Origin of the sequence: Acinetobacter sp. DSM 11652 (assembly GCF_900109815.1) — a bacterium.
In the GTDB taxonomy this organism is placed as follows: Bacteria; Pseudomonadota; Gammaproteobacteria; order Pseudomonadales; family Moraxellaceae; genus Acinetobacter.
Window position 1 is genome coordinate 81,015 of record NZ_FOBK01000005.1, and the last position, 57,671, is coordinate 138,685.

At 38.2% G+C, this 57,671-nt stretch carries 56 protein-coding genes, 5 tRNA genes, 1 other RNA gene and 1 pseudogene (2 of these 63 cut by a window edge); 36 read left to right on the forward strand and 27 right to left on the reverse strand.

Annotation, left to right across the window (positions count from 1 at the left end; translation table 11 throughout):
• Window positions 1-969 carry the 3' portion of a citrate synthase gene (gltA, locus tag BMW42_RS06595; RefSeq protein WP_035269948.1) on the forward strand. Its footprint begins 306 nt before the window's first position, so 969 of the gene's 1,275 nt are visible here — the last part of the coding sequence; its start codon lies beyond the left edge, outside the window; the stop codon is at window positions 967-969.
• A 157-nt stretch (window positions 970-1,126) separates the two neighbouring features.
• Here the strand turns inward: gltA and BMW42_RS06600 are convergent, their stop codons facing one another.
• Genes BMW42_RS06600 through BMW42_RS06610 form a run of 3 tightly spaced genes read right to left on the reverse strand, consistent with a single transcriptional unit; the run spans window position 1,127 to window position 4,534 of the window.
• Entirely contained in the window at window positions 1,127-2,704 is a 1,578-nt protein-coding gene (locus tag BMW42_RS06600) for a flavin-containing monooxygenase (protein ID WP_092766830.1), read from the reverse strand.
• Between the two features lie 15 nt (window positions 2,705-2,719).
• The gene (locus tag BMW42_RS06605) at window positions 2,720-3,565 is read right to left on the reverse strand and encodes an SDR family NAD(P)-dependent oxidoreductase (RefSeq protein WP_092766831.1); all 846 of its coding nucleotides are present in this window, start codon (window positions 3,563-3,565) and stop codon (window positions 2,720-2,722) included.
• A 15-nt stretch (window positions 3,566-3,580) separates the two neighbouring features.
• On the reverse strand, window positions 3,581-4,534 hold the full coding sequence (locus tag BMW42_RS06610) for a metal-dependent hydrolase (protein WP_092766832.1): 954 nt from the start codon (window positions 4,532-4,534) through the stop codon (window positions 3,581-3,583).
• 282 nt (window positions 4,535-4,816) lie between these two features.
• On the opposite strand from BMW42_RS06610, the gene BMW42_RS06615 reads away from it, so the two are divergent.
• The 3 genes from BMW42_RS06615 (at window position 4,817) to BMW42_RS06625 (ending at window position 8,284) form a co-directional block, all read left to right on the forward strand.
• A complete protein-coding gene (locus BMW42_RS06615; protein ID WP_092766833.1) occupies window positions 4,817-5,305 on the forward strand; it encodes a hypothetical protein in 489 nt (162 codons plus the stop codon).
• 341 nt (window positions 5,306-5,646) lie between these two features.
• On the forward strand, window positions 5,647-7,272 hold the full coding sequence (locus BMW42_RS06620; protein WP_092766834.1) for an NAD+ synthase: 1,626 nt from the start codon (window positions 5,647-5,649) through the stop codon (window positions 7,270-7,272).
• Window positions 7,265-8,284 carry a hypothetical protein gene (locus tag BMW42_RS06625; RefSeq protein ID WP_228143093.1) on the forward strand — a complete coding sequence of 340 codons (1,020 nt, stop codon included), beginning with the start codon at window positions 7,265-7,267 and terminating at the stop codon, window positions 8,282-8,284. Before BMW42_RS06620 ends, BMW42_RS06625 begins: the two co-directional genes overlap by 8 nt.
• A 35-nt stretch (window positions 8,285-8,319) precedes the next feature.
• Here the strand turns inward: BMW42_RS06625 and BMW42_RS06630 are convergent.
• Window positions 8,320-8,396: transfer RNA gene (locus BMW42_RS06630), tRNA-Met, on the reverse strand.
• A gap of 202 nt (window positions 8,397-8,598) precedes the next feature.
• Here BMW42_RS06630 and BMW42_RS06635 point away from each other — a divergent pair.
• Window positions 8,599-8,961: a hypothetical protein gene (locus BMW42_RS06635; protein ID WP_373683286.1), complete on the forward strand. Its 363-nt coding sequence runs from the start codon at window positions 8,599-8,601 to the stop codon at window positions 8,959-8,961.
• A gap of 57 nt (window positions 8,962-9,018) precedes the next feature.
• Here the strand turns inward: BMW42_RS06635 and BMW42_RS06640 are convergent.
• From BMW42_RS06640 to coaD, 4 genes are all read right to left on the reverse strand, one after another.
• A tRNA-Met gene (locus tag BMW42_RS06640) sits at window positions 9,019-9,095 on the reverse strand.
• Between the two features lie 72 nt (window positions 9,096-9,167).
• Window positions 9,168-9,549: RNase P RNA component class A (gene rnpB, locus BMW42_RS06645), an RNA gene on the reverse strand.
• Between the two features lie 28 nt (window positions 9,550-9,577).
• Window positions 9,578-9,841, reverse strand: coding sequence for a YfhL family 4Fe-4S dicluster ferredoxin (locus BMW42_RS06650; RefSeq protein ID WP_092766836.1), 264 nt, complete (start codon window positions 9,839-9,841; stop codon window positions 9,578-9,580).
• A 1-nt stretch (window position 9,842) separates the two neighbouring features.
• Window positions 9,843-10,334, reverse strand: coding sequence for a pantetheine-phosphate adenylyltransferase (gene coaD, locus BMW42_RS06655; RefSeq protein WP_035269911.1), 492 nt, complete (start codon window positions 10,332-10,334; stop codon window positions 9,843-9,845).
• Window positions 10,335-10,473: 139 nt separating this feature from the next.
• On the opposite strand from coaD, the gene smpB reads away from it, so the two are divergent.
• Window positions 10,474-10,950, forward strand: a complete 477-nt coding sequence (gene smpB, locus BMW42_RS06660) for an SsrA-binding protein SmpB (protein WP_035269908.1) — start codon at window positions 10,474-10,476, stop codon at window positions 10,948-10,950.
• A 29-nt stretch (window positions 10,951-10,979) separates the two neighbouring features.
• Here the strand turns inward: smpB and BMW42_RS06665 are convergent, their stop codons facing one another.
• From BMW42_RS06665 to rluD, 5 genes and pseudogenes are all read right to left on the reverse strand, one after another.
• Window positions 10,980-12,299 (reverse strand): hypothetical protein, encoded by a 1,320-nt coding sequence (locus BMW42_RS06665; protein WP_092766837.1) that lies wholly within the window; start codon window positions 12,297-12,299, stop codon window positions 10,980-10,982.
• A gap of 237 nt (window positions 12,300-12,536) precedes the next feature.
• Complete coding sequence (locus BMW42_RS06670; RefSeq protein ID WP_228143100.1) at window positions 12,537-13,799, reverse strand: hypothetical protein; 1,263 nt, start codon at window positions 13,797-13,799, stop codon at window positions 12,537-12,539.
• 294 nt (window positions 13,800-14,093) lie between these two features.
• Window positions 14,094-14,655, reverse strand: a pseudogene (locus BMW42_RS06675) (flavodoxin family protein).
• Window positions 14,656-14,684: 29 nt separating this feature from the next.
• Complete coding sequence (gene pgeF / locus BMW42_RS06680) at window positions 14,685-15,434, reverse strand: peptidoglycan editing factor PgeF (protein ID WP_035269301.1); 750 nt, start codon at window positions 15,432-15,434, stop codon at window positions 14,685-14,687.
• 17 nt (window positions 15,435-15,451) lie between these two features.
• Complete coding sequence (rluD, locus tag BMW42_RS06685) at window positions 15,452-16,504, reverse strand: 23S rRNA pseudouridine(1911/1915/1917) synthase RluD (RefSeq protein WP_035269298.1); 1,053 nt, start codon at window positions 16,502-16,504, stop codon at window positions 15,452-15,454.
• Window positions 16,505-16,575: 71 nt separating this feature from the next.
• On the opposite strand from rluD, the gene BMW42_RS06690 reads away from it, so the two are divergent.
• Window positions 16,576-17,592 (forward strand): outer membrane protein assembly factor BamD, encoded by a 1,017-nt coding sequence (locus BMW42_RS06690; RefSeq protein ID WP_035269296.1) that lies wholly within the window; start codon window positions 16,576-16,578, stop codon window positions 17,590-17,592.
• A gap of 129 nt (window positions 17,593-17,721) precedes the next feature.
• A complete protein-coding gene (locus BMW42_RS06695; protein WP_092766839.1) occupies window positions 17,722-19,617 on the forward strand; it encodes a DNA primase in 1,896 nt (631 codons plus the stop codon).
• Window positions 19,618-19,640: 23 nt separating this feature from the next.
• Here BMW42_RS06695 and hemA read toward each other — a convergent pair whose 3' ends face one another.
• Window positions 19,641-20,924 (reverse strand): glutamyl-tRNA reductase, encoded by a 1,284-nt coding sequence (gene hemA / locus BMW42_RS06700; protein WP_092766840.1) that lies wholly within the window; start codon window positions 20,922-20,924, stop codon window positions 19,641-19,643.
• A gap of 76 nt (window positions 20,925-21,000) precedes the next feature.
• On the opposite strand from hemA, the gene BMW42_RS06705 reads away from it, so the two are divergent.
• The 10 genes from BMW42_RS06705 to panD all read left to right on the forward strand — a co-directional run bounded on the left by BMW42_RS06705 (window position 21,001) and on the right by panD (window position 27,010).
• A complete protein-coding gene (locus BMW42_RS06705) occupies window positions 21,001-22,713 on the forward strand; it encodes a tetratricopeptide repeat protein (RefSeq protein ID WP_213032607.1) in 1,713 nt (570 codons plus the stop codon).
• A 6-nt stretch (window positions 22,714-22,719) separates the two neighbouring features.
• Entirely contained in the window at window positions 22,720-23,304 is a 585-nt protein-coding gene (gene lolB, locus BMW42_RS06710; RefSeq protein WP_092766842.1) for a lipoprotein insertase outer membrane protein LolB, read from the forward strand.
• Between the two features lie 12 nt (window positions 23,305-23,316).
• A complete protein-coding gene (gene ispE, locus BMW42_RS06715; protein WP_035269285.1) occupies window positions 23,317-24,147 on the forward strand; it encodes a 4-(cytidine 5'-diphospho)-2-C-methyl-D-erythritol kinase in 831 nt (276 codons plus the stop codon).
• A 5-nt stretch (window positions 24,148-24,152) separates the two neighbouring features.
• Window positions 24,153-24,227 (forward strand) — tRNA-Gln (locus BMW42_RS06720).
• Between the two features lie 31 nt (window positions 24,228-24,258).
• A tRNA-Gln gene (locus tag BMW42_RS06725) sits at window positions 24,259-24,333 on the forward strand.
• 91 nt (window positions 24,334-24,424) lie between these two features.
• Window positions 24,425-24,499: transfer RNA gene (locus BMW42_RS06730), tRNA-Gln, on the forward strand.
• Between the two features lie 36 nt (window positions 24,500-24,535).
• Window positions 24,536-25,489 (forward strand): ribose-phosphate pyrophosphokinase, encoded by a 954-nt coding sequence (locus BMW42_RS06735; protein ID WP_035269283.1) that lies wholly within the window; start codon window positions 24,536-24,538, stop codon window positions 25,487-25,489.
• 98 nt (window positions 25,490-25,587) lie between these two features.
• Window positions 25,588-25,884, forward strand: a complete 297-nt coding sequence (gene rplY, locus BMW42_RS06740; RefSeq protein WP_035269282.1) for a 50S ribosomal protein L25 — start codon at window positions 25,588-25,590, stop codon at window positions 25,882-25,884.
• 19 nt (window positions 25,885-25,903) lie between these two features.
• Window positions 25,904-26,482, forward strand: coding sequence for an aminoacyl-tRNA hydrolase (gene pth / locus BMW42_RS06745; protein ID WP_035269278.1), 579 nt, complete (start codon window positions 25,904-25,906; stop codon window positions 26,480-26,482).
• A gap of 147 nt (window positions 26,483-26,629) precedes the next feature.
• On the forward strand, window positions 26,630-27,010 hold the full coding sequence (gene panD / locus BMW42_RS06750) for an aspartate 1-decarboxylase (RefSeq protein WP_035269276.1): 381 nt from the start codon (window positions 26,630-26,632) through the stop codon (window positions 27,008-27,010).
• A 58-nt stretch (window positions 27,011-27,068) separates the two neighbouring features.
• Here the strand turns inward: panD and BMW42_RS06755 are convergent, their stop codons facing one another.
• Complete coding sequence (locus tag BMW42_RS06755) at window positions 27,069-27,575, reverse strand: DUF1289 domain-containing protein (protein WP_171260688.1); 507 nt, start codon at window positions 27,573-27,575, stop codon at window positions 27,069-27,071.
• A gap of 91 nt (window positions 27,576-27,666) precedes the next feature.
• On the opposite strand from BMW42_RS06755, the gene BMW42_RS06760 reads away from it, so the two are divergent.
• The 3 genes from BMW42_RS06760 to BMW42_RS06770 all read left to right on the forward strand — a co-directional run bounded on the left by BMW42_RS06760 (window position 27,667) and on the right by BMW42_RS06770 (window position 29,812).
• The gene (locus tag BMW42_RS06760) at window positions 27,667-28,599 is read left to right on the forward strand and encodes an oxygen-dependent tRNA uridine(34) hydroxylase TrhO (protein ID WP_035270894.1); all 933 of its coding nucleotides are present in this window, start codon (window positions 27,667-27,669) and stop codon (window positions 28,597-28,599) included.
• A 195-nt stretch (window positions 28,600-28,794) separates the two neighbouring features.
• On the forward strand, window positions 28,795-29,136 hold the full coding sequence (locus BMW42_RS06765) for a hypothetical protein (RefSeq protein ID WP_092766843.1): 342 nt from the start codon (window positions 28,795-28,797) through the stop codon (window positions 29,134-29,136).
• 67 nt (window positions 29,137-29,203) lie between these two features.
• Window positions 29,204-29,812 carry a DedA family protein gene (locus BMW42_RS06770; RefSeq protein WP_228143094.1) on the forward strand — a complete coding sequence of 203 codons (609 nt, stop codon included), beginning with the start codon at window positions 29,204-29,206 and terminating at the stop codon, window positions 29,810-29,812.
• A gap of 26 nt (window positions 29,813-29,838) precedes the next feature.
• On the opposite strand, the gene BMW42_RS06775 is transcribed toward BMW42_RS06770, so the two are convergent.
• Entirely contained in the window at window positions 29,839-30,363 is a 525-nt protein-coding gene (locus tag BMW42_RS06775) for a YecA/YgfB family protein (RefSeq protein ID WP_092766844.1), read from the reverse strand.
• A gap of 66 nt (window positions 30,364-30,429) precedes the next feature.
• On the reverse strand, window positions 30,430-30,636 hold the full coding sequence (locus BMW42_RS06780) for a PA3496 family putative envelope integrity protein (protein ID WP_092766845.1): 207 nt from the start codon (window positions 30,634-30,636) through the stop codon (window positions 30,430-30,432).
• Window positions 30,637-30,933: 297 nt separating this feature from the next.
• On the opposite strand from BMW42_RS06780, the gene rpoD reads away from it, so the two are divergent.
• The 7 genes from rpoD to BMW42_RS06815 all read left to right on the forward strand — a co-directional run bounded on the left by rpoD (window position 30,934) and on the right by BMW42_RS06815 (window position 39,357).
• Window positions 30,934-32,871, forward strand: a complete 1,938-nt coding sequence (gene rpoD, locus BMW42_RS06785) for an RNA polymerase sigma factor RpoD (RefSeq protein WP_228133303.1) — start codon at window positions 30,934-30,936, stop codon at window positions 32,869-32,871.
• 127 nt (window positions 32,872-32,998) lie between these two features.
• Complete coding sequence (locus BMW42_RS06790; RefSeq protein ID WP_092766921.1) at window positions 32,999-33,286, forward strand: YbeD family protein; 288 nt, start codon at window positions 32,999-33,001, stop codon at window positions 33,284-33,286.
• A gap of 129 nt (window positions 33,287-33,415) precedes the next feature.
• The gene (lipB, locus tag BMW42_RS06795; protein WP_092766846.1) at window positions 33,416-34,072 is read left to right on the forward strand and encodes a lipoyl(octanoyl) transferase LipB; all 657 of its coding nucleotides are present in this window, start codon (window positions 33,416-33,418) and stop codon (window positions 34,070-34,072) included.
• 77 nt (window positions 34,073-34,149) lie between these two features.
• Window positions 34,150-34,683, forward strand: coding sequence for a hypothetical protein (locus tag BMW42_RS06800; RefSeq protein WP_092766847.1), 534 nt, complete (start codon window positions 34,150-34,152; stop codon window positions 34,681-34,683).
• A gap of 2 nt (window positions 34,684-34,685) precedes the next feature.
• The gene (locus tag BMW42_RS06805; RefSeq protein ID WP_092766848.1) at window positions 34,686-35,870 is read left to right on the forward strand and encodes an iron-containing alcohol dehydrogenase; all 1,185 of its coding nucleotides are present in this window, start codon (window positions 34,686-34,688) and stop codon (window positions 35,868-35,870) included.
• A 267-nt stretch (window positions 35,871-36,137) separates the two neighbouring features.
• Window positions 36,138-37,532, forward strand: a complete 1,395-nt coding sequence (locus tag BMW42_RS06810; RefSeq protein ID WP_035267885.1) for an APC family permease — start codon at window positions 36,138-36,140, stop codon at window positions 37,530-37,532.
• A gap of 307 nt (window positions 37,533-37,839) precedes the next feature.
• On the forward strand, window positions 37,840-39,357 hold the full coding sequence (locus BMW42_RS06815) for an outer membrane protein transport protein (RefSeq protein WP_092766849.1): 1,518 nt from the start codon (window positions 37,840-37,842) through the stop codon (window positions 39,355-39,357).
• Between the two features lie 36 nt (window positions 39,358-39,393).
• Here the strand turns inward: BMW42_RS06815 and BMW42_RS06820 are convergent, their stop codons facing one another.
• Window positions 39,394-39,846 carry a hypothetical protein gene (locus tag BMW42_RS06820; RefSeq protein WP_143047403.1) on the reverse strand — a complete coding sequence of 151 codons (453 nt, stop codon included), beginning with the start codon at window positions 39,844-39,846 and terminating at the stop codon, window positions 39,394-39,396.
• Between the two features lie 167 nt (window positions 39,847-40,013).
• Between BMW42_RS06820 and BMW42_RS06825 the strand changes: the two genes are divergently transcribed.
• Window positions 40,014-41,093, forward strand: coding sequence for a TIM barrel protein (locus BMW42_RS06825; RefSeq protein WP_092766851.1), 1,080 nt, complete (start codon window positions 40,014-40,016; stop codon window positions 41,091-41,093).
• Window positions 41,094-41,154: 61 nt separating this feature from the next.
• On the opposite strand, the gene BMW42_RS06830 is transcribed toward BMW42_RS06825, so the two are convergent.
• From BMW42_RS06830 to cysG, 4 genes are all read right to left on the reverse strand, one after another.
• A complete protein-coding gene (locus BMW42_RS06830) occupies window positions 41,155-42,129 on the reverse strand; it encodes an isopenicillin N synthase family dioxygenase (RefSeq protein ID WP_092766852.1) in 975 nt (324 codons plus the stop codon).
• Between the two features lie 108 nt (window positions 42,130-42,237).
• Window positions 42,238-43,572: a solute carrier family 23 protein gene (locus tag BMW42_RS06835; RefSeq protein WP_092766922.1), complete on the reverse strand. Its 1,335-nt coding sequence runs from the start codon at window positions 43,570-43,572 to the stop codon at window positions 42,238-42,240.
• A gap of 449 nt (window positions 43,573-44,021) precedes the next feature.
• Window positions 44,022-44,501: a tRNA (cytidine(34)-2'-O)-methyltransferase gene (locus tag BMW42_RS06840; RefSeq protein WP_035267879.1), complete on the reverse strand. Its 480-nt coding sequence runs from the start codon at window positions 44,499-44,501 to the stop codon at window positions 44,022-44,024.
• 28 nt (window positions 44,502-44,529) lie between these two features.
• Window positions 44,530-45,915, reverse strand: coding sequence for a siroheme synthase CysG (cysG, locus tag BMW42_RS06845; RefSeq protein WP_092766853.1), 1,386 nt, complete (start codon window positions 45,913-45,915; stop codon window positions 44,530-44,532).
• Window positions 45,916-46,114: 199 nt separating this feature from the next.
• On the opposite strand from cysG, the gene BMW42_RS06850 reads away from it, so the two are divergent.
• From BMW42_RS06850 to BMW42_RS06870, 5 genes are all read left to right on the forward strand, one after another.
• Complete coding sequence (locus BMW42_RS06850) at window positions 46,115-47,365, forward strand: dienelactone hydrolase family protein (RefSeq protein ID WP_035267873.1); 1,251 nt, start codon at window positions 46,115-46,117, stop codon at window positions 47,363-47,365.
• Window positions 47,366-47,410: 45 nt separating this feature from the next.
• The gene (locus BMW42_RS06855; protein ID WP_092766854.1) at window positions 47,411-47,932 is read left to right on the forward strand and encodes a flavin reductase family protein; all 522 of its coding nucleotides are present in this window, start codon (window positions 47,411-47,413) and stop codon (window positions 47,930-47,932) included.
• A 30-nt stretch (window positions 47,933-47,962) separates the two neighbouring features.
• On the forward strand, window positions 47,963-49,048 hold the full coding sequence (locus tag BMW42_RS06860) for an LLM class flavin-dependent oxidoreductase (protein WP_092766855.1): 1,086 nt from the start codon (window positions 47,963-47,965) through the stop codon (window positions 49,046-49,048).
• A 60-nt stretch (window positions 49,049-49,108) separates the two neighbouring features.
• A complete protein-coding gene (locus BMW42_RS06865) occupies window positions 49,109-49,951 on the forward strand; it encodes a hypothetical protein (RefSeq protein ID WP_228143095.1) in 843 nt (280 codons plus the stop codon).
• A 156-nt stretch (window positions 49,952-50,107) separates the two neighbouring features.
• On the forward strand, window positions 50,108-51,127 hold the full coding sequence (locus BMW42_RS06870) for an AraC family transcriptional regulator (RefSeq protein ID WP_092766856.1): 1,020 nt from the start codon (window positions 50,108-50,110) through the stop codon (window positions 51,125-51,127).
• Window positions 51,128-51,196: 69 nt separating this feature from the next.
• On the opposite strand, the gene serS is transcribed toward BMW42_RS06870, so the two are convergent.
• The 5 genes from serS to rplU all read right to left on the reverse strand — a co-directional run bounded on the left by serS (window position 51,197) and on the right by rplU (window position 54,981).
• Window positions 51,197-52,468, reverse strand: coding sequence for a serine--tRNA ligase (gene serS / locus BMW42_RS06875; RefSeq protein ID WP_092766857.1), 1,272 nt, complete (start codon window positions 52,466-52,468; stop codon window positions 51,197-51,199).
• Between the two features lie 112 nt (window positions 52,469-52,580).
• Complete coding sequence (locus BMW42_RS06880) at window positions 52,581-53,366, reverse strand: RsiV family protein (RefSeq protein ID WP_092766858.1); 786 nt, start codon at window positions 53,364-53,366, stop codon at window positions 52,581-52,583.
• A 110-nt stretch (window positions 53,367-53,476) separates the two neighbouring features.
• Window positions 53,477-54,175, reverse strand: a complete 699-nt coding sequence (gene lolA / locus BMW42_RS06885; RefSeq protein ID WP_092766859.1) for an outer membrane lipoprotein chaperone LolA — start codon at window positions 54,173-54,175, stop codon at window positions 53,477-53,479.
• 217 nt (window positions 54,176-54,392) lie between these two features.
• On the reverse strand, window positions 54,393-54,650 hold the full coding sequence (gene rpmA / locus BMW42_RS06890) for a 50S ribosomal protein L27 (RefSeq protein WP_035267862.1): 258 nt from the start codon (window positions 54,648-54,650) through the stop codon (window positions 54,393-54,395).
• A 19-nt stretch (window positions 54,651-54,669) separates the two neighbouring features.
• A complete protein-coding gene (rplU, locus tag BMW42_RS06895) occupies window positions 54,670-54,981 on the reverse strand; it encodes a 50S ribosomal protein L21 (protein WP_035267860.1) in 312 nt (103 codons plus the stop codon).
• Window positions 54,982-55,388: 407 nt separating this feature from the next.
• Here rplU and sdsA point away from each other — a divergent pair, with 407 nt between their 5' ends.
• Both sdsA and BMW42_RS06905 read left to right on the forward strand, forming a co-directional pair.
• Window positions 55,389-56,366: an All-trans-nonaprenyl-diphosphate synthase gene (sdsA, locus tag BMW42_RS06900; protein WP_035267858.1), complete on the forward strand. Its 978-nt coding sequence runs from the start codon at window positions 55,389-55,391 to the stop codon at window positions 56,364-56,366.
• Between the two features lie 23 nt (window positions 56,367-56,389).
• Window positions 56,390-57,671, forward strand: the 5' portion of a protein-coding gene (locus BMW42_RS06905; RefSeq protein ID WP_092766860.1) for a site-specific recombinase. Its footprint extends 770 nt past the window's final position; only the first 1,282 of its 2,052 coding nucleotides appear in the window; its start codon is at window positions 56,390-56,392; its stop codon lies off the right edge, out of view.

The window sequence follows — 57,671 nt, forward strand, 5'->3', positions numbered from 1 at the left end:
AAAGAAGAGTTTGACGCTAAAGTTCGTAACCACACCATGGTTCACGATCAAGTTAGCCGCTTCTATAACGGTTTCCGCCGTGATGCACACCCTATGGCGATTATGGTTGGTGTTGTTGGTGCGTTATCAGCGTTCTATCACAACAACCTTGATATCGAAAATGTTGATCACCGTGAAATTACTGCGATCCGTTTGATTGCTAAAATTCCTACCCTTGCTGCGTGGAGCTACAAGTATACTGTTGGTCAACCATTCGTTTACCCACGTAATGACTTAAGCTATGCAGAAAACTTCTTGTACATGATGTTTGCTACTCCAGCAGATCGTGATTACAAAGTTAACCCTATTCTTGCAAAAGCAATGGATCGTATCTTCACGCTTCATGCTGACCATGAACAAAATGCTTCTACGTCTACAGTACGTTTAGCTGGTTCTACTGGTGCTAATCCGTATGCATGTATCGCTGCTGGTATCTCTGCACTTTGGGGCCCTGCTCACGGTGGTGCAAACGAAGCTGTTCTTAAGATGCTTGATGAAATCGGCTCTGTAGAAAACGTTGCTGGCTTCATGGAAAAAGTGAAGACTAAAGAAGTTAAACTTATGGGCTTCGGTCACCGTGTTTATAAAAACTTCGATCCACGTGCTAAAGTAATGAAAGAAACTTGTGATGAAGTTCTTGGTGCTTTAGGTATCAATGATCCACAGTTAGCTTTAGCAATGGAATTGGAGCGTATCGCACTTTCTGATGAATACTTCATCAAGCGTAACCTTTATCCAAACGTTGACTTCTATTCAGGTATCATCCTTAAAGCGATTGGTATCCCAACAGAAATGTTCACTGTAATCTTCGCACTTGCACGTACTGTTGGTTGGATCAGCCACTGGTTAGAAATGCACAGCGGCCCATACAAGATTGGACGTCCTCGTCAACTTTACACTGGCGAAGTTCAACGCGATATCGTTCGTTAATTCGAACTGCGTCGACAGTCAAAAAACCACCCTTTGGGTGGTTTTTTATTATCTGATTAACAACAAAATATTGTTTTCAGCCCTGATGAAATAGAAACCTCGTATATCTAGAATATCTACAAACAAAAAAAAGCCTGATTAAATCAGGCTTTTTTGATCAGTGTTGTGAATAATGATCCAAATTTAATGAGCTTAACTGCTGTTTTAATTTTGCAAGAGACCATGGCCATGCTGCAAAGTTACGACCATTTTCATCCAAATAGTAACTCTTACAGCCCCCTGCATTAAATACAGTGGTTTTAAGATGCTTTTGAACCAATTGATTATGTCGCTTAACAACGTCGTCTTTAATCACAAGCTTGTTAATATTTTGCTTTTTGATCTTTAGTAGGCCATCAAGAATATAATCTAATTGAGCTTCAGCAATACCAATAAATGAGTCATAAACCAGAATATTTGGTCCTAGCACCAAAAATGCATTTGGTACATTGGTAATACTTGCACCTAAATAAGCTTCTGGTGAACTATTTTTCCAGCGATCTGCTAAGAGCTTCCCATCCATATCGTAAATGCGTTTACCAATTGGCGGATGCGATACCTCAAAACCCGTACCCCAAATGATGACATCTACTTCATGACGCTCACCATTGGCCGCAACGACCGTATTCCCATCAATCTCAACCAACCCCTCATTGATTAGTTTCACATTATCTTGTTGCAATGCTGGATAGTAATTGTTGGCAAATAAAAGACGTTTACAGCCAATATCAAAATTTGGTGTGACTTTTTTTCTTAATTCATCATCTTGAATTTGCAACTTCAATAATTGTTTGCTTAAGAAATTCACAGGCTTCAGCACTTTCGGATTACGCAAACCAAAGTTAATGCCATTTAAAATTTGGGCAATACTGCTCCGCCAAGTGGATTGAATAACGGGAAATTTCTGGATCAGTGATTTCGCTTGATCATTCAAATTCATATCAGCTTTTGGCAACACCCAAGGTGCTGTACGCTGAAACACAAAGAGTTCTTTCGCTAATGGCTGAACCTGAGGAATAAATTGAATCGCTGAAGCACCTGTACCAATAACAGCAATACGTTTACCTTTCAGATCGTACTCATGATTCCATCTTGCAGAGTGAAACATTTCCCCCTTGAAACTTTCTATGCCCTTAATTTTTGGAAATGATGGCTCAGTAATCGGTCCCGTTGTAAAGATTACCGTTTTTGCTAGATACTTTCCTTGAGAAGTTTCTAACGACCACTGCGCCTTCTCGTTATCCCAACGTGCTGTTTTTAATTCATGATTAAATTGGATTTTTTCAGTCAGTTGATGCTTCTCAACCACTTCCTCAAGATAACTTAAGATTTCTGGCTGCTTGGCAAACAAATGACTCCATTTGTGACTTGGCGAAAAGGAAAAAGAATATAAGGCTGAAGGAACATCACATCCACATCCTGGATAATTATTATCGCGCCATGTACCACCAACTCGGTTCGCTTTTTCCAGCACAATGTAGTCGCGATATCCTGCCTGATTCATTTTATATGCCGCAGCGATACCGGAAATACCTGCACCAACAACAATCGTGTCATACACCTTCTGTAATTGTTCGACTTTAAGTTCTTTATCTGCGTTATTTTTTTTCTTTACTTTTACTTCTGCTTTTTCAGATTGATCAGCAGTTTGAATTTTTAAATCTGCATTGCTCTCTAATTCGTTATCGAGTGTCATTCTTTTATCTCTCTATTATTTTACAAAACGCTTAAACCATGGATAACCTACACCTAACATTTTGGTATATAAGGTCGGTGAAGCACGCTTCATCAACCAAAATAATTTCGCGTCTGGTTGTGGAATCGTATAAAGAATGCCTTTATCTAAATTGTTTAAGGTTTTTTGTGCAACTTGATCGCTTGTGACAACTGCATGATTCTGCAATAAATCATCCGCTAAACCCGAGTAATTGGAAGGTAATCGCCCATTCTTCATAATATTAGTAGGTACTAAAGTTGGGCAAAGCACATTCACACGGATATTATCTTGATGTAGTTCTGCAGATAACGTTTCAGATAATGCAAGTACACTAGATTTCGTCACGTTATAAGCTGTCATTTCAGGTGCAGCTGTAAATCCTGCTGCTGAAGCAACATTAATAATTGCCCCATAACCTTGTTGTTTAAACTTCGGTACAAAAAAGTGGCAACCATGAATCACGCCCCATAAGTTGACATGCATACACCATTGCCAATCTTCTAGTGTTATCTCATCAAACTTACCACCTAACCCCACGCCAGCATTATTAATAACAAGTGTCACAGGATGATTAAAAAGGTTTTCTGCTTGATTCGCCAATCGCTCAACATCTTCCTTTTTTCCCACATCGCAGGATTCAGCAAATGCTTTTTGCCCTGTGGTCTGAGAAATCAGCTGAACAGTTTCTTCAGCTGCAGCTAAATTAATATCAGCACACACCACTTGACCACCACGTTTTGCAATTTCCAATGCAAAACTGCGCCCAATACCACTTCCAGCACCCGTTACCACAGCATAAGCCTGATGGCTCGGTTTAATTTTCTTCTTAAAAAAAAGCATGAACTATCCTTATTCTTATACCTTTAAAGCAGGCATGAATTCCTTCGTAAAGTATGGTGTTAAAATACCATCCACTGGATTTAATAAACGTTCTTTGTAGTACTCTAAAAACGCTGATGTATCATGATCATTCGGATGGAAGTCTGGTTTGAGATATTCGAAAATATGTTTGATCGAACTGCCATAAACACCATCTTTTAGACCAAAAATCAAACCTACACTTCGGTACATATCTTTGTAGTAACTTAAACTGATTAGATTTGATGGCTTACGATAAAATGGCACAATTAAGGATGCAGCAGAAATCAGCACTAAAATCGTAATAAGCGCTGGGAAAAAGCCTGCTATTCTTAAAGCATAGTTACTCGAAAGAAGTTGAAACACATCATATGCAATATCTTTATGCTCTGATTCCTCAAGCATATGCCACATCCAAATTGCGCGTTGTTTCTCATCTTGAGATTCGAAGAAAATATGCTCATGATTCATCATGTATTCAGCAAGCACTGCGGTAAAATGCTCAATCCCAGCCATAAGCGATAATTTCATTGGCTGAGGTAACCGATTAAAACCATATTCAAAAACGTGATGCGCCAGAAATCTAAACAATTTGACAGGCAAATCTGCCTTTAAAAAAGCGTCATTTAATTCTTCATGAAGTTTAGAATGTAAAGCTTCTTGCCCAATCAGCGCTGTCACTCTTTGCTTGAGTAATGGATCTTGAATAAAGTCACGATGATAACGTGCTGTATCAATAACGAGATCCTCACCATAGGTTAAAAAAATTGAAAGTGAGGCAAAGTAAGCACTTGCTAATTCCGCATTCAAATAAAATTTTGGATCAATCTTTTGATGATCAAAATCAAATTTCATATGACGAATTGGAATAGCTTTTGATTGATTCTCAGGATCAAATTTAGAACCGTTTAGAAATTTAGAAATTTTTTTTAGTGGCTGAGTTAATAACATGGCGAACCTTCTCTTTTATCTCAGTGAATACATTCAAATAATGTGAATTATTCGACGTTTCTAAAAAATTAAGATAAAAAGAGGAAATAGCCATTTGCATAATAAATCTTTAGAGATGGCATAATTGCTCATTCATCAAGATTGTCTAACAAAATTATTAAGTTTTAATCAGTAAATACCATTTCATTATCATTAAAGGTCAACACCATTTTTAACAAGTAATGATTCCAAATAGTGATATTTTGAATGTCACATAAACTTTAAGTAGATTAAGAAATAAGTATGATGTTGTGGATGCCACTTATTTTAAAATGGATAAAATTTGACGCTTTTAGATGTAGATCACTCACCCAAGGTGAAATCACGTTGAGCCAAAGTGTCTTTGGTGATCTCATAGATTATGACAGGGTGAAAATCATGAATCATCCGTTTCTACCGTGGCAACCCTCAGCGGTATTTATGGCACCAAAGGGCTATTTGCATATTCGTAACAAACATTTCAAAACTGACTATTCGAAAGAAAATAAAATCTATCAAGGAATTTTCATTCACGAGATGACTCATATTTTACAACACCAACAAGGACAAAATGTTTTGCTCAAAGGCGCTTTTCTGCAAAGCGCGTATTTTATTTCCTTCAAAAAGTATAATCCTTATGCCTATAAATTTGACCCTAAAAAAAATTTCAATGACTACAACATTGAACAACAAGGCGATATAGCTAGAGATATATTTTTGAAAAAGATTCCGAATATTATTTTGAATCAATAAAAATTGTAAAATTAAAAGAATATTTTTTATTCAAGCTATTGATTTGTGAATCAGAAACACCATATCAGCTTTAACATCTGATTTACTGTGTCGCAAATCCATTACGATTTAATTTTTTATGTACAAACAATGGCAAAAGCTAGTATCTACTTTTATTTTAGATAGAATACATATGAATCGTAGTTTTTGCTGTGCAAGAAATAAGATCTTTTATCATGTTTTAATGATGTAAATTTGAGCCATTTGGCAGTTATGTAATATCACATACACACAGCTGAATAATTACTCCAATAAAATCAGCACGTGCTGTATATAAACCTATAGGATAGGACTTGGTTTAAATGAATAGTTTTAAAGTTTCTCTTGCTCAATTCTCTCCATTTGTCGGCAATTTAGAAGCCAATGTTCAACGAATGATTGAACTCGCTAACGAAGCCAAACAGCAAAATGCCAATATCATTGTGTTTCCTGAACTTTCGACCATTGGTTATCCTGCAGAGGATCTTCTACTTCGTCCAAGCCTAAGCAAACGTACACCATCAACTTTCGAAAAACTGGCTGAAGTGAAAGACATTGTGATGGTATTTGGTTTTGTTAATCAAGCTGATTCGGGTGCACGCTATAACTCTGCAGCCGTTATGAAAGATGGGCAAGTATTAGGTATTTATAACAAGCAAAATTTACCAAATTATAGTGTTTTTGATGAAAAGAGATATTTCGCTGAGGGTCATCAACACCTTGTATTTGAATATTTAGGACATAAATTCGGTGTATTAATTTGCGAAGATGTCTGGACACTTGAGAGTGTTCAACAACTTGCCAAACTGAATGTTGAAACTGTTCTTGTGTTAAATGCCTCACCATACGAAGTTGGAAAGCCTCAACACCGTGTTGTTACACTTAAAGAGTTAGCTAAACAATTGAATCTCAATCTTGTTTATGTCAACCAAGTGGGCGGGCAAGATGATCTCATTTTCGACGGAACAAGTTTCGTTGTAAATGCAAACGGTGAAGTTGTACTTGAAGCACCAAGCTTCAAAGAAGACCTTTTTCATGTTGAATATGAAGCAGAGCTTAAATCTTTTAAAGCCACTATCAAAGCACCTGCATTAGATACGATTGCAGAAATTTACCAAGCTTTGGTTTTAGCAACACGAGATTATGTACACCGCTCAGGTTTCCCTGGCGTCATTCTTGGTCTCTCTGGTGGTATTGACTCAGCGCTTACTCTCGCAATCGCTGTCGATGCTATTGGAGCAGATAAAGTTCAAGCTGTTATGATGCCTTACACATATACCTCTCAAATCAGTGTTGAAGACGCGACTGAACAGGCAAAACGTATGGGAGTCACTTTTGGTATTGCGGAAATTCACCCAATCGTCAACAGCTTTATGCAGACATTACACCCATTCTTCGGCAATTCTCCTGCTGATGCAACTGAGGAAAATTTACAAGCTCGCGCACGCGGCACCTTATTAATGGGTCTGTCGAATAAATTTGGTAATCTTGTTTTATCTACAGGTAACAAATCTGAATTATCTGTCGGTTACTGCACACTGTACGGTGATATGGTCGGTGGTTTTGCTGTACTTAAAGATGTTTATAAAACGATTGTATTTGAGTTAGCGAAATACCGTAATAGTTTGGAAGATACGCCTGTAATCCCTGAACGTGTGATTACTCGTCCACCTTCTGCTGAATTACGACCTGATCAAAAAGATCAAGACTCATTACCACCTTACGATGTTCTTGATGCAATTTTATATGCATATATTGAAGAAGATCAGAGTCTTGAAGATATTATCTCTAAAGGTTTTGATCGAGATATCGTGACTAAAGTCATTGGATTGGTTGATCGCAACGAATATAAGCGCCGTCAGGGTGCAATTGGTCCACGTATATCCTCTCGTGCATTTAGCCGCGAACGCCGCTATCCAATCGTAAATGGATGGAAAGCAGGTGTCTAACTCGACACAACTCAATCAATTTGCTCAAGCACTTATGCTTGAGCAAATTCGGTTTACCCAACAATATTTATTAAATGCTGAATCAAATGCGGTATTAGACACGTTTGTTTCACAAGCTTATGCTCAGTTTAATCGAATCAAATTAAAAGATATTGTAAATATTGAACAACTTCATGCTGTTGTTTCGAAATATACTTTTGAGTTAAATCTTGGACCTGATTTACTAGAGTTTATTGGCGCTGTTGCACAACGTATTTACCTTCATTTAAAGAATTCAAATGCTTTAATCGGAGATTTAATTTCCGACCATGATTTTGGGCTATGGCTAAATAAAATTCTTGAATTAGATCAAGTACGTTATGGTTTAAAACAACAAATTTTGAGTAATGAGAAGGCACATGCAGTGAGCCTTCAATTAGCAAATCAGATTTTAGAAAAATATACACCTTGGCTGGATAGGCTTCGAAAAAATAAAGTTCAAAATCATACGGTCAAATCAAAGATTTTTAATTTTCTCCAAGATCAGCAACATACATTAGAGTTAAAACTAGAATCCCAACTTGCAAATGCAATATTGGTTCAATTAGGCGAAATTATCACGCTGCCTCAAAATGAACTTTATGAAATCATTCAACATATTTGGTCAGATCTCCAATTTCAAAAAATTTCAGCTCAGCTTGAGCAGATTGAAGCCATTGATGTCGAAGATTTTTTTATTCTGGTCTATGAAACCTGGAGAAATTTACGCCAATCCGCTGAGATTCAGTCCATCATTTTAGAAGTGGTTGATGAGTTCTATGAATATTTTGGTGATTACAGTTTACAAGCTTTACTTACGGCTGTTGGACTAACTCAAGAAGATTTAGTGATCGAAGCCCATCGTTTTGCACCTCAACTTATCACCATGTTAAATGATTTTGGCATTCTAGAACAATTAATTCAAAGTTTGATTCAGCCTTTTTATCAAGCACAATCTACACTTGACCTTATCTCAGGACATTTTGAGAGATAAAAAAAAGACCATGCGGTGAGCATGGTCTATAAAAATGGTGGCTATGACGGGACTTGAACCTGTGACCCCCGCATTATGAGTGCGGTGCTCTAACCAACTGAGCTACATAGCCGTAAACTGTGTGCGCATTATCTTAAGTTATCGTTGTATCGTCAAGCATACGAAAGCACTAATGATCACCCTTTATACAAATAAACCTTATTTGAACAAAATTAATCCATAATTATATGATTTTATTGTAATAGTAAGGTTTCAATAACATCAAAATCATGCTCAATCCTCAATATTTTATTCTCATATGCTGTTTAACCCTTGTGAGCGGATGCCAAACGATTCATCCCATATTTGTGAATTATCACGGTGTACGCATGGATGTCGCTCAATGGATCAATGCTCAAAACTTTATAACCATGCAACAAAAACGAACTCTAGTTCAATTAAGCCGTGCTCAACAAAAGCTCGTGCATATTGATGTCATTCCTGAAGATCATAAACTTGCCGTGAGTAAAGAGAATGCGGTTGCTCTTCATTGTGCACAGCTTTATTTGTCTGAGCAAAAAATTGAAAGCTTGCAAAATATTGTGTTTTCAAATGTAAATCAGAGAGCCGTTTTAGCACAATTTGAACAAGGGTTTCCAAAAATTAAGCTAGATTCTCAGCTTATTCAGTGCCAATGAAAACTCAAGATTTCACACATAAAAAAAGACCACACTAGTGAGTGTGGTCTATAAAAATGGTGGCTATGACGGGACTTGAACCTGTGACCCCCGCATTATGAGTGCGGTGCTCTAACCAACTGAGCTACATAGCCGTAAACTGTGGGCGCATTATCTACTTGATTGATGTATCCGTCAAGTAATATCGGCACTGTTTGATCAAAATTTGTTGAAGTGAGCCGATAAGCCGGGTTCTGTCTAGAACGATCATTCCTCTAGGCATACAATCACTCATATGCTCAAGCGACCTACCCGAATCCAGTATGGGCCATACCTTAAGGATTCCTATTTGGTCTTGCTTCAGGTGGGGTTTACCATGCCATGAACTGTTACCAGTCATGCGGTGCGCTCTTACCGCACCCTTTCACCCTTACCATATTTTAGGCTAAACCGAAGTTCAGTTGCAAAATGGCGGTCTACTCTCTGCTGCACTTTCCGTAGGCTTACGCCTCCCAGGGGTTACCTGGCACCTTGCCCGATGAAGCCCGGACTTTCCTCCCCTGCTTTAGTCACAAAGACCTTCACAGCAGCGATCGTCTGGCTCACTTCAAGTGGCGCATCTTAACAAACTTTGAGATCAATTGCTCGTGCTTTTTTGAGCAATTAGTTTTTTATACTTTTCCAGCAATTCAACCTCAGATTCCACATGATTAGGATCTTTAGGAATACAGTCTACTGGGCAGAATAATGAACACTGGGGTTGGTCATGATGACCAACACATTCAGTACATAGGTTCGGATCAATTTCATAGATCAGTTCACCCATATAAATCGCTTCATTTGGGCATACAGGCTCACAAACGTCACAATTGATGCACTCATCCGTAATAATTAAAGACACTCTACCAACCTTGCTGATGCTTACGTTCAAATGCCTCAACAACTGCTTTTGGCACAAATTTCGTCACATCACCTTTCAAACGTGCAATTTCACGAACTAATGTGGATGAAATAAACGAGTATTGCTCTGACGGCGTTAAAAATACAGCTTCAAAATTTGAATCTAATTGACGATTCATATTTGCAAGTTGAAACTCATATTCAAAGTCAGACACTGCTCTTAAACCTCTGAGTACAGCTGTTGCCTTTTGCTCTTGAAAAAAATTCACCAGCAAACCATCAAAACCAACAAATTCTACGTTATCTAAATGGCTTAATGATGATTTTGCAAGCGCAACTCGCTCATCTAAACTAAACACTGGATTTTTGTGATGACCAATTGCAATCGCAACTACAACTTCATCAAACATTTTTGCAGCACGAGATACAAGATCAATATGACCATTGGTAATAGGATCGAATGTTCCCGGATAGATGACACGAGTTTTAGACATCCATTTATACTCTAAGATTATTATGTAGGCGCACAGTTTAACAAAAACTCAATTCACACGCACACTTGTTGACGGTGAAATGACTTCACCTCAAGCCAAGTTTGAGGCAAAATAGACCTAATCTTGGAATATTTGTATTATGTCGAAATCGATTGTAGTTAAAAAAAATAATAGTGGCACTATTGCGCTCAACAAACGTGCACGTCACGATTATTTTATTGAGGAAAAATTTGAAGCTGGTTTAGCGTTACAAGGTTGGGAAGTAAAATCTCTTCGTGCTGGACGCATGAGTATCACGGAAAGCTATATTATTTTCAAAAATAATGAAGCTTATTTATTTGGTGCTCAAATTCAACCTCTTCTTTCTGCTTCAACTCACATCGTTCCCGAAGCAACACGTACTCGTAAGCTACTTCTTTCACGTCGCGAACTCGAGAAACTCCAAGGGGCGATCAATCAAAAAGGTTACACATGTGTACCTTTGGCGTGCTATTGGAAAGGTCGTTTAGTCAAACTTGAAATTGCACTTGTTAAAGGTAAACAATTACACGACAAACGTGCCACTGAAAAAGACCGCGATTGGCAGCGCGATAAAGCAAGAATTTTTCATAAATAAAAAAACCGCTCAAATGAGCGGTTTTTTTATTAACAGAACCTTAAATTTCCATAACAGTTTGGAGCAAAGGTTTGATTTTTAAGTTGTAAATCTTTTAATGGAAAATTTACATTGGTATTCGGCAAATGAACATTTCCAACACCAAGTTTGTCACCAAACAAACAATCAAGTGCATTACAAGATGGAGGATTTCGGCTGATATAATCACTGATTGGTCCAACTACTTGTTTTAACACATCATTTGTAATATCAATACGCTTCTCAGGTGTAACATCTCCAATATTGATCGAATCATTAAATGCCATCCACCAACCTTGCTGTGCAGCAACATCAGCATTTGGCCACCAGATCTCACTATTTTGAACAGAGAGTGAGAATGGATTGTTTACAGGGATTTTATGAATTAAACCTAAGTTTTGATCTACCGTAATGTTGGCTTTTAAGCCCGTAATGTTACCACTGACCTCTTTTTGCAAATTCAGCAATCCTACCCCTAGCACTTGGATATTGGCCTTGAGATCACCACCAAAATTCAACTGATTAATATTGGCAACACCTGTCAGCTGTGCAGAACTCATTCGAGTACCAGAGACCGTAGTGCCATTGATTTGAATTGGTGCTGTCGTTTCTTGTAATGCTAGATTATAACTATCCGATTTAAAATCGAGTGTCAAAGTAGGTGCAATAATACAAATCACACAAATTCTTGCATTCACTTTTCCATTAATGGTTTGACCAGTATCGGCATAGGTCATACTTCGAGCATTAGTATAGCCCATACCCTGAGTGGGATTAATTTTTAAATAACCACTGAGTGAGTTAATACCATTCGGTTTATCAGAGTTTTCATCACCAAGCGTCAGTAAACCTAATACTTTTTCAGCACTGAGACGCAAACCCACAACTTCTCGAGTTGATGCAGATGTTGGATTTTTTACCGCAAACTCTAAAAATGGATTGGTTAGCTTAGCTGAAGAACCCGCACGACCCTCTCTAGTGTCTGACATACCACTCAAACTCAGATTTTCGATATCAATATCACATCCACCTGCTCCATTAATACCACCACAGCCAAGTTGTAAATGCTTAATATTTGCATTGAGTTCTATATCTGCTTCCATTCCAAGCTTATAAAAGCCAACGCCTTTACCTCGCATATTGTTTGCCCCGTCATTGGGATCAATATAACTCATACTTAATAAAGCTTGACCGTTTGTCGCAGATAACTCTTCATCAGTCATCATTTTTAAATCATTCTGAATGTTATTAGCAGTTGCAGACAAAGGAATCAACACTAAGCAAGATGTTGATAAAATCAATTTGATAGAAACAAGTAAACTCTTCAACATTAGAGTCTCCGTATTATTTTTATTCAGGCTTAATCCATAAGCAACAGCATTACTATCTATAAATTAATGAAAAAAATAAAGAGGCTCAAAACTTGACTTAACGAATTGAAATAGAGAAATAATAATAAAATTGAATATTTTTAGAGACTTACATCACAATCAACAGTATTAATATGTGATGTAAATAATCATTTATCCGATGAAATGCGAACTCAAAAACTCAAGTACATCACCTATTTAACAGAATCTTAAATTTCCATAACAGTTTGGAGCAAAGGTTTGATTTTTTAGTTGCAAGTCTTTTAATGGAAAATTCACACTTGTATTCGGTAAATTGACATTACCTACACCTAACTTATCCCCAAAAAGACAATTCAAGACAGTACATTCGATGGGATTTCGAGTAATGTATTCACCAATAGGTCCAACCACTTGTTTTAATACATCATTAGTAATATCAATACGTTTCTCAGGTGTAACATCCCCAATATCAATTGAATCATTAAATGCCATCCACCAACCTTGCTTTGCGGCAACATCAGCATTTGGCCACCAGACCTCACTATTTTGTAGAGAAAGTGAAAATGGGTTGTTGAGCATGATTTTATGGATAAAGCCTAGGTTTTGATCAACAGTAATATTGGCTTTTAAACCTGTAATATTTCCAGTCACTTCTTTTTGTAAATTTAATAACCCAAGAGATACATTTAAGGAAGCCTTTAAATCACCATCAAAGTACAGTGGATTGATATGCGCGATACCACTTAACCTTGCAGAGTTTATTCGAGTGCCAGATATCACAGCACCATTCAGTGTTAATGGAGCTGAGGTTTCTTGTAACGCGAGGTTGTAATCATCAGATTTAAATCCTAATGGAATCCCTAAACATCCCAAGATTGGTATACAAATGTTTGGCTTTACTCTCCCATCGATCGTTAAATTAGTATCGCTATAGGACATATTACGAGCATTGGTATAAGCCATACCTTGGGTCGGATTAATTTTTAAATAACCACTGAGTGAGTTAATGCCATTCGGTTTGTCAGAGTTTTCATCACCAAGCGTCAGCAAACCTAATACTTTTTCAGCACTGAGACGCAATCCAACGACTTCTCGCGTTGATGCCGATGTTGGATTTTTTACCGCAAACTCTAAAAATGGATTGGTTAACTTGGCTGAAGAACCTGCACGACCTTCTCTGGTGTCTGACACACCACTCAAACTCAGATTTTCAATATCAATGTCACATCCACCTGCTCCATTAATACCACCACAGCCAAGTTGTAAATGCTTAATATTTGCATTGAGCTCTATATCTGCTTCCATTCCGAGTTTATAAAAGCCAACGCCTTTACCTCGCATATTGTTTGCCCCATCATTGGGATCGATATAACTCATACTTAATAAAGCTTGACCAGAAATGTCAGACAACTCCCGATCGTCCAATTTTTCCAGGGTTGTTTGAGCGTGCACCAGTGGTGATAACATGAGAACAAACATTAAAACAGCTGAATTGAACCCAATATTTTTTGAAGTGTAGGTCATGAATGACTCCAAACCTTGTAATTTTTAGGCAACCAAGTCCAATGGCGCACGTTTTTTATTCGATGATTAATTATAATTATTTTTAAAATTTAATGTGAAATATTTAACACTATTTTGTAATTAATTGATCAGCTCTTTGTCTGAATAAACAATTATAAATTTAATTTCAACAACCTAGTTAACTTCACTTCATTTCATCATTACATTTCAAGCGAGCAATAAATAATTAAATTAGATGAAAATGATTTTTTAATCCATGCAATTTAACCTGAATACGGTATTCGCTAAATGTTCACCAAACCATGTGGCCGTTTCAATATCCCCACTCGGAGGTGTTACCTCCACAGGCGCATTATCAGACTGCGTCATGAGTCCCCAAAAAACTAGACATACGATTGAGATCTTGATGCGATCTACCTGTAGACATTAGCGGTAGTACAGACCAAATCATGCCATGTTGCATTGCAAAAAGATTGATATGCTGAAGCACAGCCAACTTATATCCACTTAATCCTCCACCATTTGTGAAACCAGCTGCCAATTTGCCCTGCTATGTTCTCGCTAGCCAACGCTTTGAAGATTGCTCCATAAATAATTTCAACGCTGAGGTTAGACTTCCCATATAAGTAGGACAGCCAAATACAATAGATTCAGCTTGATCAAGCAACTCCCAGTTCACGTCTGTAACATTGATGAGCAATACCTCAATATTGAGTTTTTGTGCACCAATGGCGATATGTTCGGCGACTTTCTGAGTGTGACCAAATGGGCTGTGATAAACGATAGCGATGCTTTTACGAAATTTGGTCATGGTATGAAACTTTGAAAAATCAAATGAGTTTATTGATTACTGTGCATAAATACGAATGTTGCCATGCGACCAGTTTTGGAATTACGGCGATGAGAATAATATGTTTGATCCTCCGTGTAACTGCACCGCTCACCTCCAAGAACCTGTTCCACCCCTAAACTTTTCAATATATGGCGAGCAATCGCATACAGATCTGCGTAATACTTACCCTCTAGATCTCCCTTTTGAAATGCTGAACTTAATTCTGGAATCCTATCGCAGAATGTGTGCATTACTTCTTCACCCACTTCAAAGCATGGCTGACTAATTGCCGCACCTAACCACGCCCAAGAGGGTTGAGTGCTCATGGCATTGACTGTATTTTCAATAATGCCATTTGCCAATCCTCGCCAACCCGCATGCAAATTAGCGACTTCAGTACCATCTTTGTTACCGAGAACCACCGGTAAACAATCTGCCGTCATCATCATTAATGCATGTTGTTTTTGCTGTGTCACTAAACCATCGCCATTTAGGGCGTGTAAGCTCATGTCATCATTTACAACGTGACAGATTGTACTGTGCGTTTGGTTCATCCAAGTTAATCGATTCACCCCATAGACTGAAAAGTCATTTAACAAGCTCATTCTATGCCGATGAACACGTTCTGGTTGATCATTTACATGCAACGCCAAGTTAAAACCTTCTAAATCAGTCTGTGGTGTTTTCAGTGCGTGAGGGTGACTCAATTCTGTTTGTCCTACCACGACACCTTTGGGCAAACCTTGCACAATTTGCATGTAAACTTTCCTTTAATTTAGTAAGCCTTATTTTCCGTACGAAGAGTCTCAAGTAATGCTGTGAAATCTTCAGGCCATGGTGCTTCAAACATCATTTCTTCACCTGTCCGTGGATGTACTAACCCCAATTTTGATGCATGAAGTGCTTGACGTCTAAACTCTCGTAAATGAGTAGCAAGTTTTTCCGAAGCACCCGCAGGTACTTTGACACGACTGACATACACTGGATCACCGACCAAAGGAAAACCAATATAAGTGAAATGAACACGAATCTGATGAGTACGTCCAGTTTCTAATTGTGCTTGAACACGTGTGAAATTTTGGAATCTTTCTTTCACATTATAGTGAGTCACGGCATCACGACCACCTGGTAAGATCGCCATTTTTACACGATCTACAGGATGACGTTTAATCGGCTCATCAATTTTACCGCCTGCAATAATATTGCCATAACAAATTAAATCATAAATTCGATAAACTGATTTTTTCGCTAACTGTTTACTTAAGGAAAATTGAGCTTCTAAATTTTTAGCTACAACCAAGAGACCACTAGTATCTTTATCGATACGGTGTACTAGACCAGCTCGAGATAATTCTGCTGATTTAGGAAAATGATACAACAGTGCATTAACCAAAGTACCATTCGGGTTTCCTGCGCCAGGATGTACAACCATCCCCACTGGCTTGTTAATGACTAAGATGTCATCATCTTCATAAATAATATCTAAAGGGATATTTTCAGGTTGACTGGTGACTTGGGCTTCAAGCTCTACATCAAGCGTGAGTAGCTCATTCCCTTCACTTTTATATTTTGGTTTCACAACTTGACCATTTACCAACAAATGACCATCCTTCAACCATTGTTTCAATTTTTCACGCGAAAATTCGTTCCAAGCGAGCGCAGCAACTTGGTCTATTCGCTGACCAAGAGAACTCTCATCCACTTGAAATTGCAACGATAAACGTGTTGCAGTTGGGGCTGAAGTATGGTTATCTGCATCCTCAGAATCTTCAAGTAAATTGATGTCGATTTCTGGGAAATTAGAATTAGAAGTTTGTGCTGAAGTCATTTGCTCATTCGGACAAAAGTGGTTTAATAGTGCAATTGTAGCCTATTGCCCGTATAAACAGAGGAATTTTTATGTCGCTACCACGTTATAAAGTTACGATGCTTGCTTTATCGCTAGGCTTAGCAGCAACATTTGTGGGCTGTAGTAGTAATCCCAAGAAGGATGTTGTAGATACTGGACCTAAATCAACCGAACAATCTTATTTCGATAAAGCACAAAAAGCATTAGATCGTGGTCAATATAGCGATGCAGCACAATCATTAGAAGCAATTGAAACTTATTACCCTACAGGTCAATATACTCAACAAGCTCAACTCGATCTTTTATATGCTCGTTTTCAACAAAAAGACTATGAAGCTGTTATTGCGCTAGCAGACCGTTTTATTCGTTTAAATCCTCAACATCCTAATGTTGATTATGCTTACTATGTTCGTGGTGTGGCGAATATGGAGCAAAACTATGATGGTCTCATCCGCTATACATCACTCCAACAGGCTCATCGTGATGTCAGCTATTTAAAAGTTGCATATCAAAATTTTGTTGATTTCATTCGTCGTTTCCCAAGTAGTCAGTATGCTGTAGATGCTGCTCAGCGCATGAAATTTATTGGTCAAGAACTTGCTGAAAGTGAAATGAATGCGGCTCGCTTTAACTTAAAGCGTAAAGCTTGGCTTGCAGCAGTTGAGCGTGGACAATGGGTTATGGAACATTTCCCTCAAACACCTCAAGTACCAGAAGCGCTTGCAACGATTGCTTACGGATACGATAAACTCGGTGACAAGGCAACATCTCAACAATACGTTGAAGTGCTAAAGCTAAACTACCCTCATCTTGTGAAGTCTAATGGTGAGGTCGATTTACGCGCAGCACGTAAAGATGGAAGTTGGTTAAATCGTGCAACCTTGGGTATTTTAGGTCGTGAAGCACGCAGCCAAACAACGGCAGAAGTATCAGCAGAGCAATCTGACAACACCAATACACAACCCGGTTTATTGAATCGCTTAAGCTTTGGCTTGCTTGGTAATAAAGATCACAATGTGGAAAGTGCGCCAGCAAATGAAAGTATGTACGACCCACAGCGTCAATAATCCATTCTTACGAATCAAAAAAGGTGGGATTACCCACCTTTTTTATTGCATGGCTTTATTTATCGTCTTAAGTGTTTAGGATAGACTTAATTCAATCACTTTATTCCTCATTCTTTTGGCTTTTTAATTATGGCAATTCCACAACATACGATTGATCAAATTTTAGATCGAACTGACATCGTCGATCTTATTGGCCAACGTGTGAAATTAAAAAAGTCAGGTCGTACCTATTCAGGCTGTTGTCCTTTTCATCAAGAGAAAACACCTTCTTTTCACGTCTACCGTGATAAGCAATATTTCCACTGTTTCGGTTGCCAAGCCAATGGAAATGCAATTCGCTTTATGATGGATATTGATAATCGCAATTTCATCGAGGTGATTAAAGACCTGGCAAGCCAAACCGGTATCGAATTACCTAAAGACAATCAAGACAATAAAAAACTCTCATACAAGAGAGAACCTATTAAACCTAACCAAGAAAAGCAACCGCAGGCACCCATTGAAGCAGATGCAGCAGAAATCATTTCTCCGCCTACTTCAGCTTTTGATGTAGATCCTTTTGAAGCATTTCAAAACTATGAATTCGATGAGTATCAATTTAATACAGATGACTTGAATTCAGTTGAGGTCGCACCTGAAGGTAATTTATACGATCTTCTTGAAAATGTTGCTTTATTTTATGAAAAACAACTTCCAAATAGCCAAATTGCGCAACAGTATTTTCAGCGACGCGGACTAAGTGATACCACGATTAAGTATTGGCGATTAGGTTATGCCCCAGAAGATTGGCAACATCTTGAAAAAGCATTTCCGCAAGATATTGAAGGATTAAAACTACTCGGTTTGATCAGAACCAGTGATTCTGGTCGTGATTTTGATCTACTACGAGAACGTGTCATTTTTCCTATACGTGATGCAAAAGGTCGCGTTGTCGGATTTGGTGGACGAGCATTGAATGACGAGATCAAACCCAAATATATCAACTCGCCAGACTCTGAAGTTTTCCATAAAAACCAACTACTCTATGGCTTATATGAAGGTCGTAAGCTCAAAGCCAATCATTGGTTAATGGTTGAAGGTTACATGGATGTCATCGCATTACAGCAAGCTGGCATTCCTGGCGCAGTTGCCACCTTGGGGACGGCGAGCAATGCTGATCATTTGAATCTATTATTTAAACAAAACAATCAGTTAACTATTGCTTTTGATGGTGATTCGGCTGGTCAAAAAGCAGCTCGACGCACTTTAGAAATTGCACTTCCCCTCTTAAATGATGGTCGTGAACTGAAATTTTTTATTCTACCTGCGGAGCATGATCCTGACTCATTAGTTCGTAAGGAAGGTGTTGAAACTTTCAATCGACTTTGGCAACAATCACCACTCTTATCTGAGTTTGCTTTTTCACTGCTCAGTCAACAATATCAAATCAATACACCTGAAGGTAAAAGTCAGGTCATGGCTGAGCTAAATCAACTCACCAATCTGATGCCTAAGCAAGGTTCGTATCGCTATTTGATTCGTCAATATTTCAAAGAAAAATTAGGATTCAATAAAAAGTGGCAACCTCAAGTGAGTCTTGACGCTTCATTATCATTTAATATTCGCACACGAGATGAAGATTTCGCAGTCGCAATGTTAATGTACCATCCATTTCTTTATATTCATTTTGAAGTATTACGTGCAGTGATTCCTGAAGATGAATTGCTTGCAAAAGTATTAAAAATTTTTAATGTCATTTTTGATGACCTGCCAGACGACCAAGAGCTAGCGAGTTATTATATTTTGGGTGCTTGTAGCCCATTTCATCATGAACTCTCTGAGATTTTAAAACGTACCAATATTCAAACACTCACTGAAGCCCCTGAAATGGCTGATAAACTTGCCTCAGAATACTCGCTTTCACTTCAAGAAAAATATCTGAGAATCAAATTTAAAGCAGCAAAATCATTAAACGAGTCTAAAAACTTAAGACAACAACTGAATGAGCTAACCAAAAAAATTGGACTACGCTTACTACATGAATAAATAAAAGCGGTCAGTGACCGCTTTTATTTTTTTAGTTTTCGCTGAGCACTAAAAATATCTTCTAAATGTTCTTTAATCGTTTCATAGACATCAGGATTTTCATCTTTAGCGACTTCTCTGAGTAAGATGGATGTAGGATGTAATAGCTTTTGCGTCAAACGATGCGCCATTTCCTGCATGACAATGGCTGCATCATCGCCAGAGGCTAAACGATCTAATGCATGGTTTAATTCAAATGCTTTAACTTCTTCTCCATGAGCCCGATACTCACTAATAATCGCTCCAGCTTGTGAAACTTTCTGCTGAGTCACCAATTGTGTTGCTAATTGGTTGACCATCACTTCAGCTTCAACAGCGGCTTGGCGTCGCTGCGCTAAGTTTTCGTCAATGACACCTTGAAGATCGTCCACCCCATAAAGGTAAACACCATCCAAACTTTCAACCTTAGACTCAATATCGCGAGGAACAGCCAAATCGACCATCAACATTTGACGGTAACGACGTTTTTTGAGTGCTGACTTAACATCTTGATAGGAAATGACCTGATGTAAACTTCCTGTACAACTTGAAATCACATCAGCGCGATGTAAATTTTGAGCTAAATCCACAAAAGGAATAATTTCTACCGCAACACGATGTGATATTTCTTGCGCCAAAATTTCCGCCCGTTCCTGACCACGGTTACAAATTAAAATTTTAGCAACGCCCATTTCAGCCAAGTGCTTTGCAACCAAGCTATTCATTTCACCTGCTGCAACCACCATGACGGTTAATTGTTCAGGCTTACTAAAAACTTGTAGTGCTAACTGTGCTACCGCATAACCCATGGATACAGCATGACTACCGACCGCTGTTTCTGAACGCACTTTCTTAGCAGCATAAAATGCATATTCGAAAATACGATTTAAATTTTGTGAAACAACTTCAGACTCTTTTGCTAAATTAAGTGCAGACTTAACTTGCCCCATAATCTGAGGCTCTCCAAGCATGAGTGAATCTAATCCTGATGCAACACGCATCAAATGTGTCACAGCATCTGTATTTTCATAACGGTAAATATGATTTTGTAATTGTTTTACATCAATGCCATTTTTTTGAGCGAGCCAATCTAATACCATGTCCGCATTATCGGCGATGGCGTAGACTTCAGTACGATTACAGGTTGACACCACAACCATATCGTTCAGCTGGTCATGGTGACTTTGTTCAGTCAACAATAGTTTTAACTTTTCAGGGTTAAAAGCAACTTGCTCTCGTAATTCAACTGAGGCTGTTTGATGGTTGACACCCAATGCAAAGAAAGACATATCAGATCATCAATTCGCTAAATTTATGCTATTGTGCAATAACGGTGTCATAAAAAGCAGTACTTGGATAAAAAAATTGCGTCAAACAATGAGCCGCACAACCGGCATAACAATTCGACAGTATTCTACCACACTCTTGTTAGTGAGTAGCATGACTTACAGTGCTCATATTAGAGCATCTGGAGAATTTTACCATGCCAATTTAAATCATAAAGTTTTACAACAGGCGATGGTTGCAGAATTTGCTTTAGCTGCACATGACACACCGACTGCTTTACACAACTATACCGTACTTGCAATCCAAACCAGTTCAACAGCTTTAAAACAACGTGCACTTAACGTTGCACTCGAACAAAACGACTTACAAGCCGCTTTAGATATTGCAACCCATTGGGTCGTGCAAGAACCCAAAGATGTACCTGCAAAATTCTATCTTGCGCATATCGCATTAAAGTCACACGAATATGAACTTGCTGCTGATGTGCTCGATGATATTTTAAATTTAGATCCTGAATCAGATTTAGAACAAATTCTTGAAGGAATTTCTCCGGAATCCCCTGAGGATCGAGCATATTTATTAAACACTTTGCGTAATAGTAAAACGCGTAACAATCCTTCAATTCTCGTTTTGATTGCGAGTTTACAAGCACAAAATAATGAAATCGAAAATGCCTTAATTACTTTAAATAAAGCATTAAAAAAACGCCCCAAATCAACAGGGTTTATCTTACTGAAAGCCAACTTACTCATGGCTTTAGGCGACGAAGAAGAGACGCTAAAATGGTTTGAAAAAAGTGCTCGTAAAAATCGTAATAATTTAGAGCTCAGTCTGGCTGAAATCCGCTACTTAATTAAACTGAATAAAAATGAACAGGCGTTAAGCAAATTAAAACGCATCATAAAAAAATGGCCTGATTCGGAAGAAGCTCTTTTTATCGCAGGTCTAACCTCAATTGATCTCAAAGAATATGAGCTTGCTGAACAGTATTTGGTCGAACTACGTGCATCTGGACAGTATCAAAATGATGCTTATTTTTATTTGGCATTAAATGCTGAACGAAAACAACATTTTGAAACAGCTAAAGCTTATTATCGACTTGTAGATGGTAATTTATATATGGTTTCTAGACGAAATCTAATTTCAATCTATGACAAACAAAATCGCTTAAGTGATGCGCTGCGCTTTCTGACTCAGGAACGGGTGAATTACCCCCAACATGCGAGTTTCTTATATCAAGCACAAGCTGAAATACTCAAAAAAATGGGCAATAACAAAGCTGCCTTGGGCTTACTCAAAGAAGCGGCTAAAAACTTAACTGATGACCCTGAAATTTTATATTCTCAAGTCTTATTACTTGATCCATTTACGGATCGCGATCAATTAGATGAATTGCTTAAAAAATTACTCACGATCGAACCCAATAGTCCAACATATCTGAATGCGTATGCATATACTCTGGCGTTGCAAAATCGTCGTTTAGATGAGGCGAGACAATATGCCAAACAAGCTTTAGACAATGCCCCAGAACAAGCATCTATCTTAGATACCTTAGGCTATATCTGCTTTCTTCAAAACGATTTTGACACTTCCACCCGTGTACTTGCGAAAGCATATCAACTCAGCCAAAGTCCAAATATCGGCATTCGATATGCTAAATCGCTTTATATGCTGGGTTCACTGGAAGAATTTAGCCAAGTGTTACATCAACTCCATAAAAATCATCCAAATCATCCTCAATTGGATCAACTCGATAGTTTATTGTTGCCACAAAATATCAAAAAGAGTTAATACTGTATGATCTTAAATTTAAAATCATTATTGCTGATTGCCACAAGTAGTGCGCTTCTTGGGTTAACTGGCTGTCAAGCAATTCAAACTCAACCATCACCGCCAACAACGCAAAACCTTGAACAATCAAATCAATTTAATCTTCAGGGTAAAATTGGCGTTAAGACCCCCAAGCAATCAGGCAGTGCTTTTTTTACTTGGCAACAGCAAGATGAACAGTTTGATATCGAGTTAAGCGGAATTCTTGGAGTCGGTAAAACTCAAATCTCAGGTCAACCTGGTCAAGTGACACTGAACAGTGCCAAAACTGGTGAAATTACAGCCAACTCACCTGAAGAGTTATTGTTTCGTGCAACAGGTTGGGAAGCACCAATTACTTATTTAGTCGATTGGGTACAAGCTAAGCAAGCGACTGAAGAAGCTGAAATTCAAAAAGACGAATCGATGCGAATCAGTGAAATTAAAGAACAAGGTTGGCATATTCAATTATCTTACAACGGTCAATCTACACAACCAAACCGTTTGATTTTAAAGCAACAACTTGAAGATGGAACTGAAAATCGTATTACAATGGTAATTCAAAATCGTTAAGTTTGATTATTTATGATTCGTGTACCCTCCCCTGCAAAACTGAATTTGTTTTTACACATTACGGGGCGCCGTGAAAATGGTTACCATGAGTTGCAAACTATTTTTCAGTTGATAGATCTTTGTGATTGGATGGAATTTACTCCAATCTCTAACCAATCTATCTCCATTTCAGGCCTATCAGAAGTAAGTCTTGAACAAAATTTGATTTATCGTGCAATGATGATGCTGAAACCCTATGCCAAAAGTGAAAAATTAGGCATTCATGTCAACATCGAAAAAAATATACCGATGGGTGCAGGACTCGGTGGTGGCTCTTCAAATGCGGCTACCGCGTTATTAATCATGAATCAACTTTGGCAATGTGGCTTAAATCGTGATCAATTAGCAGAAATTGGTGTACAACTGGGTGCTGATGTTCCCATCTTCATCCATGGTCGTAATGCATGGGCAGAAGGTATTGGTGAACACTTAACATTCATAGACTTAGATCAAAAACAATACATTGTGTTAAAACCTGACTGTTTTATCAGCACTCAACTGCTTTTTTCACAAAAATCGTTGACAAGAGACACGAAGACCTCTAAATTTTGCGCCTATCAGATAAAGCCATCTGATTTCAGAAATAACTTTGAACCTCTGGCAAGAAGTCTATATGCTGAAGTCGATGAAGCAATGCAATATTTAGATCAGTTCGGTGTTGCAAAACTTACAGGTACAGGTGCTTGTGTTTTTACTGAAGTAACGACTGAAATGAACATTGATGACATTCTTGCTCATTCACCTTGTAAAGCTTACTTAGTGAATAGTTTAGAACAATCACCATTGAATCAAATCATCGTTTAAATGATAGGGGCGTCGCCAAGTGGTAAGGCAGCGGGTTTTGATCTCGCCATCCGTTGGTTCGAATCCAGCCGCCCCTGCCATCATTTTCACCTGTAAGATGTATCGTGTTTTAGGGGCGTCGCCAAGTGGTAAGGCAGCGGGTTTTGATCTCGCCATCCGTTGGTTCGAATCCAGCCGCCCCTGCCAATTTAGTTCAAAAAGACAGAACATTGGTATCATGAGTTGAGTCAAACAATCTTGACAAACCCATATAAAACCATTAAAGTTCTGCCGCATTAGGGGCGTCGCCAAGTGGTAAGGCAGCGGGTTTTGATCTCGCCATCCGTTGGTTCGAATCCAGCCGCCCCTGCCATCTCATTCTATACATTTCAACCGCCAAGGGTGCTTCATGCCCAATCTTGTCGTTTTTAGTGGAACTGCGCATCCACAATTCGCCCAAAAAGTCGTTAGCCACTTGCATATCCCTCTAGGTGCTGCATCTGTAGGTCAATTCTCTGATGGTGAAATCGCTGTCGAAATCACTGAGAATGTCCGTGGTAAAGACGTATTCATCGTTCAGCCTACTTGTGCTCCAACTAATGATAACCTTATGGAAATCTTAGTAATGGCAGATGCATTGCGTCGTGCAAGTGCTGGTCGTATCACTGCTGTGATTCCTTATTTCGGTTATGCTCGCCAAGACCGTCGTCCTCGTTCTTCACGTGTTCCAATTACTGCAAAAGTGGTAGCAGATATGCTAACAACTGTAGGTATTGACCGTGTTGTGATGATCGATCTTCATGCTGACCAAATTCAAGGTTTCTTCGACATCCCTGTAGACAACATTTACGGTACGCCAGCGCTTTTAGCTGACTTACGTCAACAGTCTCATGACAACCTTATGGTTGTTTCGCCAGACGTTGGTGGTGTTGTTCGTGCTCGTGCTGTTGCGAAACAAATGGGCGATATCGATTTAGCTATCATCGACAAACGTCGTCAAAAAGCAAATGAATCACAAGTGATGCATTTGATTGGTGATGTTAAAGATCGCGACTGTGTGATCGTTGATGACATGGTTGATACAGCTGGTACTTTATGTAAAGCCGCTGATGCATTGAAGACTTTTGGTGCGCGTCGTGTCGTAGCATATGCTACTCACCCTGTTTTATCTGGTAAAGCGATCGAGAATTTGAAAAACTCTGTTATCGACGAACTTGTTGTGACAGATACAATTCCGCTTTCAGAAGAGGCTTTAGCTCTTGGTAAGATTCGCCAAGTTTCAGTTGCGAGTATGGTTGCTGAAACAATTCGTCGTATTAACAACGAAGAATCTATTAGCGCAATGTTTGATTCTTATCTATAATAGAGCGCTAAAATTTTAAAGCCCTGCCTTTTGGTAGGGCTTTCTATCACTAGATCGGTCGCAGATCTAGTTCACTTAACTTAAATAGGATGTCTCTCATGGCAAACTTCGTATTAAATGCAGTAGCACGTGAAGAAGCAGTACAAGGGAAAGGTGCGAGCCGCCGCCTTCGTCTTCAATCTAAAGTTCCTGCTATCATCTATGGTGGTGATGCTGCACCTGTAGCAATTACACTTGAGCTTCGTCAGCTTGTTAAATACTTAGAAGATAACGCTTTCTTTGAAGAAGTAATTGAAATTGATGTTGATGGTAAAGTTGAAAGCGTTAAAATCCAAGCTTTACAACGTCACCCAGCTAAAAACACTCCAATGCACGCTGACTTCAAACGCGCATAAGTGTTGATGGTGTAAATTAGTGTCTCATATTTCACTGATTGTTGGTTTGGGCAACCCTGGTAAAGAGTATGCTCAAACCCGCCATAATGCAGGCTTCTGGTATGTAGAACGTCTTGCAGAACAATATGGCATAACACTTAAAAATGACCCTAAGTTTAATGGATTAAGTGGTCGCGGTAATGTAGAAGGACAAGATGTTCGACTTTTATTACCTTCAACCTTTATGAACCGTTCTGGTCAAAGTGTTGTACCCTTCGCAAAATTCTACCAAATCTCTCCAGAAGCAATGCTTATTGCTCACGATGAACTTGATATGGATCCAGGTATCATTCGCCTCAAAACGGGTGGTGGTCATGGTGGTCATAACGGTTTACGTGACATTGTTCCTCATACTGGCCCTAACTTCCATCGTTTACGTATTGGAATTGGACACCCTGGATCAAAAGACCGTGTATCAGGTCATGTTCTAGGTAAAGCACCCTCAAGTGAACAAACGCTCATTGACGATGCAATTCATCACGCACTAAGTCGTACAAAATTATTAGTGAATGGTGAAATTCAGCAGGCAATGAATCAAATAAATGCCTACAAGCCGTAGTTGATAAATTTAATTTTTGTTCAACAATTTTTCTTGCCACGATGAAAATTTGAGGGCAAAATGCGCTTTCAAATGCTTCACCCAAATTAAAAAACTGTTGTTTCTAGATAATAAAACAATCTTAGAACAACTCAGGAGACGCTTCCCATGCTATCTCGTTTATTAAAAGCTAAAATCCACCGTGCAGTTGTAACACAAGCTGAACTTCATTATGAAGGTTCATGTGCAATTGATGGTGTATTACTAGATTTAGCTGGTATTCGTGAATATGAAGAAATTCATATTTGGAATGTAACTAATGGCAAGCGTTTTACAACTTACGCAATCCGTGGTGAAGAAAACTCAGGCATTATTTCTGTAAATGGTGGTGCTGCTCACCAAGCAGATTTAGGTGACATTATTATTATCGCGACTTTCGGTGATTTTACTGTTGCAGAAGCTGATGCACATAAACCACGTTTGGTTTATGCAAATCCAGATAACACTGTGAATCACACAGCAAATTGTATTCCTGTCCAAGTTGCTTAATGATTGATTAAAAACTCGCTTACTTGAGCGAGTTTTTTTATAACAAATTATCATAGAATTACTCTTCATCCACCAACTGCAAGCTCTGGCTAATCCCATCTGCTCTTAACCAAGCTAATTCATAACTGGCATTCGCCAAAGCTAGAACCCGACGTTCAAACTCAGTCCAGATCGGTTTAACATGTGGAGCTGAAATACCTAAACCACTCTGCTCTGCTAAATGCTTGTTTTTTTCGCAAATTTTAAGCGCATGATATAATTTTCGGCCTTTTGAAGCATTCTCCAATACTCGGATTCTTTTTGATTCAATGAATTTTTCCACCTCTGAAAGTTGAGCATGAGGAAGCATTGGAACCAAAATTTGATCCAGTTGTTGATCTAAACGCTTCCAAATACTCAGTCGTTGTTCTTCATTATAAGTATTCCATTGAATCACTTCATGATTAAAACGTCGACAACCACGACATACCGCATCACCAAACACTGTTGAACAACGTCCCGCACATGGTGTTAATGAAGGGATTCGACGCGCTGTATTCAAAATATTTTCCTCATATACAACCATAAATTTTCTATGGCTTTCTCGCATATTTTCAAAAATCGCGTTAGAATACGCGCCTGATTTTATCCCTATATTAATACATTTGGAGTACTCCATGAACGCTACTGTAGAACAGCTTGCACCTGTAGAACAGCAAGCGACCACTGGTTGGGTTGTTGCGGCACTTTATCAATTTAAAGAAGTTGAAGATTCTCTAGCACTTCAACAAAAATTACTTGAGTTGGTAAAAACCATCAACCTATGCGGTACTCTTATTGTTGCCCATGAAGGGATTAACGGAACAGTTGCAGGTGACCGCCATGCAATTGATGTCATTCATCAATTCCTTTTAAATGAAGGATTTAATGACATGGAATATAAAGAGTCACACAGTGACGAAAAACCATTCCGTAAAATGAAAATCAAACATAAAAAAGAAATCGTGACTTTAGGTGTTCCAGTGAAACCACGCGACTTGGTTGGTCACTATCTAGACCCTAAAGAATGGAACGAACTCATTGCACGTGATGACGTGATCTTAGTCGATACAAGAAATGATTACGAATACAAAGCAGGCACATTCAAAGGGGCAATTGATCCAAAAACTGAAACGTTCCGCGAATTCCCTGAATATGTAAAAAACAATCTTGAACAGCATAAAGATAAAAAGATTGCCATGTTTTGTACAGGCGGGATTCGTTGTGAAAAATCAACTTCACTACTTCTTCAAGAAGGCTTTAAAGAGGTATATCACCTCAAAGGTGGTATTCTTAAATATTTAGAAGAAACCCCTCCTGAAGAAAGTTTATGGGAAGGTGAATGCTTTGTTTTTGATGGTCGTACTGCGGTTACACACGGAGTGGAAGAAGGTCAAAATGTGAAGTGCCATGCTTGTGGTTGGCCATTAACCCCTGAAGAAGTAGCATTACCAAGTTACGAACATGGCGTATCATGTGTTTATTGTATCGATAAAACAACAGAAAAGCAGAAAGAGGGATTCCGTATGCGCCAGTCTCAGATTATTGCTGCAAAACGTAAACGCCTATAAATAAAAAATATTTTATTTAACTTACAAAAGCGTTGTCTACATTACAGTGTAGATGACGCTTTTTACATTGAACAAACAAAATTTCAATTCTGATATATCACCATTACAAAGTTATTTTATAACAACACAAAACACATGAAGTCATTCAGATAAATTTAATACGAAGGAAATAAATTTAGCTCAAGGATGAAAGTCATGAATCGAGTGCCATTCAAATATCTTCCTGTTCAACGAAATTTTGCTCACCATAATCATTTAGATCGTGTATCGGCTGTACCGACACATTTAAAATTTATATATATCGACTCACATAATTCTGATGTTAAATTGCATATACGTAACCAATCCCATTATTTTATCGTAACATTAGGTGCTTGTATCGGCGCAATTATTGCTTTAGCAATCGGTTTTCAGATGAGAGATTCAATGACTCTTGTCTTCATCATCAGCATAGCTCCCCTTCTCGTTAGCTATATCCTACGAGAAGTCTATGTTCATACACTTATACAAATTCAACATCCTGAATTAATGCATTAACTTAATTTCACTGTATTTTTTCCTAAAAACATCTAGCATAGGTTTAACTTTAAAATACAAATCACTTATGAAAGATTGGATCATTTCAGTGATGGAGCAATTGGGCTATTTCGGCATTGCTCTATTGATGTTTCTCGATAATGTGTTTCCACCTATACCCTCAGAGATTATTATGCCTTCAGCTGGCTATACCGCTTCTCAGGGTCAATTACTTTTGATCGGTGTCATTATTTCAGGAAGTATAGGTTCGCTCTTAGCTGCCGCTACGCTGTATTGGTTAGGACGTAAGATCTCTGATCAAAAGCTCTATGCATTCGTTGATAAATATGGAAAGTATTTATTTATTAAAGTAGCTGATGTTGATAAATCATTAGAATGGTTTGAAAGATATGGACATCGAATCGTTTTTTTTGGACGTATGGTTCCAGCAGTACGATCTCTGATTAGCATACCTGCAGGCATGAGCAAAATGCCTTTTGCAAAGTTTATGTTTTATAGTGGTTTAGGCACGATTATATGGACCACCTTTTTAGCATATGTGGGTTATTTTTTTGGAAATAATACTGAAATGATGCACAAAATATTTAGCCAAGTCAGCTATCTAATTATTGCTATTGTGATCAGCATAATCATTTGGATTGTGTACCGCAGACAAAAAAGAAAGCACTCAAAATAAAAAAAGCACCTTACGGTGCTTTTTAATTAGTTCGGCGTGTGATACATCAAATACAATTCATTCAAGTTATCTGGAATTTCTTCTGCAAGCTCATCCATCAATTGACCGTTACGGCGGAAAGACTCCATTTGAGGATCTTCTTCATCAACTCCACTAAACACCATGATTGGCAGAGTGAGATCAACCAATTGCTCTTCAAACTCAGGTGTGAACCATGCATCTTCATTTAAGAACATTGCATCGACAAAGCCTACACTCCAATCCCCAAGGCTTGACTCTACATCTGCTTCTTCAATTTCAAAAGGAAATTCAATACCTTCTTCATTGGCAAGTTTTTGACGTAAATCTTCTAACCAAAGTTTAATTTGAGCTACGATCTCTGCAGGCACTTTCTTTTGATTATTGTCAAATAACTCATCCAACCAACGATCAAATTGAGGACCTACAGCTGTCGCACACAAAAAACCATGAGTTGCAGCAAAATCTAGACCATACTCATTTTGGTCGCCATCTAAGTAGTCACTTAACAAGTCTAAATCTAATGCACTCATTGTATTTCCAAAGGTTGTATCTTAATTCCGTAGAATAACATTTTAGATCAGGATACCCAATCTAATTTAGTCTTCATCATCGTCGAAATCATCATCGTCAAAATCATATTCAAGATCTTTCAATTCACGATCTAAACGACGCTGTGCAAGTAAGTCATCAATCAAGCGACGCTTTTCTAATGATTCTTTGGCGCTAATTTTGCTCGTAGTTTCATCAAAACTAACATCATCATCACCGTAGTTATCATCTAGTTCAAAATCTGTAGAAGACACTAAAACTACCTCATGTGTGAAAAAATGAATGGGGCTAGGCGCTATTTATCTTTGTTCAGAATACTTGTCAAGTTTTATTTTATTTTTCGCTGATATTTATACAAATTTTAGTTTTTTTTGGACAAAAAAATATGTCATTATTTAATCAAGGATTAAATCCTTATTGCTGGTTTAAAATAAAAAGCATGATGTGCTTGAAATGAACAATTTTGACCCAATATTGACTTAAACAACTTAATTCATTGGTTTTCAAAACCAATTATACTGAGTTAATACGATACTAAAGATAAGTTAATTGTGCTAGAATGCACGGTTTTTCCCCGCCACAGATTCAACGAGAAGAGAGCAAAGATGAGCGATATGCATTCCCCTACTTCACAAGTAGCGGCTCTGATTAGCCGAGGCAAAGAACAAGGTTACTTAACCTACGCTGAGGTTAACGATCATCTCCCAGACTCGATCACTGAAAGCGAACAGATTGAAGATATCATTCAGATGCTTCAAGACGTCGGTATTCCTGTACACGAACGTGCGCCAGAATCTGACGATGCAATGTTTGATGGTAGTAGCGCAGAAACGACTGACGAAGTTGCTGAAGAAGAAGCAGCTGCAGTTTTAGCATCTGTAGAAAATGAGCCTGGTCGTACAACTGACCCTGTTCGTATGTATATGCGAGAAATGGGAACAGTTGAACTGTTGACTCGTGAAGGCGAAATTCAGATTGCAAAACGTATCGAAGAAGGTATTCGTGACGTTTTAAACTCAATTGCTTATTGGCCAAATGCGGTTGAAGTTGTATTACAAGAATATAAAGATTACGAAACTGGCGAGCGTCGTTTAGCCGATATCCTTTCAGGCTATTTAGATCCAGAGTCTGATGAAGAAATTCCAGAAGTTTTAGAAGAAGTTGATGCTGATCTTGAAGAAGAAACAGAGACTAAACCAACTAAAGATGTAAAACTTGATGACGATGATGAAGAAGAGTCTGAAAGTGATGATGATTCTGAGGGTGATTCAGGTCCAGACCCTGAAATCGCAAAAGTGCGTTTTGCAGAGTTAGAAGCTGCGTGGAATGCGACTAAAGATGCGATCGCAAAACATGGTCGTAACAGTAAAGAAGGTAAAGCAGCTCTTGAGTCGCTCGCAACCGTCTTTATGATGTTTAAGTTCACACCACGTTTGTTTGACATCATTTCTGAAATGATTCGTGGCACGCATGAACAAATTCGTACAGCAGAACGTGAAGTAATGCGCTACGCAGTTCGTCGTGGTCGTATGGATCGTACTCAATTCCGTACAACGTTCCCTGGTCAAGAATCAAACCCAGCTTGGTTAGATGAGCAAATTGCTAAAGCCACTGCTGACCAAAAACCATACTTAGAGAAAGTACGCCCTGACGTTCTTGCTTTCCAACAAAAAATCGCTGATATCGAAAAAGATCTAGACCTTACTGTACGTGAAATTAAAGATATTTCTAAACGTATGGCGATTGGTGAAGCAAAAGCACGTCGTGCTAAAAAAGAAATGGTTGAGGCGAACTTACGTTTGGTCATCTCCATTGCGAAAAAATATACCAACCGTGGTTTACAGTTCCTCGATCTGATTCAGGAAGGTAACATTGGCTTGATGAAAGCCGTAGATAAGTTTGAATACCGTCGTGGTTATAAGTTCTCGACTTATGCAACTTGGTGGATTCGTCAGGCGATTACACGTTCAATTGCTGACCAAGCACGTACGATTCGTATCCCTGTACATATGATTGAAACCATTAACAAGATCAACCGCGTATCTCGTCAATTGCTTCAAGAAATGGGACGTGAACCTACGCCTGAAGAGTTAGGTGAACGCCTTGAAATGGATGAAGTCAAAGTTCGTAAAGTGCTTAAGATCGCTAAAGAACCAATTTCGATGGAGACACCGATCGGTGATGATGAAGACTCACATCTTGGTGACTTCATTGAAGATGGTAACATCACTTCACCAGTTGATGCTGCAACTTCAGAAGGCTTGAAAGAAGCAACACGTGAGGTACTTGAAAACCTCACTGAACGTGAAGCTAAAGTCTTGAAGATGCGTTTTGGTATTGATATGCCGACGGACCACACGTTGGAAGAAGTTGGTAAACAGTTTGATGTAACACGCGAACGTATTCGACAGATCGAAGCAAAAGCGTTACGTAAATTACGTCATCCATCGCGTTCTGAACATTTACGCTCGTTCCTTGAGAATGACTAATCTATCCATAGGATAATACAGGCTTGAATATGGGGGACACTCCCCCATAATATAAAGCATGTAGCAAATAATTCTAAATACCTGCGCCTAGCAGGTATTTTTACTAATGAGGTGTCCTATGACTGACATGATCGATCGCACTCCATCACGCGAACTACAAGAACATCTTTGGGTGTTTCCGATGGATTATCCAATTAAATTGATTGGTCTTGCAGGTGAGGATTTACGCAAAGCCGTGAATGACATTTTTGTTAAACATTTCCCTGATTTTGATGGGAATGCAATGAAAGTGACACCATCGCGTACAGGCAAGTATCATTCAATTACTGCGCAACTTCGTTTTGAAGAGCTTGAGCAAGTACATCAAGTATATGCAGACTTGGCTGCTTGCCCTTTAATTAAAACTGCACTTTAATAAAAAAACACGCTTCATGCGTGTTTTTTTATGTTTGTTAATTATTCATCAAGTATGTGCCTAGGTCACACTTAATTCAACAATATTGTCTATAATAAAACTCATTTTTGAATGTGAGCCTTAACCTCCGTGGATGTCAAAACCAAACCTCAATTGATTATTCGTCACTATACCCAAACCACTTCTTATGAAGATCGCTTCCAAGAAATGAAGCTGATGACAGAACAGCGTGACGAACAAACAGCAGATGAATTTTGGATTTTGCAGCACAATTCTGTGCTTACCCAAGGACAAGCTGGCAAACCAGAACATATATTAGTGCCTAGCCATATCCCAGTTGTTCAAACTGATCGTGGTGGACAAGTCACTTGGCATGGTCCAGGACAATTAGTTGCATATTTTATGTTTGATTTAAATCGATTAGGCTGGAATGTCCGTACTTTAGTCAGCTATGCAGAAAATGTCATGATCGATTTATTAAAAAAATACGGTATCGAAGCTTATGCTAAACCAGATGCACCTGGTGTTTATGTTGATGGTAGAAAAATTGGATCTCTGGGCTTTAAAATCCGAAAAGGTCGCAGTTATCATGGACTCTCACTTAATATAGATTGTGACCTGGAAGGCTTCCAAACTATTAATCCATGTGGTTATGCAGGTCTTGAAATGGTCAGAATCTCTGATTTGATAAATCCCTACCCAAGTTTTGATATGTTAGTTCAAGACCTCATAGCCTATCTCGAAAAAAGTGACCTGTTCAGTCAAATTATCGTGAATGATCATTAAAACTCCTTTACTTTGTCATTAGATAATTTTAGAGTATTTACTCTAAATTATAAAACTATGTGATAAGGGACAAGTGAGTGATTTCTATTAACTCTGTAAAGCCCGCGCTAGAACAAGCTTATGTCAAACTCATGCTTGACGTGATTGGCAGAGGCTTAGCGATGGCAAGTCAAGTCGATGAAGAAATAAAACAGGAAATTGCTAAATTTCCTGTCGGCTTCACGATTTCAATGGACGTTTTCAACAGTGATGCAGCATTTATTGCACAAGTGAATCCACAACATCAACTTGTCTTAATCGACCATGCATCAAAAAAACCTGATTTAACGATTACCTTTAAACATATGCATCATGCTTTTTTGGTATTTTCTTTCCAAGTAAGTACTGCACAAGCATTTGCAAATGACCGTATGATTGCTGATGGCGATTTAGGTCATGCAATACGTTTAGTGCGTTGTCTGAATAAAATGGAAGCCCTTATTCTTCCAAAATTAGTCGCTGAACTTGCAGTCAAAGAATATCCGGACAATCTGTCATTAAAAGAAAAATTGACAGGTGCAGCAAATATTTATCTCAAAGTAGCTCAGTCATATATTAAAGGGAGTGCTTAAGCATGGCTAAACCATATTATGAATTTTTCTGTCCAGTTAAAGTGATTGCTGGTAATGCTGCGCTTGAACACATTCCATTTGAGCTAGATTCAATGGGTTCAAAAAAACCACTCATCATCACAGACAAAGGCGTACGTGCCAATGGTCTACTTGAACCAGTGGAAGCTGCTTTTGCAGCGACAGAAGTAAAAATTGGCTCAATTTTTGATGAAGTTCCACCGGACTCAAGTTTAGAAACAGTAAAAGCCGTGACTGAGATGTATCGTAACAATCAATGCGATGCCATCATTGCAATTGGGGGTGGTTCAGTCATCGACACAGCAAAAGCTGCCAATATTCTCGTCTCCGAAGGAGGCGATGATCTGCTGAAATATTCAGGAGCTCACAACCTACCTCGCCCATTAAAGCCTTTTTTTGTTATCCCAACAACATCAGGTACAGGCTCTGAAGTCACGATGGTTGCTGTGGTTTCAGATACAGCGAATAATCAAAAAATAGCATTTGCTTCAAAATATTTAATGCCTAGTGCTGCAATTTTAGATCCACGTATGACTTTAACATTACCTCCACACCTGACAGCAATGACAGGAATGGATGCAATGACACATGCAGTTGAGGCCTATACGTGTTTGGCAGCGAATCCTATCAGTGATGCTTACGCTACTGCTGCAATTAAAAAAATTAGTGAAAACTTGTTTAGAGTTTTGGAAAATCCAAAAAATGCTGATGCCCGTTTAGAACTTGCTCAAGCATCAACCATGGCTGGAATTGCATTCTCAAATGCAATGGTCGGTATTGTTCACTCCCTTGGACACGCTCTAGGTGCAGTTGCTCACTTACCACATGGTTTGTGCATGAACTTATTCCTCCCTTATGTGCTCGATTACAACAAGGATGTGAATGGCGATAAGATTGCTGACCTGTTACTACCGCTTGCAGGTACTGATATCTATGCACAGACACCAGCAAATCAACGTGCAGATAAAGCTATTGCGATTATCAACACAATGCGTGATCGCATTTATGATTTAACTAAACTGCCACGTACATTACGTGAGACAGGCAAAGTTACGCAATCTCAATTAGATGAAGTTGCCGAAAAAGCGTTAAATGACGGATCTATCATTTTCAACCCTAAAGAAGCGACATTAAAAGATTTGAAATCTATCTTAGAAAAAGCTTGGTAATTTTCTCAAAATAAGTAAAGATACGCTTAAAACTAGCCTGATGTTTTTTTAGACATCAGGCTTTTCATTTGTTAGTTGTTTTAACTTATGAGTTCAATACCTTTGGCATAAATCCTGCTAAAAAAACTCGCACAAACTACTGACAAACTGCATCAATTTGGTTTAGATTGGCGCACTTTTGAAAAAACATTAGGGGGGATCGTTCGTCTCAAACGATCCTTAATTGATTTGACTGATCCTTGATCAACGATTAAGAGGATAAAGCCGTTGACTAATATAACTGGGACTCAATCGGCAGCTAAACTGCAAAAAACGCTAGGACTCTGGCACATCATTATTATCGGTTTAGCTTATATTCAGCCAATGACGTTGTTTGATACTTTCGGTTTGGTATCAGAAGAAAGTAATTTCCACGTTCCTACATCATATATTTTTGCACTTGTTGCAATCCTACTGACTTCATTGAGTTATGGTCATATGATCCGTAGATATCCATCTTCAGGTTCAGCGTATACCTATGCTCAAAAATCTATCCACCCTAACGTTGGTTTTATGGTTGGCTGGTCATCATGGTTAGATTACCTGCTCTCCCCCATGGTCAACATCATCCTTGCGGTGATTTATCTTGAGGCTTTATTCCCTGATGTCAATCATTGGGTCTGGGTCATTGTGTTAACAGCATTTATGACAGGTATTAACCTTCGTGGGGCGCGATTTGTTGCAAATTTCAACAGTTTAATTGTATTCGTACAATTAATTGTGATCGCTGTATTTACATGGATGGTCTATACCAAGCTCCAAATGGGATATAACGCGGATGGTCCAATCTCTGCTGAACAACGCTACCAACTTTGGAGTTTAGAACCATTTTGGAATGAGTTAACTTCAGTGGGTGCCTTGATCACAGGTGCAACATTACTCTGCTTCTCATTTACAGGATTTGACTCACTCAGTTCTCTCGCTGAAGAAACTAAAGATACTGAGAAAACGCTACCAAAAGCAATTTTCTTAACTGCTTTAATTGCAGGGATTATCTTTATCGTCAGCACTTACTTCATGCAGATCTATTTCCCTAATAATCCGGGATCATACTTCCAGAATATTGCAGAAACTCAACCTGAAATTTTGTTGTTGGTTGGTGGATCTTTGTTCCAGTCTTATGTGCTTGCATTTGCCATCATTACTGTTATGGCATCAGGTATTTCTGCACATGCAGGTGTATCACGCCTTATGTATGTTATGGGACGCGATGGTGTCATCAATAAGAAAATTTTTGGTCACATCAGCCCTAAAAACTTCACTCCATCATATAACATCATGATTGTAGGTGCAGTCGCATTAACCGCTGGTTTTATGGATTTAGACTTTGTCATTTCATTAATTAGCTTCGGTGCGTTAACAGCATTTAGCTTTGTGAACTTATCTGTTATCTCACGCTATGCGTTACGCGATGGTCGTACTAAAACAGCGAAAGAAATTATTAATTTCGTTATCGTACCATTACTCGGCTTTATTGCAGTATTTGCATTGTGGTTAGAGGTCGATCAAGCATCGCTTAAATATGGTTTGATTTGGGCGATTGGTGGTATTTTGTATTTAGGTTATAAAACCAAAGGCTTTAAATACCCTGCTCCACAACATGATGAGTTTAATGATCGTTAAAAATTGATTTTTTAGAAAAGGCGCTTAGGCGCCTTTTTTTATCATGGAAATTGACCAAAATGATCAAACATCAATCAAAATTTATTATTTAAAAAATAAACTCTACATCATAATATGCAGCTTTATTTCAAAATAATGAGACAAATAACACATTTAAACACAAATACATGAAATTAAATAAAAAATGATTGGCAAAAAATTACATATTTGTCAGGATACTCATTGACCAAAAATTACACGATGTGTATAAAGAGCAAAATATTTGAGTAAAAGCTCTAATAATATTCATTACACAGGGAATGTAATAATGCGTTTGAATACACTTACTGGGGCGATTTTGGTCGCAATGTTTCCAACCGCGGGCGCTTATGCTGCAGCTATGGATCGTTCAGGCCAATCGATGAATGGCTTTTTACAGCCAGGAAACTATGTAGATTTTAGTTACTCAATTTTGGATGCTGATCTTTCAGGAACAATGAGAACTGAACCTTCGGGTCCTGCATCTGCAGGATTAAGAGACCCGAATGGTTGGAATATGCCTACAGCAGATGATATTAACGCAGGTGGGGAAATTGCGGGCTCAAATTTAAGTGATATTGCAGACACGTTCGGATTTGCAAATATTAATTTAAAATTTCAAGTGACTGACAATATTTCATTAGGTTTAATTTATGACCAACCTTTCGGAGCAAAAGCCTCTTATTCAAATTCTGATAAAAAACATTCCAGAGTCAACAGCTCAGGACGATTGCCATTAGGTGACCTTGAATCTGCGACAAAATATGGTGCATTTCACAGTGAGTATGGCAGTACAGAGGCTGAAGTTTCGACAAATAGTTTATCTCTAGTCGTAGGCTTCCAACCTAATGAACACCTTAATTTTTATGCAGGCCCAGTTTATCAAACAGTAAAAGGTGATCTTAGTTTACAAGGAACTGCTTACAGTCTGTTGGGAGGTTATTTATGTAATTCACAGACTAGTGGTGTAGCACTGTGTAGTACTTTTAAGGAAAAAGGTACAGGTTCAAGAGATCTTCTTGGTCGTGATACAAGAAAAGATTATCAAGGCTATAAAGCAAGTATGCCTGAAGAAGGTGCTTTTGGTTGGCTAGCGGGTGCTGCATTTCAAATTCCTGAAATTGCATTAAGAGCTTCATTAACCTACAGATCAAAAATTTCTTATTCAGTTCAAGCTGAAGAAAGTATGCCTGAAGTGATTACAGATACATTACCTATTGTACATCCTGGGTGGCATATTGTAGATAAAATTGGGGCACTTGGTACCGACTACCAATATACAGAAGGTAAAACCTCAGCATCAACTCCACAATCAGTTAACCTAGATTTCCAATCAGGTATCATGGCTGATACATTAGCTTATATCAATTTACGTTGGGTAGATTGGTCTGAGTTCAAAATCCGTCCATACAAATTTGGAGTTTTAACTTCTTCTATTACGGAGGGACAAGGTAAAGGACCTCGTGGTTTCGACTTAATCGCTTATGAAAAAGATCAAATATCTGCAACATTCGGTATCGCAAGAAAATTAAATGAAAAACTCGCATTGACCATTATCGGAGGATGGGACTCTGGTGCAGGTGAATATGTTTCTACCTTAGGTCCATCTGAAGGTTTTTGGAGTGCAGGATTAGGTGGTCAGTACAGCTTTAATAAAAATACATTCATTCAAGCGGGTGCACGATATTTTTGGTTAGGTGATGCAAAAGCTCAATCTGCTAGTTGGTTCGGAACCGATCGCTATGATGCAGATTTTAAAGACAATACAGCTATTGGATATAGCTTTAAAATTGGTTACCGTTTCTAGAGTTTAAAAAGCACGGATTTTTCATCCGTGCTTTTTTTAAATTAATCGACAACTAAAACCTAATTTAGTATCAATTTGATTATCTTTGAATCCCAAATACTCAATAAACCTGTTTCGATCATCCACAATTTTCTGTTCATCTATAGACATACGATGGCGATTTTTTTGCGCTAAAGAATATGTTTCATCTACAGAAGCTTGATATATATGACATAATTCAAGCTGTTTGTTACTTTTTAACACCAAATTTTTTCCTGTCCGCTCGAAATCATTTCGTTTTAACGCCGTACTCCAATTTTCCAAATTTTTGAACATTTTTACTTTCATCTGAGCTAATGCTTGATCGATTTCCTGTTGAGTCAATGGATTAATATTATTTAAATCCGCTTGTTCTTTATTTTCATTTTGTGCCATCACTTTAGAGGTCGTCATTCCTGCACAGATGATTACTATAATTCCATAGCTGTATTTTTTAATGTTTTTAATCATACATCCCCGTATCTAATTTATTTCGATAAATTTATGCTCGTATTAGACAACTGATATTTTAAAAAAGCCATTTTAATAATGTAATAGATTGAAATATTAAAGGATTAAGGCATTTTTTTTGCATTATCAATTCACTGATTTAATTATATATTTTTGGTATTGAATTTATGAAAAAAATGTTTCCATTAGGCTGTGCTGGACTAGGCATACAAGCCTCATCATTTGAGCATCCAGTATCTCTTGAAGAACCATCAATAATGGAAAAATTCGATCTACTTGCAGAATCGAGCGTGTGGGATTTTATCGATCACATTCCGACTCATCGTGAAATGATTGATGATTACATTAAAGGGAGTCAAAAATACAATATTCCAGTTTATTCAGGTTACGGATGCTATATTTGGGGAGAACATGAAAAAATATTCAAAGAAAATATCGAGCTATCATGTGCCGTAGGCGCCAAATACCACAACATTATGCTTGCAGCAAAAGACAGTAAATTCAACTATCTTAATGATCAACAAGTTGCTGATGCCTATTTATATTTTTATGAGTATGCTCAAAGTAAGGGTATAACCATTACCTTTGAAAATCACGTAGATAATTGGTCTGAAGATTATCGCCGGATAGAGAAAGTTGCAGCTTTAGTCAATCATCAAGGTATTCCATTTAAAATGGCGATGGACTATAGCCACTGTATTTTCAAAATCGAAAATCCAATCGAATCTTATATCTCTTTTCAACATGACCAAGAAGCGATTAGAAAGCTTGATCCTTTCAACTGCGATAGTTTTGCAGATGATTGGTTAAATCAAAATTTGGTACATTGGGGGCAAATACGTCCTGCGGTTCCAAACGGGCCATTAAATACATGGTCCCAAGAATACAGCCCATGGGAAGGTCACGGTCTTAATCGCCCTGGAAGAGGCATTCAATACCCATTTAGGCAGCCACCAAAAAATGCGTGTCCCCATGATGAATGGCATGCATATAAATTAAGCTGCACCCAAGAGGTCATTCGCAAGATGATTGACCATTATTTGGATCATGAGGATACAAATATTGAAATCATGACCGTGGATAATATTAATTTATGGTCCTATGGTTTGGGTTGGAAATATAATATGTTTGCAGATAGCTGCGACATAGCGCGCTATATTAGACAAATATATGCGGAAAGAGCATCAATTCATTATGCTAAAAAAGGGCTAAGTTCTGAGGACTTTATCAATCAATATCGCTCATAAATCACTAGAATAATTAAAAAAAAAGCATTATATAGATAATGCTTTTTTTGTATCGCGAGATTTAAGCTACTGCATTCTCTTCCGCTTTTTTATATGAACGATTATACATTTCTTCTAAATGCTCCCCTACTGTACATGGTGCATATAAAGGTAATTCACCTTCTTTCAATGTTCCAGGAACTGGCTCAATCACAGCGTGATAGTCTGGTTCATAAAAAAATGGAATTGAGTAACGATAAGCACCATTTGAAAAACTATTTTTTACTCGATGTGGATTGGAGTGATATAGACCATTGGTCCATTTTGGAATCATATCACCTAGATTAACTACAAATGTTCCTTCAATTGGTGGTGCTGCAACCCACTCTCCGTCAGGCATGCACACTTCTAATCCGCCTATTTGATCTTGTGCCAAAATGGTGACTGACCCCCAATCTGTATGCGCGCCAACGCCATATGTTTCATCATCATCTCTAGGTGTAGGTGGATAACGCAACATACGTAAGGTTCCCATAGGATCTTTACTAGAAGCATCAAAATAGTTCGATGGCAGATTTAACGTTAATGCCAAAAGTTGCATCAGAAAATTTGCCAGTTTATACATTTCATCGATGTACTCCTGACAAATCAATTCACATTGAGGTAATTCTTCAGGCCACTGATTTGGACCATAGTTTTGATATTTAGCGATTGCAAAAGGATGATCTTGAGGATAATTACGACCACAATAAAACCCTTCTTTATAATCTGGCTTGCCGTAAGGGTCTAATTGCTGACCATTTAGTTGATCAAATCCACGGAATCCAAAAAAATTACGTACATCATATTTTTGCTTAACGTCTTCTGGAAGCGCCAATAATTCTTTTGCTAATGCAAACTGTCGCGTCATCATTTCTAAAGGAACTGTATGATTCTTCACATAGAAAAAACCTGAATGCATCGCAGCTTTTCTCAGTTCAGCAACTGCACGTTTAGTCGCCTCACTTTCTGGTTTGTTTATATCTACGCCTGCTAAATCAATTACTGGTATTCCCATTTTTATCCCCTTGTATCAGGTATACATCTTTTACGTTTTCATTATCTTGCTGAAACTTTCGACAATTTAGGATTGACTAAAATTTGTCTTAAAAGCTAAGTCTCAAACTTAAGTTTTTTCTGGTACAACCTCTGCTACTATTTGATTCTGCTTTTGCTTAGCTCGATTAAAAATCAGATTTAGAATAATTCCAGCAAATGTCGCCGTTGTAATGCCGCCGAGATCAAGTCCACCAACCATAATCGAATAGTTCCCTGCGCCCATAATCACAGTCACTGATGCCACAATAATGTTGCCGTTTTGAGTAAAATCGACTTTATTTTCGATCCAGATTTTCGCACCAGCGATTACAATTAAGCCGAAAACAATCATTGAAGTCCCTGTCAAAATTGCGACAGGTAATGTGCTAATGAGTGCTCCAAATTTTGGTGATAATCCCAGAATAATGGCGACAATACCCGCAATTACAAAAACCACTGTAGAGTAAATACGCGTTGCCGCCATGACCCCAATATTCTCTGCATATGTAGTTAATCCAGTTCCTCCTACAGCACCAGACATAGAGGTACATACCCCATCTGCCAAAAATGCTCTACCCATATAAGGCGTAATATTTTTGCCTGTCATTTCACTTACAACTTTGAAATGCGCAAGATTTTCAGCAATAAGAATAAATGCGATAGGTAGAATCAGCAGAATTGCATTCATTTGAAATTCAGGTTGATATAAAGTTGGTAAACCAAACCATGCCGCATTTGAAACCGAGCTAAAATCGATTGGTTTACCCATTCCCATCATGTTAGCTAAAACAAAATATACAAGATACGAAACTATCAAACCCACCAATAGCAATAATCGTCTCAACATTCCACTTGTAAATACTGCGACACCACCAATACACATTGCGGTCAACAAAGCCATCCATGTATCAAACTCTTTACCTGATACGGCTTTAATCGCCCCAGGTGCTAAATTTAATCCAACAATCATAATGATTGCACCAGCAACAACTGGTGGTAAAAGATTCTCCATCCATTGAGAACCCGTTTTCATTACAAGCAAACCCATCAAGGCATAGAAAATGCCACAAACCACTATTGCACCTAAGGCAATCCCAATATTTGGATTTAACCCTGAACCGGTATAGCCTGTTACAGCAATCACAGCACCAATAAAAGCAAAACTCCCCCCAAGATAGCTTGGCACTCTCCCACCTGTGATAAGGAAAAATAATATCGTGCCAATACCAGATAACAGGATCGTTAGACTAGGATCAAACCCCATGAGCAGCGGTGCCAACACTGTTGCACCAAACATGGCAAATGTATGTTGAAGTCCAAGTACAATACTTTGTCCTGCAGGCAAGTACTCGTTCATGGCAACGGGAGTTTTTTCAATATCCCCTTGAAAAGGAGTAAATTTGGAAAACCAATTCTCTTTCATCACATACCACCCCATTGGTAATGTGAGCCAATGTCGAACATCTTTAGACATTGGCTGTACAATGATAAATTCATTTCGTTTAAGTACAAATCACAGTTCGTCTATCAAATTTATCGGAACCATATATTCACTTTAACTAAGCAACAAATATACCAATTGGTCGAATTTCTAATATCTCGTTTGGATGACAGCTAGTTTAAGATCAACAAAAATCAAACCTAACACTCTGTTTTATATAAATATTAAATTCATTAACAAATAAAAAATTTGACCATTTTGTATATTTTTTAAACTTTTACTCAAAAAAATTGGATTCCCGAAATATAAAATCAAATCGTATTTAAAATCATTATTTTAATTTTATTCTTAATGAATATTTCATTATATTAGCCAAGTTTTACTAAACTTTTATGCATTAAAAAAGGTCACCTTTCGATGACCTTACTGACTTAAGTTAAATCTTTAAATCCTTGTTGTCGCCATGCTTCATAAACAATCACTGCCGTAGCATTAGATAAATTTAAGCTTCTAGAATTTGGTGCCATGGGCAAACGAATCCAATGTTGCTTTGGGAACATCATACGGACATGTTCAGGTAGTCCGCGCGTTTCAGGCCCCATGAGTAAAGCAACTGGCCTATTCAGATTCGAGGTATGTGGTGTTTCGGTACCTTTGGTCGTTAAAGGATAAATCGAATCTTGATCCACACCTTGACTCGCTAGATTTTCCAGACATGCTTCAATATTATCCCATATCTGCATGCGAGCCCATTCATGGTAATCTAATCCAGCACGCTTTAACTTCTTATCATCCAGCTCAAAACCTAGCGGTTTGACCAAATGTAATTGTGCTCCTGTATTTGCACATAAACGGATAATGTTTCCTGTATTTGCAGGAATTTCTGGTTCGTATAAAACAACATGAATCACAATAATTTCTCAACTTTATAGCAGACTTTTACAGTTCGTCTTGCCATTTCAACTGTTCTCTTAATTTCACCACCTCACCAATAATGGTCAAAGTTGGCGCCTGAATTTGATTTTCTAACACTTTCGAAGCGATATCTGCCAAAGTCCCCACAACAACTTTTTGTTCTGGTGTCGTACCTTTAGAAATTAAAGCTACAGGCATGTCTGCTCGTTGACCATGTTGAATAAGCTTTTCACAGATTTTTTCTAATCCAACAAGTCCCATGTACAGTACCAATGTTTGGTGTTCATACACGAGTTCATTCCATGGAAGTTCAGGAGAACCTTCCTTCAAATGTCCAGTCAAGAAGCGAACACTTTGTGCGTAATCACGATGAGTTAAAGGGATACCCGCATATGCTGAACACCCTGATGCTGCGGTAATTCCGGGAACGACCTGAAATGAAATTCCTGCCTCATAGAGTTCTTGAATTTCCTCACCACCTCGCCCAAAAATAAAAGGATCTCCTCCTTTTAAACGGCAGACACGTTTGCCTTCATTCGCATATTTCACGAGTAAAGCATTAATACCTTCTTGTGGAACAGCATGATTTGACCTTGCTTTACCCACATAGATTTTTTCAGCATCCCGGCGGCATAACTCCATAATAGCACCAGAAACTAAACGGTCATAAATCACAACATCTGCTTGTTGCATCAACCTTAAAGCTTTGAGTGTGAGAAGCTCGGGATCACCTGGACCTGCCCCAACTAAATAAACTTCACCTTTGGGTTTGTTCCATTCTATTAAAGACTGATGAATAATTTTTTCTGCTTCAGCCAGATTATTATTAAATACACGCTCTTTGAAAGGTCCAGCATACAGCTCTTCCCAAAAGATACGGCGTTCATCAGGATTTTCAATTTTTTGTTTTACACGTTGTCGCCATTCACCAGAGATTTTAGCTAATGTTCCGATTCCATGCGGGATTACAGTCTCAAGTTGAGTTCTAATCTGTCTGGACAATACTGGGGATGTCCCATTACTCGCAATTGAAATAACAAGTGGAGAGCGATCAACAATTGCAGGGACCATAAATCGGCAATGTGGTGGATCATCAACACTATTCACCAATACATTTAAGTTTTCACATTCTTCAAAAACTTGTTGATTCACTAAAGGCTGATCTGTGGCAGCAATCACTAAACGGTAATCGTTTAATTTTAAATCGTGATCTTCAAAATGAGCTTGAATGTATTGACCAGAGCTTTTCTCGACAATCTCTAAAAGTTGCGCCTCAATCTCAGGTGAAATAACCGAAATTTCTGCTCCTGATTTTTGCAGTAACAGTGCTTTGCGATATGCAATATGCCCTCCACCGACAATCAAACAAGGTTGCTGCTGCAATTTTAATGAAATTGGAAAAATATCCACTGAATCGATCCTCATATGCCTACTATATTTTAGCACCTTCTCCACGACTCAAGCTGCTTAAAAGTAAGCAAGTGGTAGCTTTTTTAACAGATGCATATCGATGAAGGGACCTAAAACGGATAAAACTTGAACTCTATTTGGATAGTCAAAAATCCTGCTGATGCCGATGATAAGTTCAACAGTAAAGGAGATTATCGAGATGGCTGGTTCATATATTGATGTACATTCATCAGCAGGTTCGTTTAAAGCATATCTTTCAGTACCTGAAGCAGGTAAAGGTCCTGGTCTTGTGTTATGTCAGGAAATTTTCGGTGTTAATGAAGTTATGCGTCAAAAGGCAGACTTTTTGGCTGAAGAAGGTTATACCGTTATTGTTCCTGATTTATTTTGGCGTATTCAACCTAATGTAGAACTCGGTTATACCGAAGAAGACTTTCAAAAAGCATATGACTTATATACTCAATTTAATCAAGATCTGGGTATTGAGGATATCAAATCTACAATTGAAACACTCAAATCCCTTGAAACAGTTGATCAAGATGCAGGTACTGGATTGGTCGGATACTGCCTAGGCGGTAAATTGGCATATCTCGCAGCTTGCCGCATTCCAGATTTAAAGTGTTCTGTTTCTTACTACGGTGTAGGAATCGAGCAAAACCTAGAAGAAGCAGTCAACATTCAATCCAAACTGGTTCTTCATTTTGCTGAACAAGATCAGTTCTGTGATTCTAACACTCGTGATCAAATCCTACTTGCTCTGCAAAACAACTCAAAAGTCGAAACATATATTTATCCAGATGTTGATCATGCTTTTGCTCGCCCACAGAGTATGCATTATCACAAGCCTAGTGCACTCATGGCACATGAAAGAACCATTACAGCTTTACGCAAAGCAATAGGACCAAATTACGACCTTGCTGCGCTATGGGAAGAGCATGTTCGATTTGAATTTGACACTCGAAATGTTCCAGACACGATGGCAACAATGGTGGCAGAGCCTTATGTCAATCACATTCCAACATTGACAGGTGGCGTCGGCTACAAGCAATTAGCTCGCTTCTATCAATACCATTTTGTTCATAACAATCCAAAAGATATGAAACTAACGCCTATTTCACGAACTGTAGGCGCAACTCAAGTCGTTGATGAATTCATTATGAGTTTTACTCATGATGAGGAAATTGATTGGTTAATTCCTGGAATTAAACCGACAGGAAAATATGTAGAGATTCCAATGCTCGGCATTATCAAGTTCCGTGGACCGAAACTATGTCATGAGCATATCTATTGGGATCAGGCAAGTTTACTGGTGCAAATTGGCGTATTAGATCCAACTGGACTACCTGTTGCAGGTGTTGAAACTGCCAAGAAACTTTTAGATGAAACTTTACCCTCAAATGAACTGATGCCAACTTGGCCATCCAGTGAAAATAAACCGATTGGCGAATAAAGGAACTCATTCTGACAATCAGAATTAAGATGAAGGATTATGATCATGTTAAATGAAATGACACCTGTAATACAGTTGGAGCAACGCTCGTTACGCCAACTCTTAGGTCAGTATGCAACTGGGATTACAGTAGTAACTGCATTAGATTCAAATCATAAAAAAATTGGAATGACAGCGAACTCATTTACTTCTGTATCGCTTGATCCACCTTTAATTTTATGGAACATCGCAAAATCTGCGACACATTTCGAAGATTTCAAACAGGCAGAATATTTTGCCATCAATATCTTGAGTGAAGATCAGTATCAAGAGTCTAAGCATTTCTCAAAATCTTCTGATGACAAATTCGAAGGCTTAGATGACGTTGATGAGTATATGGGCATCCCCATTCTAAATAAATCCTTAACCACTTTTGTTTGTCGTCAGTATGAGCTTCATGAAGCTGGGGATCACTACATTATTGTGGGACAAATTGAAGCCTGCCGTAATCAGCTTGGAAATCCATTGGTGTTCCATAACGGGCAATATAAACAAGCAAATCTTCATCAAGCATTTACTGGTGTATAGCGAATTCACGAAATTTAAGGATTTTTTAAAATGAATCAACATCACTTTTTCAATGATAGTCGCTTTCTACTTGGCTCATTTGCTTCTAACTGCTCAGGTGGAATGACCATTTCAACTCTTGAAGATCGATGGAGTGCGAGCTGGGAAAAGAATCTCGAACTAGGAAAAATGCTAGATGAAGCTGGTATCGACTTCATGTTACCGATTGCTCGCTTTACAGGCTATGGCGGTGAAACAGACTTTCAGGGAACAATTTTAGAGACCATGACTTGGGCGGCCGCATTATTGGCTTTAACCAAAGACATTACAGTTTTTGCGACAATTCAGACCGTCCCCAATCATCCAGTTGTAGTTGCCAAGCAAATTGCAACGCTATCTGAGATTAGTCAAGGTCGTATTGGACTCAACATCGTTGCAGGCTGGAATAAACCTGAATATGAAGCACTCGGTCTACATTTACCTGATGATCACGAAACTCGTTATGGTTATGCACAAGACTGGTATGACTTGATTAAAAAAGTATGGACCAGTGAAGAAAAATTTGATTTTGAAAGTAAGTTTTTCAAAACCAAAGGAACTTATGGAAAACCAAAACCACTTGTACATCCGCCTATCTTCAATGCTGCTGGTTCAAAAAATGGACGTGAATTTGCCGTTAATAATGCGGACTTTCTTTTTACACCAGCTTCAGACTTGGGCAGAAGCAAGATTGAAATTGATGAGCTTAAACAAGCAGGTCGCGACGTAAACCGAGAAGTCAATGTAATGACCTTCTCCCATGTCATTTGCAGACCTACACAAGAGGAAGCCAAAGCAGAATGGGATCGTCAATTAAACAATGCTGATACTGTCGCCGTTGACAATCTGATGAGCTTAATGTTTGCACATGCTCAAAGTTTCCCAAAAGAGGTTCAACAATCCATTCGTGATGCAATGAGTGTAGGCCATGGTGGCTTTCCATTAGTCGGTACACCTGAACAAGTCGCGCAAGGTATTTTAGATTTACATGAAGCTGGTTTTAGAGGAACGACTCTTTCATTCCTCGATTATAGCCGGGAATTTCCGTATTTCCGTGATCATGTTTTACCAATTTTGGAAAAGCATAATATTCGTTAATCCACCACTTAAGCCGACAGTTTCACTGTCGGCTTATTTATTTTAAGAGGGAATTTAGCTGTGAATTATATTTTAAAGAGGTTATTCACTGGATCAATCTGCTTTGCATTAGGCACTGCAGTTCAAGCGGCAAATTGGAGTGATACTTCACTGGCTGTCAGTTATGGTCAAGATTTCTCAGAACCATTTAAAGACGGTGATTTTGACAAGTATATTTTTAGTCTTGTACACCTAAGCGGCTATAAATATGGCACCAATTTTTTTCAACTCAATATGCATCAATCCTCAGCTGAACCAAATGCAAACAAAGCTTCTGGTCAAGGAGCTCAAGAGGCATATGCAATTTATCGTCATACCTTAGATATCCCAAGTATCACGCAACACAAACTGAATGATTCTAGTTGGTTCAAGACATATGGTTTTACAGTAGGTTTTGACTGGAATACAAAGAATGATGATTATGGTTCAAATCGACAAATGTATGTTGCTGGTCCAAGTGTTACATTAAATACGCCAGGCTATCTTAATCTCAGTTTGCTAGGTTATTACGAGAGCAATGATGCTAATGTACTGAGTAAAAAATATACCTACGATCCTTACTTAGCACTTCAAGTGCTTTGGGATTTTCCTATTATGCAATCGAATTGGAATTATCAAGGCATAGGTGTTTGGATGAGCACCAAAGGGAAAGATCCTTTTGGTGAGCCTACCGCCAGCGAAATCTTTGTAGACATGTCTTTAATGTATTCTTTACTTAAAGATAAATCTGCCAATCAACCAAAATTGAAAGCTGGGATTGCTTATCAATACTGGAAAAATAAATATGGTAATGATACATCTGGTGTTGCTGGTTCAGGAGCGACCGCGAGTAGCCCTATGTTACGTGTTGCTTACCACTTTTAAATAACATATCAAATTAATCTAATTTAGTACCAAAAGAGTATTTTTATATTCTGCTATTTTAGATTAATTTATTTATTTGAGATAAAACAAAAAAAGCAAAATCATGGATTGATTTTTGCATAAGTAATGATAAGCAAGCTAAGGATAGAGGTATTTATGTATAGCCAGCAACATAGGTCTATTTCTACGATTCAATCACATACGCAGAATATTCATGATGCCAACCATTGTCTTGATTTAATCATTGGCCCACATGATTTAGTCGATTTTAATCAATATGAACCATTGGATTTTAGTTTTAATGGATCGCAAATCGGTCGTATGATTATTGGGGATTTAACATATGGTAAAGATGTAATTTTCAAAACGCATACGCATGAAAATATGAACCACTTTTGTATAACGCGCCCTAAAATTGGGCGACCACTATTTAAAAAAGATGGTCAAACTTTTTACGCCTGTTATGATCAAGCATCCATTGTTTCACCTGAAGATAAATTTGAACTAATTATTGACAAAGACTGTGTGCAAACATTCATTTCTTTTTCAAAGACTTTTGTTGAAAAAATACTTTCAGATTTAATCTCTCAGCCAGTTACCGAACCTTTGGTATTTCAAAATGTGATGGATCAAAACAACCCGAAAATTAAAGCATGGTGGGATTTAATTGACAGTATTAAAAATTTCACAAACAATTTTACCAATACTTCATTTTTTCAAGAAATGCGCTCAGATTTTGAATATATTATTGTGAAGTCATTATTATTATCTCAACCCAATAACTATAGTGATTTAATTTATAAAAATACTTTAGATTATCCTGACTTCTTTACTCGCTTATTAGAATTCATACAAAAAAATATACATCAAAAAATTGAAATTTCAGATTTAGAATATGCATCTGGATTAAGCAAAAAAAAGCTGAATACAATTTTCAAAAAATATTTAAAATGCAGTCCAAATGCTTATATACGCCATTACCGACTTAAATGTATTTATAATGAAATTTCACAGTCTACGCATAAAATTAATATTACTGAAATTGCTTATAAATGGGGTGTTACACATTTAGGTCGTTTTTCACTTGAGTATAAAGATGCATTTGGGGAAAAACCGAGTGAGACCTTAAAAAAAATTATTGAAAGGCAAACAGGCAGTGCTCAACTCATTCATTAAAACACGTTCATTAAAACACTCAAAAAAAAAAGCTAACTCAATTGAGTTAGCTTTTTTGTGTTTTATCGATTAATCGATAAAACTTTGTCCACCCATATAAGGACGTAAGACTTCAGGAATCTCAATCGAACCATCTTCACGTTGATAGTTTTCCATCACCGCGAGCAAAGTACGACCAACTGCTAAACCTGAACCATTCAAAGTATGAACAAACTCTGTTTTCTTTTGATCAGCACGGTAACGAGCTTTCATACGACGAGCCTGGAAATCCCCCATGTTTGAACACGATGAAATTTCACGATAGGTATTTTGGCTTGGTACCCAAACTTCTAAGTCATAAGTCTTCGTTGCACCAAAGCCCATATCACCACCGCATAGGATGATTTTACGATATGGCAATCCAAGCGCCTGTAAAATACCCTCAGCATGCCCTGTCAACTCTTCCAATGCTTGCATAGAGTCTTCAGGTTTAACAATTTGAACCATTTCTACTTTGTCAAATTGGTGCTGACGAATCAAACCACGTGTATCACGGCCATAAGAACCAGCTTCACTACGGAAACAAGGTGTATGAGCAGCATATTTCAATGGTAGACGCTCAGGATCAATAATCTCATCACGCACAAAGTTGGTCACAGGCACTTCAGCAGTTGGGATCAAGTAATATTCTTTGTCACCTTGAAGCTTGAACAAATCTTCTTCAAATTTAGGCAACTGACCAGTTCCACGTAATGAATCAGCATTCACTAAATACGGTACATAAGCTTCTGTATAGCCATTTTTCAATGTATGTGTATCTAACATGAACTGCGTTAGTGCACGTTGTAAACGTGCAAGCGGACCCTTGAGCACACTGAAACGAGTACCTGTTAACTTAGTCGCTGTTTCGAACTCGAGTCCACCCATCCACTCACCAAGATCAGTGTGATCTTTAATTTCAAAGTTGAATTCACGAGGCGTACCCCATTTTAAAATTTCAACGTTGTCATTCTCATCTTTGCCCTCTGGCACCGACTCATGAGGTAGGTTTGGAATAGAAAGTGATTTTGCTTCAATTTCAGCTTGTAGTTCTGTTAACGCAAGCTCAGCGGCTTTAATTTCATCTCCGATCGCGCTCATACGAGCCATGATTTCAGAGGCATCACCACCTGTTTTTTTGATTTGACCAACTTGTTTAGCACCCGAATTACGTTCTGCTTGTAAAGCTTCCGTCTTAGACTGAATTTCTTTACGACGAGCCTCTAAAGATGCCCATTCTTCTACGTTGAGTTGCACGCCACGTTTAGCTAAGGCTAAATTTACAGCCTCTATATTATTTCTAAGTAATTTCGGGTCGATCATGGTTAATCTTTTCAGGGAAAAAAACTGCCTATAGTGTAAGCGCTTCGTTGAAAAAAATACAGTCGAAGCGCTGACAGCTGAAGCTTATTGAATCAAATTAAAATAGAGTCAATTACTCAGCAGTGAGTTTGGGTAGATTTGGAAGATATTCTGACTGTATCAAACCATTCACACTCACATAAGGTAAAGTGAGTTCAGACATTCCTTCAGCATAGGACGCGAGCTCATACAGCGGATAAACAAAGACGATACCATCAACTCCGTAATAGAAATTGTCGCTTAATTCGAGTTTATCTTGTTCAATATTGTGATCTGTAAGCCACATACTATTAGCACTATAAAGTGTTTCTAATAGCTTTTTATTTTGACCTTTCACAATTAAATCTTGTAGTGCTATTCTTTTTTTAGTTTTTAAATCGAAATGAACATATTCTTTATGGTACATCCCATGTGCTGCACCAGCAGGATATACATAGCTCAGATATTCAAAACTCGCTATATTCTGATGTTGACTTAAATAACGTACCACAGTCTGACTTTGACTCAACTTCAGCGGATCAACAGTTTTAGTCTCTGAGCTCTTAGTAGCCGATTGGAATGGTATAGGGTCTGCTTTTTCTATCCGATTTTTAAAATACATATTAATCCACGGATGATTAGTTTCAACCGTTTGGAATGAATATTCTGTACACCCTGCCTCATCGCATACTTGCTTCTGTTTAGGCTTTAATTCGACGTTCTTCGATTCGATATACCAAGATTCTGATTGTTTTGCTTGCGCAGCAGTCTCATTGCTTTTTTTAGTTTCTGCATCAGATTTAGGCTGACAAGCGCCTAACATGATCATTGATGCACAAATAACACTCAATTTTCCAAACCGATTCATGTGTTTTAGCATATAGCCTCCAATAAAAATGAGTGTTTAACACAGAGACTATAAATTCTAGATGACATGAATTCAGTTGAAATTTGTAGTTAAAAAAAGCAGCGATAAACGCTGCTTTTATATTATTGGTCAATAATGTCTGTGCCTTTAGGCGGTGTAAAGTTAAATGTTGAATCCGGAATACCTGCATTCACTTTCACATTACTAAATTTAACGTGTGTAGTTTGTCCTAATGAATCTTCTAAAATCATTAAGCTTGGCGCTTTATTTACACCGAAACTAATGGTCAGACTCTGAAAGGCACCATCTTTCTGCTTAGGATATAACGTGTAATAAGTTTTAGCTTTATTTGGCTGTGTTACACGATATGACTGCATAATTTGGTTGGTATTACCAGACAATAATAATGCTGGTGTATTGGCAACTTGCTCATCCATATTTTGACGAATTGCCTGCTGTAGATCTGGGTCATAGATCCAAATCATCTTTCCAGAAGTCACAATTGTTTGTTTTGCTGGTGCTGTAGTTTCCCAATAGAACTTACCTGGACGAGCAACTTTCATCACCCCAGTAAAAGTCTGATTCATATGTTGAGCACTCAAACCTTGTTTTTGTGGTGCTTTACTAGATTTAGTTGCTTTCGTTGTTTGTTCAAAATTTGCCGTTAAACTTTTTATTCCGTTTAATTGACGAACCAAGTTTGCGGTCGCTTGTTGCTCCGAAGCAGCCACTGGCGCTGCGAAAACTTGAGTGCTTGCGACTGGTGCCATCATTGCAGCACTCATTGTAATTGCACCAATCGTTTTACGAAGCATTGTCATGATCCCACCTTTTGTTATTGATCATCATTTGATATGGAGTCATCTTAAACCAAATTTGATCGCTAATAATTGAGAAAATAAGAACTTTTGTATTGTTATTTAGCTAAATTGTTGAAAATACTTCATCATGATGAAGATTCACTTCAGTTCAAAAACTTTCTTTCAGATATAAAAAAACCCACTCAAGAGTGGGTTTTTTGGTTATGCCTGATAAAACTTATACAGTTTCAACAGATACATAACGACGGCCAAATTGACCTTTAACTTCGAATTTGATCACGCCATCAGCGGTAGCAAATAAAGTATGGTCACGACCCATACCAACGTTAGCACCAGCGTGGAACTCTGTACCACGTTGACGAACGATAATGTTACCAGCAGTCACAGCTTGACCACCGAACATTTTAACACCTAACATTTTAGGATTTGAGTCACGACCGTTACGTGTCGAACCACCGGCTTTTTTAGTTGCCATGTCTATTTACTCCTCGTAATTAGCCTGAAATAGCTGTAATTTTCAACTCAGTGAACCATTGACGGTGACCTTGTTGTTTACGATAGTGTTTACGACGACGCATTTTGATGATGCGGATTTTGTCGTGACGACCATGGCTAACTACTTCAGCAGTTACTTTAGCACCAGCAACAACTGGAGCACCAATTTGAATGCTATCACCGTTCACTAACATTAATACGTCATCAAACGTAATAGTAGAACCAGTTTCAGCTTTCAATAATTCAACTTTAAGGGTTTCACCCTCAACAACACGGTGTTGTTTACCACCGCTTTGGATTACTGCGTACATAATGTACTCCAACAGGCCCGTGTCGTCGTGCCGATAAAGGAATATATCGATCTTAAAACGAACGCCACTGGGGGTTATTCAAGGGCAAGGATTTTAAGTGATAATGAAATAAACAACAAGGTCTTTTGTCTAAAAGTTAACTTTCATCCCGAAATATCTATTTCTTACATGAAAATAACAATTTGCTGATTGATTAAACTATATTTATTCACAAAATGAACTACTTCGAATATCAAATGACATATCAAGTTTTATTGGTATTATGAAGATTAAATCACAAACATGAATAGAAACTGAACAACATTAAGAAAATCATGCATATTCATGTGGCAAAGCGACCAAAACTTTCACTTAAATTGTTACACTAGCTGAGTAACATCTACTGTTTGTATAAGGACTTCATTGTTATGGCCATCGATTTTAAGCAAGACATTCTCGCACCTGTTGCTACAGACTTTGCTGCGATGGACCAACTTATTAATGAAGGAATCAGCTCTAAAGTTGCTTTGGTGATGTCAGTCAGCAAACATGTGGTTGAGGCAGGTGGTAAACGCATGCGTCCTATTATGTGTTTATTGGCTGCTCGCGCTTGCGGTGAAACCAACCTAGAGCATGCCCAAAAGTTAGCTGCAATTATTGAAATGCTGCATACCGCTACACTGGTACATGATGATGTCGTAGATGAGTCTGGGTTACGCCGTGGTCGTCCTACAGCGAATGCAACATGGAATAACCAAACCGCTGTACTTGTTGGAGACTTCCTGATTTCTAGAGCTTTCGATTTGCTCGTAGATTTGAACAATATGGTGTTATTAAAAGACTTCTCAACAGGAACATGTGAAATTGCTGAAGGAGAAGTACTTCAACTGCAATCTCAACATCAACCTGAAACCACTGAAGCGACTTATTTAGATATTATTCACGGCAAAACATCTCGTTTGTTTGAATTGGCGACTGAAGGCGCTGCGATTCTTGCCAATCAACATCAATATCGTGAAGCACTCAGAAAATACGCAGGTCATTTCGGGAATGCATTTCAAATCATAGATGACATACTCGATTACACCTCTGACGCAGAAACACTTGGTAAAAATATTGGCGATGACTTAATGGAAGGTAAGCCAACACTGCCACTGATTGCTGCTCTACAAAAAACTTCTGGTGCAGAGCACGATATTATCCGTCGTAGCATCACTACAGGTGGTACTGAACATTTGGATCAAGTGATTCAGATTGTTCAAAACTCTGGTGCACTAGATTACTGTCGCGAACGTGCTGTTGAAGAAACTACAGCAGCTCGTGAGGCATTGTTACAACTGCCTGAAAGTATTTATCGTCAAGCGCTTGATAATTTGGCGCAATTAGCATTAGATCGAATCCAATAAACTTCAACTAAAAAAATTTGCGTATGCATATAAACTTTAATGATCTTTTTAAACAAATGCAGGAGCAACTTGACCATCATCAAGCTGCTCCAGACGAAAACATACTCATTGAACTCGTTAATCGCATCCGTCCATCAGACAGTTATAACCTAGAAGAAATTAATCAAAAATTTCAGGCGTTGATTCAAGCGTTATTAATTACGCCGACTGCAGCCACCACTTTTCAAGCCTATATCGTTCATCTGATCAATCGCTATAAACAAACCACTATTTATGCGGACAGTGGGATTCTTTCTCTAGATGGTTTTTGGAATCAGTTGGGTCAACGAATGGGAGCGCATGTTCTTCCCCTTTTGACCGATGAAACTGATTTAAAAGATTTAGTCTTCCGTGTCTTTCATTTACGTAGCGATAAATATTGGCTAGAAAATATTGAAGATCAGCAATGGATTCAGTTTTTTCAGATTGTCAATCAAAGTAATGGCAGCTTAGATGCAAAATTTGGCATCAAACGCGACATGATTAAAGCCATTACTGTTTTATCTTACCGTATCAGCGGTATTGGACTTTATCCTGAGTTTATTAATGCACAACCAGAACTGACTGAATATGAGTCACCTTTTTTGGTGCAGAATCGTGAAATCATTGAATTTATTGAGCTATACAAAAAACATTATAGTGAAGTTGATGATCTCACTGCTATGGTCGTACCCGACGCCAACCAAGCTTTGGTGATGATTGAGCAGTGTCGCGATGTTGTTTTAAAGATTCGTCGTGCTACGAAAAGAATTGGGGTAAGTTTAAGTCTCACTTATTTATTGTCTTTGCTTGAGCAATGTTTAGATCGTATTGAACTATTATTGAACTTATTGACTGAAACTGGAAAAGTTCAATACTTAGCACTAGCTGAGTTATGTCAAGATTTAGTTGCGGCTCACTATGAGGAGCGAAGTGTTCGAGAGCTTTTAAAAACAAACAGTGAATTAATCGCATTACAAGTCACTGAAAATGCCAGTAAAACAGGCGAACATTATGTAAGTACCAATAAAGCTGGTTTCTTCAGTATGTACAAATCAGCCGCAGGTGCAGGCGTCATTATCGCTATCATGGCGACCTTGAAGATTCTCACTGCGCGCATCGCCATGGCACCTATCATGCAAGCCTTCGCGTATAGCATGAACTATGCATTAGGTTTCATGTTGATCCATGTACTGCATTTTACCGTTGCAACCAAACAACCTGCTATGACTGCAGCTGCCCTAGCCGCGACAGTTCAACAAAAGAAAGGGTCTCGAACTGCACAAA

Coding starts and splice junctions, on each gene's coding strand:
- rplU (WP_035267860.1), bottom strand. CDS start 54,981: ATGTACGCAGTAATCCAAAGCGGTGGTAAACAACACCGTGTTGTTGAG.
- BMW42_RS06830 (WP_092766852.1), bottom strand. CDS start 42,129: ATGGGAATACCAGTAATTGATTTAGCAGGCGTAGATATAAACAAACCA.
- BMW42_RS06860 (WP_092766855.1), top strand. CDS start 47,963: ATGAATCAACATCACTTTTTCAATGATAGTCGCTTTCTACTTGGCTCA.
- BMW42_RS06790 (WP_092766921.1), top strand. CDS start 32,999: ATGATCGATCGCACTCCATCACGCGAACTACAAGAACATCTTTGGGTG.
- BMW42_RS06670 (WP_228143100.1), bottom strand. CDS start 13,799: ATGTTTGTTCTCATGTTATCACCACTGGTGCACGCTCAAACAACCCTG.
- BMW42_RS06820 (WP_143047403.1), bottom strand. CDS start 39,846: ATGATTAAAAACATTAAAAAATACAGCTATGGAATTATAGTAATCATC.
- rpmA (WP_035267862.1), bottom strand. CDS start 54,650: ATGGCAACTAAAAAAGCCGGTGGTTCGACACGTAACGGTCGTGACTCA.
- BMW42_RS06690 (WP_035269296.1), top strand. CDS start 16,576: ATGTCGCTACCACGTTATAAAGTTACGATGCTTGCTTTATCGCTAGGC.
- BMW42_RS06760 (WP_035270894.1), top strand. CDS start 27,667: ATGAACGCTACTGTAGAACAGCTTGCACCTGTAGAACAGCAAGCGACC.
- rluD (WP_035269298.1), bottom strand. CDS start 16,504: ATGACTTCAGCACAAACTTCTAATTCTAATTTCCCAGAAATCGACATC.
- BMW42_RS06775 (WP_092766844.1), bottom strand. CDS start 30,363: ATGAGTGCATTAGATTTAGACTTGTTAAGTGACTACTTAGATGGCGAC.
- BMW42_RS06610 (WP_092766832.1), bottom strand. CDS start 4,534: ATGTTATTAACTCAGCCACTAAAAAAAATTTCTAAATTTCTAAACGGT.
- serS (WP_092766857.1), bottom strand. CDS start 52,468: ATGATCGACCCGAAATTACTTAGAAATAATATAGAGGCTGTAAATTTA.
- coaD (WP_035269911.1), bottom strand. CDS start 10,334: ATGTCTAAAACTCGTGTCATCTATCCGGGAACATTCGATCCTATTACC.
- BMW42_RS06695 (WP_092766839.1), top strand. CDS start 17,722: ATGGCAATTCCACAACATACGATTGATCAAATTTTAGATCGAACTGAC.
- panD (WP_035269276.1), top strand. CDS start 26,630: ATGCTATCTCGTTTATTAAAAGCTAAAATCCACCGTGCAGTTGTAACA.
- BMW42_RS06665 (WP_092766837.1), bottom strand. CDS start 12,299: ATGTTGAAGAGTTTACTTGTTTCTATCAAATTGATTTTATCAACATCT.
- BMW42_RS06735 (WP_035269283.1), top strand. CDS start 24,536: ATGCCCAATCTTGTCGTTTTTAGTGGAACTGCGCATCCACAATTCGCC.
- ispE (WP_035269285.1), top strand. CDS start 23,317: ATGATTCGTGTACCCTCCCCTGCAAAACTGAATTTGTTTTTACACATT.
- lolA (WP_092766859.1), bottom strand. CDS start 54,175: ATGACAATGCTTCGTAAAACGATTGGTGCAATTACAATGAGTGCTGCA.
- BMW42_RS06870 (WP_092766856.1), top strand. CDS start 50,108: ATGTATAGCCAGCAACATAGGTCTATTTCTACGATTCAATCACATACG.
- BMW42_RS06605 (WP_092766831.1), bottom strand. CDS start 3,565: ATGCTTTTTTTTAAGAAGAAAATTAAACCGAGCCATCAGGCTTATGCT.
- BMW42_RS06755 (WP_171260688.1), bottom strand. CDS start 27,575: ATGGTTGTATATGAGGAAAATATTTTGAATACAGCGCGTCGAATCCCT.
- hemA (WP_092766840.1), bottom strand. CDS start 20,924: ATGTCTTTCTTTGCATTGGGTGTCAACCATCAAACAGCCTCAGTTGAA.
- BMW42_RS06615 (WP_092766833.1), top strand. CDS start 4,817: ATGATGTTGTGGATGCCACTTATTTTAAAATGGATAAAATTTGACGCT.
- lolB (WP_092766842.1), top strand. CDS start 22,720: ATGATCTTAAATTTAAAATCATTATTGCTGATTGCCACAAGTAGTGCG.
- pgeF (WP_035269301.1), bottom strand. CDS start 15,434: ATGCAAATTGTGCAAGGTTTGCCCAAAGGTGTCGTGGTAGGACAAACA.
- BMW42_RS06880 (WP_092766858.1), bottom strand. CDS start 53,366: ATGCTAAAACACATGAATCGGTTTGGAAAATTGAGTGTTATTTGTGCA.
- BMW42_RS06855 (WP_092766854.1), top strand. CDS start 47,411: ATGTTAAATGAAATGACACCTGTAATACAGTTGGAGCAACGCTCGTTA.
- BMW42_RS06600 (WP_092766830.1), bottom strand. CDS start 2,704: ATGACACTCGATAACGAATTAGAGAGCAATGCAGATTTAAAAATTCAA.
- BMW42_RS06770 (WP_228143094.1), top strand. CDS start 29,204: ATGAAAGATTGGATCATTTCAGTGATGGAGCAATTGGGCTATTTCGGC.
- smpB (WP_035269908.1), top strand. CDS start 10,474: ATGTCGAAATCGATTGTAGTTAAAAAAAATAATAGTGGCACTATTGCG.
- BMW42_RS06850 (WP_035267873.1), top strand. CDS start 46,115: ATGGCTGGTTCATATATTGATGTACATTCATCAGCAGGTTCGTTTAAA.
- rplY (WP_035269282.1), top strand. CDS start 25,588: ATGGCAAACTTCGTATTAAATGCAGTAGCACGTGAAGAAGCAGTACAA.
- BMW42_RS06835 (WP_092766922.1), bottom strand. CDS start 43,572: ATGAAAGAGAATTGGTTTTCCAAATTTACTCCTTTTCAAGGGGATATT.
- BMW42_RS06805 (WP_092766848.1), top strand. CDS start 34,686: ATGGCTAAACCATATTATGAATTTTTCTGTCCAGTTAAAGTGATTGCT.
- BMW42_RS06825 (WP_092766851.1), top strand. CDS start 40,014: ATGAAAAAAATGTTTCCATTAGGCTGTGCTGGACTAGGCATACAAGCC.
- BMW42_RS06815 (WP_092766849.1), top strand. CDS start 37,840: ATGCGTTTGAATACACTTACTGGGGCGATTTTGGTCGCAATGTTTCCA.
- BMW42_RS06620 (WP_092766834.1), top strand. CDS start 5,647: ATGAATAGTTTTAAAGTTTCTCTTGCTCAATTCTCTCCATTTGTCGGC.
- sdsA (WP_035267858.1), top strand. CDS start 55,389: ATGGCCATCGATTTTAAGCAAGACATTCTCGCACCTGTTGCTACAGAC.
- BMW42_RS06765 (WP_092766843.1), top strand. CDS start 28,795: ATGAATCGAGTGCCATTCAAATATCTTCCTGTTCAACGAAATTTTGCT.